Origin of the sequence: Rhizobium rhizogenes NBRC 13257 (assembly GCF_000696095.1) — a bacterium.
GTDB classification, from domain to species: domain Bacteria; phylum Pseudomonadota; class Alphaproteobacteria; order Rhizobiales; family Rhizobiaceae; genus Rhizobium; species Rhizobium rhizogenes.
Genome location: NZ_BAYX01000002.1, coordinates 55,842 through 108,968, shown reverse-complemented (window position 1 = coordinate 108,968; position 53,127 = coordinate 55,842). Strand labels below are relative to the sequence as shown.

Here is a 53,127-nt window from a genome sequence, read left to right as displayed (position 1 = left end):
CTTCGTTTTGTAAGGGTGCCTTGCCATCTGATCCTTCATTAAATCGTCACGCACAGACGGCGGCGTCAGCCGGTGGCCAGCCTTGTGGGCGGCCCGCGCAAGGAGGTGAGCCGCAATCGGCGCGGTCAAGACGAAGAAAAGGAAGCCGGCCAGCGCCCGTGCCAATATGGACAGATCCTGCGAATGAACACCGACCGCAAGTAGCAACAGACCGGAGCCGACCGTGCCAGCCTTCGAGGCGGCGTGCATGCGGCTATAGAGATCCGGTAGGCGGATGATGCCGATCGCGGCGACCAGCGCGAACATGGCACCTGCCAGGAGCAGGAAGGCGACGATGACGGCTGCGATCAATTCCATTACCGCCCTCCCTTTTTGCTCCGGCTATCCTTACGGGCCTTTTTACTTGCGGTAGGCTTGGATCCGCCCTCCGCCGTAAGGACCGGCGAGGTTGACGGCTCGTTTCCATTTGACGCACCATGGCTCAGGATGAACCGAGCAAAGGCGACGGTGGCAAGGAAGCCGACAAGGCCGAGTGAAATGGCGATATCGATGTAGAGGGTGAAGCCGGTCTTGATGGCAATGACGGCGATAAAGCCGATGGCGACCGCCACCAGCATATCGAGCGCCAGCACCCGGTCGGGCAGCGTCGGACCGACCACCACACGATAGACGGTGAGCAGAAAAGCCAGGCCGAGAATGCCGAGCGCGATCATGGCGGCGGCGGAGACGACGGACGCGGCGATCATCGGAAAGCCTCCAGTATCCGGCGCTCGAAACCCTCGGCGATGCCACGCTTCACCGCCTCCGGGTCGGAACAGTCGAGCGCATGGACATAGAGCGTCTTGCGGTCATCGGAGACGTCGACTGAGAGCGTGCCGGGCGTCAGCGTGATGAGATTGGCAAGGAGCGCAATCTCGAAATCGCGATCGACGGTGAGCGGAAAGGCGAAGATGCCCGGCTTCACATCCATCTTCGGGCTCATGACCGTGACGGCAACGGCCCAAGCGGATTTCGCCAGCTCGCACAGGAATAGGAGAAGCAATGCCAGAATGCGCCTGACGCGGCCAAAATACAGCACGCCGCCATAAGGCTCCCGCACGATTGCCAAGGCTAGTGCGGAGAGAATGAAGCCGAACACCAGATTGAGGAACGAGGCGCTACCGGTGATCGCGGCCCAGACAATGGCGAGCAGAAGGTTGAAGACGAACAGGATCATTGTGCCCCTACCCCTCCCGGAAAGACCGAATGCAGATAGGCGGAGGGATCTTCGAGGCCGCCGGCTGCGCGTTGCGTCAGATACAGGAGCTGTTCGGGAAACAGGCCGAAGCCGATCACCAAGGCGGCCAACGCCAGGATCGGCAAGCCTGCCTGCCAGACGATTGGCTCCGGCGCGACGGCGTCTGGCTCGGTTCTCGGACGCCAGTAGGCGAGCAGGAAGATACGGCCAAAAACGATGGTGGTGAGGAAGCCGGTCAACAGGATCGTTGCGGCAATCCACCAGGCGCCGGTGTCGAGCGCTGCCTTCACCAGGATGACCTTGGGCCAGAAGCCGGAAAACGGCGGCAGGCCGCAGGCGGCGAAAAACAGCACCAGCGAAAGGCCGGCGAACCAGCCGCTTTGCCGATAAAGCCCGCCGAGCGCGGAAAGCGAGAAGCCGCCGCCGAGGCGTGCAGCCTGGCCCGCCAGCAGATAGAGCGCCGTCATCAGCACCATGGAATGCAACGCATAGAAGATCGCGCCGCTGAGGCCATCGGCACTGCCGAGCGCCACGCCTGCCAGCATCGTGCCGATGCCCGAGATGACCACATAGCCAAGCAGGCGGCGGAAATCGTTCTCCCCAAGCGCGCCAACCACACCGGCAAGCATGGTGGCGATGGCGACGATCGTCGTGATCGGGCCGAGCCCGGCGCGCTCGACCGGCAACAGCATGACCAGCACCCTGATCAGCGCGTAGATGCCGACCTTGGTGAGCAGGCCGGCGAAGAGCGCCGAGACGGTGATGCGCGGCGTATGATAGGAGGCCGACAGCCAGAAATTGACCGGGAAGGCCGCAGCCTTCATGCCGAAGGCGAGAAGGAAGAGCCCGGCAAGCGTCATCAGTGGCGCCGTGTTGCCGGGCGCCCTCGCCTTCATCGCGATATCGGCCATGTTGAGGGTGCCGAAGATGGCATAGAGGTAGCCGACGGAGACGAGAAACAACGTGGTGGCGATCAGGTTCAGCACCGCATATTTCAACGCGCCGTCGATCTGCTCGCGCTCCGAACCGAGGATCAGCAGGCCGAAGGACGAGATCAGCAGCACCTCGAACCAGACATAGAGATTGAAGACGTCGCCGGTGAGGAACGCGCCGCTGACGCCGGCAAGCAGCAGCAGCAGGAAGGGGAAGAAGCCATAGCGACGGCCGCTGGTGGTGATTTCGCCGAGCGCATAGAGGCTCGCCGCCAGCGCCACGACCGCCGCCGTCAGCGCCATGATCGCACTGAAGAGGTCGACGCTGAAGGCTATGCCGAAAGGCGGGAGCCAGCGGCCCATGACCATGGTTATCGGCCCATCAATGGCGACCTTGCGGAGCAAGGCTGCATCGACCAACACCAGCAGGACCAGGCCGGGAATGGCGATCCAGCCGTGCCACGCCGTGCGGTCGCGCAGCATCATTAAGATCGCTCCAAGCCCGATGCATAGCGCCACCGGCAGGATGACCAGCCAATGCGCCATCTCGACCGGCGCGGTCACCAGCGCGGCGGATAGATCGACAGCGGTATTTGCGGGTGCCGCCATGTCGCTAATACCCCAAAGGCGGCATCGGCCGCTCGTCCGGTTCCGCCACCCGCATCTCGCCGGTATTGTCGGTCTTGAGATCCTGATAGGCCCGGTAGGTCAGAACCAGGAGGAAGGCGAGGAAGGAGAAGGAAATGACGATCGCCGTCAGGATCAGCGCCTGCGGCAGTGGATTGGCGGCATCCACGCTCAGCGTGTCGGCGCCGGCCGGAATGATCGGCGGCACTTCGCGCGTCACCCGTCCGGCTGTGAACAGCAGCAGATTGACGGCATTGCCGAGAATGGCGATGCCGAGCATGATGCGGATCGAGAACCCCGATAGCATCAGATAGATCGCGACGGCGAAGAACAGGCCGACGAGGCCGGCGAAGACAGCCTCCATCACTCCACCTCCCGCTCTTCGAGCGCCAGCGCGATCGAGGTGATCGCGCCGACGACGACCAGGTAGACGCCGATATCGAACAGCATGACGCTGGAGAGCGGCACTTCGGCGCCAAAGAGATGCGGATAGATCCACAGCCCGGTCATAAAGGGCACGCCGGAGAAAATCGACAAGAGCCCGGCAACCGTCGACGCCAGCAGGCCGAAACCGGCGATTGCCAGCGGATGGAAAACGATGGCGCGGCGCACCGCCGAGACACCGCAGGCAATGCCGTAGATCGCAAAGCCCGATGCCGCGATCAAACCGCCGATGAAGCCGCCACCGGGCTCGTTATGGCCGCGCAGCAGCACGAAGACGGAGAAGAGCAGTATCAAGGCGGTCAGGAACGGCGCGGCGGTGCGGAAGATCAGCGTGTTCATCGGCGCTCGGCCTCCATCTTCTCTTCCAGGTCCGGATCATTGGCCGCGAGCTTGCGTTCGCCGCCGGCGCGGATGCGGATCAGCGCCAGGATGGCAAGGCCGGTAATAGTGACGACGGCGATCTCGCCAAGCGTATCCGTGCCGCGGAAGTCGACGATGATGACGTTGACCACATTGGTGCCATGGGCGATCAGCTTGGAATATTGATTGAAGAAGGCGGTCAACGTCAGGTCGAAGGGCGCTTGTGTCGCCTTCAGCAACAACAGCCCGAAACCGAGGCCGCAGGCGGCGGCAAGCACCGCATGCAAAAGCATCTGCAACGGCGGGCGGCGATCGGAGGCGGAAAGGCGCAGCCGCGTCATCACCAGCGCCAGGATGACGACGGAGAGCGTCTCGACCATGAACTGGGTGAAGGACAGATCCGGCGCACCAAAGAGCAGGAAGATGACGGCGACGGCAAAGCCCTGAATGCCGAGCGACACGATCGCCGTCAGCCGGTCACGCGCCATAACGACGGCTCCGAGGCCGATGATGGCGATGAGGAAGATCGCTGCTTCATGCCATTGCATGTCGGGCCATGAGGGCATGGCCGGCAGCTCGCCGTAGAGCACCGGCGGCACCAGCAGCATGGCGGCAAGGCAGAGGAAGGTCACCGCGATATAGATTTCCAGCCGGCCGGGCTGCAAGACACGCGAGACGGCATGCGACAGGCGCACCAGCCCGGAGATGAAGCCATCGAAACCGCGATCAGGCCCCGGCCCGAGGTGGCGCAGCACCACCGACATCAGGAAGCGGGCGCGGTCGAGCTTCCAGTAGACGAAGACACCGATCAGCGCGGTCAGAGCCGACAGCAGCAAAGGCACACCGATATGCGGAACGAGCGAGACCGATACCTCCATTGCCTTGCCGCCGACGGCGCTCGCCATCGGCGAAGAGATATAGGCATGCCAGAAGCCGGAGAGCAGCGCCGCGATCAGGCCGAGAACGGCCAGCATGACCGGACCAAGCCAGAGCAAAGGCGGTGCTTCATGCGGATGTCTGGGCGTCTCGACGCGCGCGCCGAGGAACGGCTTCAGCGCTACGGCGAAGGCGATGGCGAACATCAGTGCGTTGCCAGCGACCGCAATGATGGTCAGGGCAATCGACCAGACGGAAGCGTCGGCCAGCGCGGTATAGATCTCCTCCTTGGCGAGGAAGCCGAAGGCCGGCGGCAGACCACCCATCGAGACCGCCGCGACGATTGCTGCCGCAAACGTCAGCGGCATGGCGGCGCGCAGTCCGCCTAGGCGGGTGATGTCGCGGGTTCCCGTCTCGTGATCGACAATGCCGGCGACCATGAACAGCGCGCCCTTGAACAGCGAATGCGCTACCAGATAGAGCACGGCCGCCTCGATCGCATAATCGGAGCCGAAGCCGGTCAACAGCACCAGCAAGCCCAGCGAAGAGACCGTCGTATAGGCAAGCTTCAGCTTCAGGTCCGTCTGGCGAATGGCGAGCAGCGTGCCCACCAATAGCGTCGCGGCGCCGAAGAGCGGCAGGATCGTCTGCCAGGCCATCGTGCCGCCCATCGCGGGATTGAGACGCATCAACAGATAGACGCCGGCCTTCACCATCGTCGCGGAATGCAGATAGGCCGACACGGGCGTCGGCGCTTCCATGGCGTTCGGCAGCCAGAAGTGAAAGGGAAACTGCGCCGACTTGGTAAAGGCACCACCGAGGATCAGGATGAGTGCGGCAAGATAGAGCGGACTTTCACGCAAAACGCCGCCGGCCCTCAGCAGGCCGGACATGTCGGCGGCCCCAGTGATCTGCCAGATCAGCAACAGGCCCGCGAGCAGCAACAGCCCTCCCCCGCCGGTAACGACCAGCGCCTGTAGCGCCGCCCGCCGCGCCGCCTCGCGCTGATGATCGAAACCGATCAGCAGGAACGAGGTGATCGAGGTCAGCTCCCAGAAGACGAACAGCGTCAGGAAACTGTCCGACACGACGAGGCCGAGCATCGAGCCCATGAACAGGAAGATGAAGGAAAAGAAGCGGCCGAGGTCGACATGGCCCTTCAGATAACCACCGGCATAGAGCACGACCAGCGCACCGATGCCGGTGATCAGCAGCGCGAAGGTCAGCGACAGGCCGTCAAGCAGCCAGGAGAAGCGCAGACCCAAACTGGGCACCCAGTCGAAACCGCCCTGGACGGTTTGGCCAGCAGCGATGGAGGGGAGAAAGCCGGCAAAATGCAGAAAGGCGAGCGCGGGAAACAGTGCCAGCGGCCAGGCCGCATTGTGGCCGAGATAACGGACAGCCGCCGGCGCGATCATTGCACCGAGAAAGGGCAGACACAAAGCCAGGAATGTCAGGCCGGTGACACTGGCCATGTCTTCTCCCTGCTGAACAATTGCGCGGAATCCGGCAAAGCCGAAACACTACCCTTGGGATAGGCCAAAGGCCTGATGGTCTCAAGCCCTGCGGGAGAAAACCCGGACTTAACCCACTGAAATCATTTTTTCGGCATGAGGGGCTGGATCAAGTTGGGATGCGCAATTCCATGCAGGTCAGATCCAGCCAGCGACCGAACTTGGTGCCCACTTCGGAGAATTGCCCGGCGATGCGGAAACCAAGCTTTTCATGCAGGCGGATGGAGACAGCGTTGCCGGTCTCTATGGCGGCAATCATGACGTGGACATTGCCCTTGGCGGCGCAGGCGACGAGTTCGCGCAGCAGGCCCTCGCCGATACCGAGACCACGATGATCCTTGTCGACATAGATGGAGTTCTCGACCGTATGGCGATAGCCGTCGAAGGCGCGCCAATCGCCGTAGGAAGCATAGCCGGCGACCTTGCCGTCCTTCTCCGCGACAACGACCGGGAAGCCCCGCGCCCTGCGCGCCTTGAGCCACTCGATACGGTTGTCGACATCGACCAGCGTGTCGTTCCAGATCGCGGTCGTGTGCACGACGGCGTGGTTGTAGATCTCGCAAATCGCCGGCAGATCGGCCTCGATGGCGTCACGCAACAGCACGCCTTGGTCCATAATCGTCGTCCAATTGTTTATGAGACAGAGTGCGGCATTACTCCGCGATATTTATCAAGTAAATCCACCATTCCTGCATGGCTCGCAATCAAGCTGTAACGAATTCGCGCTATTTTTCGGTCATCCTGAGAATCACTATGGAATTTCTGCTGAAAAACGCGCTATTCATAGCTGGTTTGCAGATCTCGCCTCCCGGAAAACACAATGCTCGCGCGATTGACCGCCCTTCTGTTTCTTTCCGTCGTGCCGGCGCAAGCCGCCGACTGGTGGTCCTATGACAATGCGCGCTTTGGCTATGCGATTGAACTACCATCGGAATTCCGCCTGTCCGCACGAAGCGACGATGGCAACGGGCTGACGCTGACGCCGGCCGATCAATCGGCGCGGCTGCTGATTTTCGGCGCCAACACCCTCAACGGCGACTTTTCCTCGGAAGCAAACATCCGTGTCGCGCGCGCCAAGGATGAAGGATGGCAGATCTCCTATTCGAAATCGACCTCGCGCGGCATCAGCTTCTCAGGCACAAAACAGGGCCACATCATCTATGTGCGCGGCGTTGCCCTCTGCAATGGCGCCGCTGCCTTCTTCCAGATGGATTATTCGAAGGCGGCCATGCAGCGCTATGACGCCGTCGTCATGCGGCTGGTGCGCAGCCTCCACCCCACGAAGAAATGCGCGCCGACGACGCAAGTCGTCAAAAGCTTCCCGGTGACAGGCTGAAGCAGGTGAACACCGCCGAATAATGCACGGCGGCGGCTGAGATGACGAAGCCGTGCCAGATGGCATTCTGGAAACGCAGCTTCTCCCAGACATGAAAGATGACGCCGAGCGAATAGATGATGCCGCCGATCACGATCAGCATCATCGACGCCGACGGTATATGCATGGACACGGGCTTGGCGACCAGCACGCCGCTCCAGCCCATGGCGAGATAGAGCAGGATCGCCAGCCGATCGTAACGGCCGGGAAAGAAACATTTCAGCGCGATGCCGCAAGCCGCGAAAACCCAGAGGGCGATCAACATCGCAAACAACAGCGGATCGGCCGAGCCACGCTCAAGGAATGGCGTATAGGTGGCGGCGATCAGCACGAAGATGGCGGAATGATCGAAGCGCCGCAAAAACCACTTCATCCGCGATACCGGCCAGAGATTGTAGGTGAAGGACATGGCAAGGGTCAGAACCAGGCCGACGCCATAGATCCAGGCAGCAGCGATCTCGCCGTGGGAGCTCCACACGGTCGCATAGAAGATCAGCGCGGTCGCGCCGATCAAGGCAAAGACCACGCCGACGCCGTTGACGATACCGTCGGCGATTATTTCATATCGATCGTAGGCCCAACGAATGCCTTTGAACTCGGCCATCTCTATATACGTTCCAATTCCATATCGGCATCAATCGTGGCATCTCGGAAGCATCCAGGCAACCGCGTTCGACCGGCATATCGGTAAATCTTCGTGAATGGCGAGACGCGCAGGTGAAATGGTCCGTCAACGAATTGCGAACGCTCAATCCGCAATTTCTGGCCTTCTGTGAACAATCGAAATCCGCCATATACAAGGCCAAGTACAGCAGGCCAGAGGATCTCTAAAGAGGCATATCGACCGGCGACAGCTCTCACGCCTGCCATTGACGGCGATTTCGCCGCCTTCGCCGGTTCCTCTTTCTTCCGAACATCGAGGTTGGAATAAGCCCATGACCGAAACCGCCCTTTCCTATGCGCTGACGCGTCCCTCCTATGTCGGCCAGTCGCATCTTGTCGTCACCGATCTTGCGCTGGTGTCGCGCTTCTATCAGGACATATTGGGCTTGAAGGTCGTCGAAAAGACCGCGAGCGGCGAAGTGCTGGGCGTTGCCGGGCAGCCGCTGCTGACGCTGACGACGGATCGCGCCGCCACGCGCGCGCCGCAGACGGCGGCCGGTCTCTTCCACACCGCCTTCCTGTTGCCCAACCGTGTCGAGCTTGCCCGCTGGCTGCGGCATGCGGCGCACAACAATGTCGCCCTCGAGGGTGCGTCCGACCATATCGTCAGCGAGGCGATCTATCTTTCCGATCCGGAAGGCAACGGCATCGAGATCTATGCCGACCGGCCGCATGAGCAGTGGACATTCCATGGCGACGGCACGGTCGAGATGGCGACACTGAGGCTCGATCTGCAGAAGCTTTACGAAAGCGCACCGCAGGATCGCTGGGACGGCATGGCCGACGGTTCGGCGATCGGCCATATCCACCTGCAGGTCGGCGATGTCGAGGAGGCAAATGCCTTCTATCGTGACGTGCTTGGAATGAAGGTGATGGCGGCGCGTTATCCCGGCGCGACCTTCCTTGCAACCGGCGGCTATCACCATCACCTCGGCGCCAACACCTGGAACAGCCGCGGCGCCGGCGTCCGCTCCGAACACATGACCGGCCTGTCCGACTACACGCTGCGCTTCAACGACAGGCAAGCCCTCGGCAAGGCGGTTACCGCACTCGACGCGCACGAGATCAAGACGGAAAAGCGCGACGGCGGCGTTTCGCTGCGCGATCCCTGGGGCATTGGGCTGAATTTGATCGCCTGATCACAACCACAGATCGACAATCCAAAAGACCCGTTCCGGAACCGGAACGGGTCTTTTGCGTTTGCATACCGAGGCGATGGGCCTTCGGGGATTGTTTTGGATGGATATTGCCAAGGGCACAAGCAAGCAGGAGCGCAAACAGGCGCTGAAACGCGAGGAGCGTTCCAGCGCCTGGGTGGAGGCGTTGCGAGCGGACACCGAGCAATTGGGCAGAGCAACGGCTGAAACGCCCATCGAGAAAAGCGGGCTGGATATCGCCTCCGCCTGGGCTCTCATCGGCATCTTCCTCATCCTGGCGCTGGCAGGCATCTACATGATGTCGATCATTCTGATCCCGGTGACGTTGGCTGTCGTCGTCGGTATGATCCTCGGCCTCGCGGCGGAAAAGCTCAGCAAGTTCGGCGTTCCGCGCATTCTCAACGCCGTTCTGCTGTCATCGGCTGTGGCGTTGGTCATCTTCCTGTTCATCAATGCGCTTGCCGGACCGTTGGCGCGGTTGGCACAGGAAGGCCCCGACGTCTTCCAGCGCACAGTCGATCGACTGATGCCATTCCTCGAGCGGATCAAATGGCTGCACATCACGCCGCAGACCTTCGAGAGCGGGCCGATGTCGATCAATGTGCTGCTCGAGAATACCGGTAATGTGCTGCATCTTGTCACTAACAGCCTGACGCCGGCCATTGTCCAGGGCCTGATCTTCTTTGCCGCCTTGATGCTCTTTCTCGCCGGACGCGCCAGCCTGCGCAAGACGCTCATCATGACTTTTGTCAGCCGGACGTCGCGATTGACGGCAATCCGCATCATCAATGCGGTGGAGCAGGTCCTCGGCTTCTATTTCGCCACGGCGGCGCTGATCTATGCCGGTCTCGGCATCATCATGACCATCATCGCCTATGCCGGCGGCTTGAGTGCGCCGATCCTCTGGGGCGTCTTCGCCTTTCTCTCCAGCTTCATTCCCTTCCTTGGCATCGCAACGATGACGATTGCACTGGCGATCGCCGGCATCATCACCCATGATGACATCATCTTCGCCCTTGCGCCTGCCGTCGTCTTTTTCTCTATCCATCTCGCCGTGGAGAATCTTGTGTTTCCGGCGGTCATGGGTCGGCAATGGGAGCTCAATCCCTTTGTCGTCTTCCTCGCCATTATCTTCTGGACGTGGATGTGGGGCGCCGTCGGCGCCATGCTCGCCTTGCCGCTATCCTTGGTCGTGATGACCGTGGTCAACGAGTTATTCATCGAGGAAAAGGTGCAGCCGCAATTGCCTGAGTAAAAGTTGTCGGCAACCTCATGATTAGCCGCCGCTCGCCCACTCAGTTCGTGGTGTCGTCATCGCCCTGTTCGGGAATGTCCTGCAATCGGACGAACTGCACGCCCTTGGCCTTCAGCGCCAGGATGCTCGCAGCGACCCCTTCGCCGGCTGCATGGGTCGGCTGGTTGATATGGGAGATGATGACATCGCCATCCCTGGCGGAGGCATATTGCTTTTCCACCATCTTGGCCGGCAGCAGCGAACCGCTGTCGCCGTTCACGGAATAGCCGGCAATGCGATAGCCCATGCCGCGGATCTGAGCGATCGCCGAGAGGCTGTATTTCGCCGTTGCGCCCCGGAACCAACGTGGCTGCGGGATACCGGCGGCAAGCATGGCGTCGGCGCCACCCTTGACTTCCTGAGCAACGGCCTGCGGTGAACCGGCAGCGGCAATGCCATAGACCTTGGTCGGGATATCCACAGCGGGAATATGGTTCTGGCCGTGGTTTTCCAGCTCGAAGAGGTCGGGATGAGCGAGGAAGGTGGCGAGTGCGTCGGGATTGGTCCGCAGCCAGCGGGCGGTGACGAAGATCGTCGAGGGAATGCGCTGATCGACGAGGGTGGAGAGGATCCGCGGATCGGTCTTACCCATGCAGGCATCGAAGGTCAGCGCAATACGCGGAGCACCCTTGCCGGCGCGATTGACGTGCAGGTGCGGCTCGACCAGCTTGACGTTCGAAGCAGACGCCTTCGGCGGCAGCGGTGGCCAGCCGGCGGGCGGCGTCTCCTGCTTGGCAGCGAAAGCAGCCGGTACGGCGGCAAGCAAGAACGCGGACGTCAGCAGAAAGCGGTTCATCAGTATCCACCGGTCAGATCGAGCGAAATCAAATTTGGCGGAAAAAGCGCGCGGTTGCCATAGGGCCTTTCCCTTTGCGCCCGCCATCCTCCGGCAAGGCGACGGAAATATGGCAATTTGCCGGCAAGGGGCCATTTCCGTTCACAAATGCGCCTATAACCGCTCTACCCCAGTCGCGGCATCGATGCTCCTCATTTATGATATCATTGATACCAGACCGACCTGCTACTATTTGCATATTTTCCTGTGCTCCCAAAGGGAACCATCCATGAGCCGCGATCCCTATGACATTCTGGGCGTAAAACGGGACGCCCCGCAGAAAGACGTTCAGAGCGCCTATCGCAAGCTCGCGAAAAAACTGCACCCCGATCTCAATCCCGGCGACAAGCAGGCCGAGGAGAAATTCAAGGAAGTCTCCGCGGCCTACGGCATCCTCGGAGATGAGGACAAGCGCGCGCGCTTCGACCGCGGCGAGATCGACGGTAGCGGCGCGGAGAAGCCGCCCCGCAACTATTATCGCGACTACGCGGCCAACGAGGGCCAACGCGGTCCGTATCGCAACGCTGGCGGCTTCGCCGATTTCGGCGATACCGACGATGTGCTGTCCAGCTTCTTTTCACGTCGCAGCCGAGGCCAATCCGGAATGCAGGGTCAGGATCGTAAATATTCCATGGAGGTCGACTTTCTCGACGCCGTCAACGGCACGAAAAAGCAGATCAATCTGCCGGACGGACCCGCGCTCGATGTGCAGATACCGCCGGGAACCAAGGATGGGCAGACGCTGCGCCTGCGCGGCAAGGGCGATCCCGGTTTTGGCAGCGGCGCGCCAGGCGATGCGCTGATCGAGGTGCATGTGCGTCCGCATCGCTTCTTCACCCGCGATGGCGACGATATCAGGCTGGAATTGCCGATTTCGCTGACCGAGGCGGTGCTCGGCGGCAAGGTTCGTGTACCCACACCCTCCGGCCCGGTGACAGTCACACTTCAGCCGAACTCCAACACCGGCAAAGTCTTGAGGCTGAAGGGCAAAGGCGTGCCCGTGCGTGGCAAGGACGCCGGCGACGCCTATGTTTCACTGAAGATCGTCCTGCCGGACGCGCCGGATGCCGAGCTTACCGCTCTTGTTTCCGATTGGCAGGCCGGCAAGACGCATGATCCCAGAAAGACCATGGGAGGCTGAGCCATGAACGAGAGCGAGTTTCGTCTGCGCCTCGAGATCGATGTCACGGTGCTGGAAGTCTGGATTGGCCAGGGCTGGCTCATTCCAGAAACCACGGAAGAAGGCCGGCATTTCCGCGATGCGGATCTCGCCCGCGGACAGTTGATCCTCGATCTGCTCGACGCGATGGGCCTCAATGAACCTGGCGTCGACCTGGTCATGGATCTGGTCGATCAGCTTCATGGGCTGCGATCGACATTGCGCGAACTGACGGATGCCGTCTCCCGCCAAAGCCCCGATGTGCAGGAGCATATCCTCTCCGAACTTGACCGCCTGGAGCGTCATGAACGGCGCTGAAAGCTATTAATCGTAGAGATAGTATTTCTGCCAGCTGTCGCGCGGCACCTTGTCGCCGATCTGAAAGCTGAGATTGCGCACGTCAACATGCTCCGCGTCGGTCGTGCACTTATAGGAGAGATGATACCAATCGCCCTTGCTGCGGAAGACGGCGCCGGGAGCATTCATCGAATCCGGCTCCATGTTGGGATCGCCGAAGGTATAGGCGATGACCTTGTCCGGCTTGAAGCCGGTCTTCTCGGTGCCGATCCGCTTCATCGCCTCCGCATCGCAGGCCTGCTCCATCCGCTCGGAAGGATCAAGCTTTTCCAGCTCCTTCTTCATGGTCGCATCGACGGCGAGCGCCGAGGTCGCGATGGAGGCCAAAGGCAGGAGAATGGCGATGAACTTCAGCATGAAGACCGGTCCCTCATTTGTTTGTTTTCCGGGCTGGCTGCGTCTGCTCCACGGGGGAAAGCGATTCTAAGAAACACTTACTATCGACGCGACGCTAAGCGGACTTCGTTAAAGAATGTGGTCACATCAAGGCAACCTTGTGCGCGACCTTCTATCATCGTCAGCTCGACCCCAAGGTAGGATCATCCGCTTGCACGAGGCTTGAGCCGGCAATTGCCGCTTGAACCTCGGCCAAGCGCCCTCTATTTCTCTTTCATCGCATACCCGACTTTCAGCCCAGAGAAAGCCCTTCAGTGTCTTCATTCAAGAACCTCCCCGCCCCGCCCGCCGCGCCGAAAAAGCCGGTTACGGATACGCGCCACGGCATCACCCGCAGCGACGATTACGCCTGGCTGCGCGCCGACAACTGGCAGGCGATGTTCAAGGACACCTCGATCCTCGATCCGGAAATCCGCACGCATCTGGAGGCCGAGAATACCTATATGAACGCCGCCATGGCGGATACGAAAGAGCTGCAGAAGCTGCTGTTTGCCGAGATGAAAGGCCGCATCAAGGAGGATGACAGTTCCGTGCCGGTCAAGGACGGTCCCTACTCCTATGGCACGCTGTTCGTTACCGGCGGTGAGCAGCCGCACTACTTTCGCGAGGCGCGCGACGGCGGCGAACGCAAGCTGCTTCTCGACGGCGACAAGGAGAATGAGGGCAAGTCCTATTTCCGCCTCTCCGGCATCGACCATTCCACCGATCACAGCCACGGCATCTGGGGCTATGACGACAAGGGCTCGGAATATTTCACACTGAAGGTCCGCAATCTCGACACTGGCGAGGACCTTGCCGACGTGATCGAGAACACCGGCGGCGACGGCGTCTGGGCGCCAGACGGCAAGAGTTTCTTCTATACGCTGCAGGACGAAAACCATCGTCCGTCGAAGATCTTCCATCACATTGTCGGCACACCGCAATCGGAAGACCGGCTGATCTACGAGGAAGAAGATTCGGGCTTCTTCATGGGCGTCGGCGGTTCGCTGCTCGACGACTACATCTTCATCGACATCCACGATCACGAGACCAGCGAATACCGCCTGATCCCGACGTCGGACCTGACGGCCGAGCCGAAGCTGGTAGCCGAGCGCGACACCGGCATCGAATATGAGATGACGGAAGGCGGCGACGTCTTCTACATTCTCACCAACGACGGCGACGCCAAGGATTTCAAGATCATGGAGACGCCGGTCGACAAACCAGGCAAGGAAAACTGGCGCGATGTCGTGGCCCACAAGCCGGGCAAGCTGATCCTCAGCCATATGGCCTATGCCCGCCATCTCATCTGGCTGGAGCGCAAAGACGGCCTGCCCCGGATCGTCATCCGCGACCGCGTCTCCGGCGAAGAACATGCGATTGCCTTCGATGAGGAAGCCTATTCGCTGGGCCTGCAGGGTGCCGCCGAATACGATACCGACGTCATCCGCTTCTCCTATTCCTCGATGACGACGCCGAGCCAGCTCTACGACTACAACATGGTGACGCGCGAGCGCAGCCTGTTGAAGACGCAGGAAGTTCCCTCCGGCCACAATCCGGACGACTACGTCACCCGTCGCGTCTTCGCGCCGGCATGGGACGGAGAAACGGTGCCGGTCACCCTTCTCTATCGCAAGGATACGCCGCTCGACGGCTCAGCACCCTGTCTGCTTTACGGCTACGGCGCCTACGGCGTCACCATTCCGGCCGGGTTCAACACCAACTGCCTGTCGCTTGCCGATCGCGGTTTCGTCTATGCCATCGCCCATATCCGTGGCGGCAAGGACAAGGGCTTTGCCTGGTACGAAGACGGCAAGATGGACAAGAAGACCAATACCTTCAAGGACTTCATCTCGGCGGCCGACTATCTGAATCAACAGCAGTTCACGTCCTACGCGAACATCATCGCCGAGGGTGGTTCGGCCGGTGGCATGCTGATGGGTGCTGTCGCCAACATGGCACCGGAGAAATTCGCCGGCGTCATTGCCGCAGTACCCTTCGTCGACGTGCTCAACACCATGCTGGACGACACCCTGCCGCTGACGCCGCCGGAATGGCCGGAATGGGGCAATCCGATCGACAGCAAGGAAGAGTATGAGCAGATCGCCGCCTACAGCCCCTATGACAATGTCGGCGAAAAGCCCTACCCGCCTATCCTGGCACTCGGCGGCCTGACGGACCCGCGCGTCACCTATTGGGAACCGGCAAAATGGGTCGCCAAGCTGCGTGAGAAGACCACCGGCGACGCGCCGATCCTGCTGAAGACCAACATGGATGCCGGCCATGGCGGTGCCTCCGGTCGCTTCCAGCGCCTGGAGGAGATTGCCTTCGAATACGGCTTCGCTATCAAGGTCGCCGGCAAGATGTAATCGGGATTGCGGGAGGAGCCGATGCCGGTCCATGTCGCCCTGCTGCGTGCCGTCAATGTCGGCGGCACCGGCACTCTGCCGATGGCGGAGCTGAAAACGCTTTGCGAGGAGATCGGCTTTACGGATGTGAAGACCTATATCCAAAGCGGCAATGTGCTCTTCCGTTCGGATGAAGATGAGGCGGCGGTGCGGGCGCGCCTGGAAGAGGCATTGGCACGCAAGATGGGCAAATCACCGGGCGTGATCCTGCGCAGCCGGCAATCCCTGGAAGCGGTGGCCGAAGGTTCGCCCTTCCCGCATGCCAAGCCGAACTACCTGCTCGTCGTCTTTCTTCCCGAAGCTGCTCCGGCCGATGCTCTGGACAAGCTTGTGGCACCAGGCGGAGAAGAGGTGCATGTCGCGGCTAAGGAAATCTATATCCACTATCCCGACGGCTCCGGCCGCTCGAAACTGAAACTGCCGGCGCTGAAGCTTGGGACCGCGCGGAACCTCAATACGGTCAGGAAACTGGCAGAAATGGCGCGGGAGATGGAAAAGGGCTAGGAACGCTTTGCATCATTGCGCGGGGGCTCGCCAAGGAGGATCGATACGGTTCGATCCGGCGAAGTAAAGGATGACGCGATTTCCACCGGGATCGAATAGCTCGGCCTCGCGCCAGAGCCATTTTTTATCTTCCGGCCCGCTTGTGAAGTAAATATCGGAGGCTCTGAGAGCATCAACCGTTGCGTCGAGATTGTCGCATTCGAAATAGACGGTTGTTCCGCCGCCGCCCTTTTCGCCCTGATGCAAGGAAAGGGTGCTTTCTCCGTCTGGGCAGACAAAACGCGCATACCGGGGACGAGCATCAACGATCGGCTTGAGACCTAGGGCACAATAGAAATCCCAGCCGGCGTTCAAATCCGGCATCGTGACCGTCACCTGGTTTAAGCGCACAATCAGTACCTCCTACTTCGAGCCAAGCTCGGCCTCTCGAGCATAGGCTTCGAAATATTGCATGACTTCCTCCCCGGTCAAATTTGGCCTCGGATCATCCAGCGATGCCTGGACCTTCTGCCGGATCGCCGCGATCCGTTCCTGATATTCTTCCTCTTCCCGTAGCCAGACCCGGACGGCCGCGCGCAGGACTTCGCTGGTCGAAGCGTAGGCTCCGGCATCGACGCGGCTCTTGATGGCGGCGACCATTTCGCTGGGAAGTGAGATGCTGAGTTTCTCGTTCATGACAAACTCTATCCTTAGTGGGAGAAAGTAGGATAACTTCCTACTGGAGACAAGCGCCTTGCACCGCATCCCCGCCGGCCCTACCTTAGACTTATGAGCTCTTTTCTCCACGACAGTCCGGTGCTCGAGGCACCGCCCATCCCATTCGACAATAGCTACGCGCGCCTGCCGCCACAGTTCTTCGCGGAACAGGCGCCGACGCCAGTTGCGGCACCGCGGCTGATCAAGTTCAACTCGGTGCTGGCATCCGAGTTGGGGTTGGACGCCGAGGTTCTGGAGCGGGATGGAGCGGCGATCTTCTCCGGCAACGCGCTGTTGCCTGGTTCCCAGCCGCTCGCCATGGCCTATGCCGGCCACCAGTTCGGCGGCTTCGTGCCGCAGCTTGGGGATGGTCGGGCAATCCTGCTCGGCGAGGTTATCGATCGCAACGGCAGGCGCCGCGACATCCAGCTCAAAGGAGCGGGGCCGACGCCGTTTTCGCGGCGCGGCGATGGGCGGGCAGCCCTCGGGCCTGTATTGCGCGAATATATCGTCAGCGAAGCGATGTTTGCGCTCGGCATTCCCACGACACGGGCGCTGGCGGCAGTCACCACCGGCCAGCTGGTCTACCGCGAAGAGGCGCTGCCCGGCGCGGTCTTTACCCGCGTCGCTGCAAGCCATATCCGTGTCGGCACCTTCCAGTATTTTGCGGCCCGCGGCGATACGGACAGTCTGCGCATGCTCGCCGACTACGTCGTCGACCGACATTATCCGGAAATCAAGGATCGCAAGAACCGCTATCTCGCACTGCTGGAAGCGGTGGCCGACCGGCAGGCCGCCTTGATCGCCCGCTGGCTGCATGTGGGCTTCATCCATGGCGTGATGAACACCGACAACATGACCATTTCCGGCGAGACGATCGATTTCGGCCCCTGCGCCTTCATGGACGCCTATGATCCGGCCACCGTCTTTTCCTCGATCGACCGGCAAGGGCGCTATGCCTATGCCAACCAGCCGGCCATCGGCCAATGGAATCTCGCGCGGCTCGGCGAAACATTGCTGCCGCTGATCGATCCGACGCTCGATACTGCCGTCGAACTGGCGAATGGGATCATTAAAGCTTATGGCGAGCGCTTCCAGACGTATTGGCTTGCCGGTATGCGCGCCAAGATCGGTCTCGCAACGGAAGAAGACAGCGATCTCGATCTGGTCCAGTCGCTGCTGGCGGTGATGCAGGAACAGGAGGCGGATTTCACCCTGACCTTCCGCCGGCTTGGTGTGCTTGCCGCAAGCGTCGACAACGAGGCTGCCTTCACCGCGAGTTTCAAGGATCCGCTATCCGTCGCGCCCTGGCTCTCGCTCTGGCGCGAGCGGCTGGGCCGCGATCCGCAATCGCCGGCCGCGCGTGCAAAGGCGATGCTGGGCGTCAACCCGGCCTTCATCCCCCGTAACCATCGCATCGAGCATGCGATCGCGGCTGCCGTCGAGGAGGATGATTTTTCGTTGTTCGAGGCGCTGCTGGCCGTGCTGGCCAAGCCCTATGAGGACCAGCCGGCCTTTGCGCCCTATGCCGAGCCGCCACGGCCGGCGGAACGGGTGCTGCAGACCTTCTGCGGGACATAGCGAAAGCCGGGCGCGGAGCCTCAGGATACCGCGCTATTCATCGCCTGAACTTCTCGCACCACATGAAGGCGATGCGATCCTGATTCACATCGCGACCGTATCGCCCTGATTTATCGATTGCATTGCAGAGCGCTACTATTTCATCCCACCATGCCCGCAACGATCTTGCCGACCTCGGCGAAGACGGCTTCGATATCTTTTGCAGGCGCGGTCGCTTCGCCGACATAGGTCACAACGAGGATAGGGCCGCGATCCGGGAGCCAGATAACGGCAACGTCGGCATAGGAGCCGTTATCGCCGGTGCCGGTCTTGTCGCCAACCTTCCATTCCTTCGGCAAGCCGGCGCGCAGGCGGGCATTGCCGGTGGTGTTGGCGACCAGCCAGTTCGACAATTGATCCCTCGAGGTTTCCGATAGCGTGTTGCCGAGCGTCAAAAGCCCGATCGTATCCAGCATGGAATCGGGTGTCGTCGTATCCCGCGGATCGTCCTTGATCGCCTGGTTAACATCGGGCTCCTTGCGGTCGAGCCGGGTTTCGGTGTCGCCGGTCGTGCGCAGCCATGCGGTCAGCGCCGCCGGACCGCCGAAGCTGTCGAGCAACAGATTGCCGGCGGTGTTGTCGCTGAGCGTGATGGCCGCGTTGCAGAGCTCGGCAATCGTCATGCCGTCGGTGCCGGCATGCTTTTCAGTCTCCGGCGAATAGGTGACGACGACATCCTTGCCATAGGTGACGCGACGGTCGAGCTTCTCGACGCCCTGATCGACGCGGGCGAGCACGAAGCCGGCGGCAAGCGCCTTGTAGCTGCTGCACAGGGCGAAGCGCTCCGCTTCGCGATAGCCGAGCGAAATATTGGTTTCGGTATCCAGCACGGAAACACCGAGGCGGCCGCCGGTCTTCTTTTCCAGATCCGCAAGCTGCTTGTCGGCATCCTCCGTCACCTGGGAATTGTCCGCCCCCTGGGTGCCGTCCATTCCATCGTCGTCGTCAGGTGCCGCGGAACTGTCCGGCGTATCGGAGGCGCCCGGCGCTGGAGCCGTCGCGTCCGGACTTTTGTTGGCGTTGGCATCCTGCGCAAACAGGGCTTGCGGGCCAAATGTCAGGGCGGGAAGGAGCAGCGCCGAGCCTGCCAAGAGGCGGCGGCGGGTAAGCAATGTGGGCATGCGGAAACCTCCAGCGGAATCAGGCGGATTCAGAGCTAAGCGAGGAATATGGCAAGCCTCTGGCACACCCTTCCTTCAACCCGCCTTATGCCGCCTTTTCGACCGTGACTTCAACGGTGACATGCGACAATTCATGCAGATCCGCCAGTCGGGCCTTGTAGAAGGCAGGATCGCGCGGCTCCGGCGTCGCCACGGCAACGATCGCCGCGTGATGACCGGGGCCGACCTGCCAGACATGCAGGTCGGTGATGCGGTCGTCGCCGGTTTCGATGGCCTCCCGGATTTCGTCCGGCAGCTCTTCGCCGGACGGAATGAAGTCGAGCAGGATCGAACCGGAGGAACGCAGCAGGCTCAGGGACCACTGCAGGATCACCAGGCCGCCGACGATGCCCATCAACGGATCGAGAAAGGTCCAGCCGAAATAGCTGCCGAGCAGAAGGGCGACGATCGCCAGAACAGATGTCATGGCGTCTGCGATGACATGAACATATGCCGAGCGCAGATTGTTGTCCTTGCCGCCCTGGTGATGATCATGGTCGTGACCGTGCTCGTGATGATGATCATGCGCGTGGCCATGCCCATGGTGGTGGTGGTCATGATCATCGCGCAGCAACCAGGCGCTGACGATGTTGACGAGGAGGCCGACCGACGCAATGGCGATCGCCTCGTGGAAATTGATCGCGACCGGGTTCATCAATCGCACCAGGCTTTCCCAACCCATCAGCACCGCGATCATGGCGAGGATGATGGCGCTGGCGAAGCCGGCGAGATCGCCAAGCTTTCCGGTGCCGAAGGTGAAGCGCGCATTATGCGCGTGACGGCGGGCATAGAGATAGGCCAGCGCCGAAATCAGCATGGCGCTGGCATGTGTCGACATGTGCCAGCCGTCGGCGGTCAGCGCCATCGAGCCGTAGAGCGTGCCGGCGGCGATCTCGACCGCCATCATCACCGTCGTCAGCGCGATGACCAGCCAGACGCGGCGCTCATTGCGCTGGTGGTCGGCACCCAGAAATACATGGCTATGCGTCAACGCATCCGAAGAACCACTCATGACATCCGTCTCCTGTTGAATGTTCCAAAGCCCCTGCTCAGCGCAGATAGGTCTTCAGCACATCGGATATTTCATCGACCGCCTGACGGCGTGCCGTTTCGCTTTCGGCATGAAGCACATGCTCCTGCAGGTGATCGTCCAATATCTCGCCGGTCAGCCCCGTCAGAGCGCCGCGAATGGAAGCGAGAAGCTGCAGCACCTCACCGCAAGGCCGTTCGGCCTCCAACGCCCGCTCCACCGCCTCCATCTGCCCCTTCAGGCGACGGACACGCGAAAGAAGCTTGGCTTGTTCACGAACGGTGTGGGACATGGCGACCTCGAATTATAATATAGGGGGGTATACTATATTTGACGCCACGAGCAAACCCTCGTTCGATGGAACTGAGTGCGATAGACTGACGCGCCCTAACGGCGGTCTCGATGCTGAAGAGTGGCTCGGCTGAGCGAGCAGGTGGCCCCCATTGACAAATCCGCCATTCCGGATCATTGATGCGCCCATGATCAAGAACGCGCTCCACACCTGCTCGTATTTTTGGCTGTACCTGTAAAGGGCGGCTGGACAGATCATATTGTCAACAAGCCGCCGTCAGGCGGCTTTGTTGTATCAGCAGCGTCCTGACGGCTCATTCGAAACAAGGACGCGAAATGCCATGCTAGACGATAGCGAAATTTCCCTTCTCCGCCCGCCGGTGCTGACCATCCGCAGCGCGCATCCGCGCGACATGCCGGAGCTGAACGACATGATCCGGCTGCTCGCCGCCCATCACGGCGACCCCTCCGGCACAACGCCGGAACAGCTTGAGCGCGATCTCTTCGGCCCGCTGCCATGGATCACGGCGCTGGTGGCCGAAGGCGAGAACGGATTGATCGGCTACGCCATTCTCGTACCGCTCTACAAGGCGCAGGAAGGCCAGCGCGGCATGGACCTGCATCACCTCTTCGTGCGCGACGGTCATCGCGGCCACGGCATCGGCCAGCATCTGGTCGACCGCGCCCGAGACGTCGCCCGCAAGGCCGGCTGCAGCTTCCTCTCCGTCGGCGCGGCAACCGGCAATGTCCAGGCGCATCGCTTCTACGAACATATGGATTTCAAGCCGCGCCCGGTCACCGGCATGCGCTATCTCCAGGCACTGGCCTGATGCCGGCCTTACCCGGGATCGCCGTTGACCTTCCTATCGTCAGCGATCGATGGCGATCCCGCGCCCGGCGAAGAAGCGGCCGAATATCTCTAGCGGCAGCTCCACATTTTCGCGGGTAGCAACTTCATGTCCGGAGGGATTGTGAAAGCGGACTGAGCCTGCATCGACCGCAGTCACCAGCACGAGATGTCCGCCCTTCGATGGCGGCTCGGTATCGGACCAGCGGATGGAATGGTGCACGGACGCAACGAAGAATTCCGATTGCGCCAGGATATCGCCGATATCTCCGACAGAAATCCCGGTGACGACCTTGGCGTCCAGACCGAACCTGTCTTTGACGAAGGGAACGAAAGGCGCATAGATCAAGCCTTTGATCCTGCCGTCCGCCTCTTCGACATAGCCGCCATAATCCTTGCATCCCATGGCCAGATCCATGATCGGCATCGTCCGGCCGGTGCGGGCGGCGAGAACCATCTTCAGGCAGGCCATGCCGCAAAGATTGCCGGCCCAACGGGCGTAGTCCTCGACATTGCGAGCCCCTGAAGATGCCCAGAGCGGGTCCTTCAACAAAGCTGTCTGCGCGCCCTCGGCCACCACGGCCAGCGTCATGTCAGGCGTTTCCCATTGGCTGAAATAAGGAACTTTCTGCTTCACCGCTATGTCCACGGCCACCCTCTCCCGTTGCTGCATTCCGAGCTCACCGAGCTGTAAAGTTCAACGCAAATACGCTAGAAAAAAGGCTATGCGTCCGCGATTTCTCAACTGAGGATATACCCTTGGAACAGCGGTTTACTTTTGACGGCGTGGCAGCCCTTTATGGCGGCGCCCGCCCTGTTTATCCCGAGCCGCTCTTCGACGACATCGTTGCCTTCGCCGATTTGGCCGCTAAGGATCGCATCCTCGAAATCGGCTGTGGCACGGGACAAGCGACGCAAGGGTTGGCACGCCGTGGCTTTTCCGTCCTCGCGCTCGATCCCGGTTCGGAGCTGATCGGCATCGCGCGGGAAAACCTGGCCGAGTTTCCCAATATCCGCTTCACGGAATCGACCTTCGAAGCCTGGCCGGGCGAACCGGCAGCCTTCAAGCTCGCACTTGCCGCCCAGTCCTTTCACTGGGTTGCGCCGGAGATCCGCTTTGCCAAGACAGCCGCGCAGCTCACGCCGGATGGAACGCTTGCCGTTTTCGGTAACGTACCGCTGCCGCCGGCATCGCCGCTCGGCCCGGAGTTTGCCCGCATCTATTCGCAATACGCGCCATCCCTCTCCGGCCCACCAGCAGAAGCTTGGTATTTGCCGGGTGGCTTCTTTGCGGCGCTATTCGAAGAGTCCGAGCATTTCGGGCCGGTAACGCACCGCTGCTATCCCTGGAGCCGGATGCATAGCACCACAAGCTATACCGACCTGCTCCGCACGCTCTCAGGCCATCGGCTTCTGGCGGATGAGCAGAGGGAGGCTCTACTTGGGGCAATCGCGGAGGTGATCGCTGCACATGGCGGAGAGTTTGAGCTTCGCTACGAAACACATCTCTATCTAGCAAAGCGAATCTGAGAGCAGGCACGCGCGCTCATCGCGCCGGCAGCGCCTTCAGATAGGCCGCGATCGCCTCGCGGTCAGCGGCCGGGAGATGCGCAATGTTCTGCTGTACTTCGGCCATCGAGCCGCCGGCGGAATCATAGTCGGGGGTGAAGCCGGTTTCGAGATAGGTGGCGATATCGCCGGCGCTCCAGCTGCTGATCGCCTTCGAGCCGGGGGTGATATCGGGGATGTTGCCCTTGCCTTCCGGGTTCGGTGCACCGGCCAGCCACTGATCCCTAAGGAAGCCGCCGAGGGCGTCGCGCGGGGTATGGCATTCGCCGCAATGACCGGGGCCTTCGACCAGATATTGGCCGCGCCTGATCTTGTCGTCGGCATTGGCGAGGACGACGCGCGGCTGATCGTTGAAATAGAGAAATTTCCAGCCGCCGAGCGTCAGCCTGATATTGAAGGGGAACGGCAGCTCATGCGGCGGGGCGACATTGTCGCTCTTCGGCAAGGTCTTCAGGAAGCCCCAGAGATCGTTGATATCCTTGTCGCTCATGCGGGCGTATGAGCCGTAGGGGAAGGACGGATAGAGATGTTCGCCGTTTTTGCCGACGCCGCGCTTCATGGCATTTCCGAAATCGGCCAGCGTCCAGCTGCCGAGACCGGCCTTTTCATCAGGCGAGATATTCGGGACATAGAAGGTGCCGAAGGGGCTGGCCAGCGCCAGCCCGCCAGACAACACCAGCTTTGCATCGCCTTGCGCGCCGGATGCGGCATGACAGCTCGTGCAGCCACCGGCCCAAAAGACCATCTCACCGTTCTTGATATCGGGATCACCGAGATTTGCCCAATGGCTTGCCGGCAGGGGCGATGGTCCGGTGACGACATAAAAGGCGCCGAAGCCGATGATGGCGAGGCCGACGAGACAGAGCAGCCACCGGACAAATCGCGCAACCATGCCTCACCCCTTCCATTCAACCCACATCATAAAATACTAAAATCCACACCGGCGGCAAAGCCGGTGCGGATGTCTAACCTGATTTCCGGACGATGCCGGCCTACCGCTAGTCCTTCTTGATGCGGTAGGCCTGATGACAGGCGCCGCAATTGCCGCCCAGGGTCTTCAGCGTCGCACCAACGCCCGCCTGGTCGGCTGGGAGCTGCGCAAGTGCTGTCTCCGCATCGGTGGACAGCTTGGCGGCCTTGGCCTTGAAGTCATCGAGGTTATCCCAGATCTTCGGATTGACCTCGGCATCGGTCTTGTCGCTGTCGGGGTTGAACTGATCCGGGAAAGCTTTGGCCGTCTCGGCGATCGTCGTCAGCGAGGCCTTGACGATTTCGGCGTCGTAGGGCTTCTCACCCTTGGCGATGGCGCCGAGAGCGCCGGTCGCGCCGCCGATCTTCTTCATCAACGCGATACGGGCATCATGCGTACCGCCATCGGCCGCCAGGACCGAACCAAAGGCAACGCCGGCCAGAGCCGTCGCCACCACAATCGCTCTCCATTTCATATGCTTCTCCTACCTCTGCGGATGTGATCAGGACCGCGGATGCGGTCGGCGCGTCATCACGCTAGCATGTTTGCCGTTTTCCGCGCAGGCGATGAAGTCACAAAGTGGTGAGAGCTGAGCAAAATCAGTGTCATATTCGAGACATGAGCCGGCCCTCACGCCGTCCTCCAGCCCTCCCAGACGGTGAAGACCGAGACCGCAAAGAGGAGCAGCCCGGCGGCACGCCCGGCAAAGGCGGTGGCCACGGGGTTGGCAACCAACAGATCGCGGCTGCGGCCGGCGGTGACGGCGAGCCCGCCATAGATGAGGAACTGCGTGGCGACAGTCATCAATCCCATGATGGTCGCCTGTATCCAGATCGGGCCGTAGTCCGGCTTCAGAAACTGCGGATAGACGGCGAGGATGAAGAGATAGGCCTTGGGGTTGATCAGGCAGGTGACCGCGCCTTGGCGGAAGGCCTTCCAGGCGGAGCGGCTACCGGCCGGCCCCTGATCGCCGACAGTGATCGAGCTACGCATCAGCGTAATGCCGATAAAGGCCATGTAGCCGGCGCCGGCAAGGAGCAACGGATTGAAGAGGACCGGCACAAAATGCATCAGCAGGCCGACGCCGAGCGCGCCGTTCAGCGAATGCACCGCGCCACCCAGCATGATGCCGCCGGTCGCGGCCAAACCCCTGTTGCGCCCGCCGGTCAGCGAATTGGCCAGCACGAAGAGCATGTCCATGCCCGGAACGATGATGATGCCGAAGAGAAGGAGAAAGAAAAGCCAGAGATTTTCGGTATAGCCCATGTCAGTTGCCTATCGTCTCGTGCGGGTGATCCGCGGAAGAATTTGTTGATTTTCAAATCGATAGGCAGTCTTATAGTTCAGTCCAACTGACAGGGTATTGTCACGAGCCTTCAAGCCGGGAGGATGAAATGCGCAAGGCGTCGCGCCTGTTCGAGATCATCCAGATCCTGCGGCTGGCGAAAAAGCCGGTGACAGCGGCCGTCATCGCCGAGCGGCTGGAGGTGACGGTACGCTCGGTCTATCGCGACATCGTCGCCCTGCAGGCGATGCGCGTGCCGATCGAGGGCGGGCGCGGCATCGGCTATATCATGCGCCCCGGCTTCGACCTGCCGCCGCTGATGTTTTCGATTGAAGAGATGGAGGCAATCGTGCTGTCTCTGGCGCTGCTGGAGCGCACCGGCGACGACGAACTGAAGCTCGCCGCCAAGCGCGTCAGTGCCAAGATCGCCGGTGCGGTGCCGCCACCGCTGCGCCAGACATTCGAGGCCAATGCGCTGCATGCCTGGGGCTTTGCCGCACCCCTGGCCGGCGCCATCGATCTGGCGCTGGTGCGCCGCGCCATCCGCGACGAGGAGAAACTGGATCTCTCCTATCGCGACGAACTCGGCCGCGCCACCGAGCGCATCATCCGCCCGATCGCCCTCATCTATTACGCCGAAACCGCCAACATCGTCGCCTGGTGCGAATTGCGCCAGGCCATCCGCAACTTCCGCAGCGATCGGATCGAAGGTTGCGAAGCGGCGGGATCATGGTTCAAGGGAGAAGGGGATGGGCTACGGCAGATCTGGGTGAATGGGTGGCAGGTGAATGCCCAAGCCGCCGGCGGTTGACGGCAGGGGCGACTGAATCGATACTCTTCTATCTAGAGCATCATGCCGCCAGACACTTCGATCCGCTGACCATTGATCCAGCGATTATCCTCCGACAGCAGCGAGGCGATCATCGGACCGATGTCATCGGGCAGGCCAACGCGGCCGAGCGCCGTCATGGAGGCGACGAACTTGTTCACCTCGGGATTGTCGCGCACCATGCCACCACTGAAATCGGTCGCGATCGCGCCCGGCGCAACGGTATTGACGGTGATGCCACGCGCGCCAAGCTCCTTGGCCAGATACCGCGAGAGAACCTCGACCGCGCCCTTCATCGCCGCATAGGCAGACGAGCCTGGATTGCTGAAACGGGCAAGGCCGGAGGAGATGTTGACGATGCGACCGCCATCCGCAATCAGGGGCAGCAGCTTCTGCGTCAGAAAATAGACGCCCTTGAAATGGACTTTGTAAAGCTTGTCGAGCTCGGCTTCCGTCGTTTCCGTGAAAGCTGCATGATAGGATGCGCCGGCATTGTTGACGAGAAAATCGAAACGATCGCGATCCCAAGTTTTCCGCAGCGCCTGTCCAACCTCGGACACAAACGTGTCAAAAGAGGCGACGTCGCCGGCATCGAGCTGCAACGCCACGGCCTTCCGTCCGAGCGCCTCGATCTCGGCAACCGCGCTTTCCGCTTCTGCCCGATTTGAGTTGTAGGTGATGATGCTATCGACGCCGCGATGGGCGAGATGGACAGACGTGTTGCGGCCGAGACCACGGCTGCCGCCCGTGACGATTGCGATCTTTGCCTTTGATTTATCGATATTTTCGGTTGTCATTGCCGTTCTCCAGGGAATGCTTGATGACAGAAATCTACGCCCGTCCTGCCATCTCCTTGAATGCCGGAACTCTCGAATTTCTTGCCTATTCCTCCAAGTGCCTTGCCGGCCGACGTTACACTGCTATGATGATGGCACTTCGCCCCCTGCCCTGGAGACCGCCGATGTCGTCAGCCCTTAAAGACGCGCTCATACAGTTCATCGAAAGCAGTGATGGCGGCGACAACGGGGTCTTTTGGACCGGCATCGATGGCTTTTGCGTCATGCGCTCGAGCGAGCCGAAGATGCCGCATAAGATGATCTACAGGCCGGCGCTCTGCGTCATCGTCCAGGGTGCGAAGCAATTGATGCTGCACGACCGGGTGATCGACTATGCCGAGATGCAAGCCCTCATCATCAGCATCGAGCTGCCCGCCGCCGGCCGGGTGATCGAGGCAAGCCCGGAAAAGCCCTATATCGCCATCTCGCTCGAATTCGATGTCGGCATGATGCGCGAGGTGATGGAGCAACTCGACGTGCCGCCGAAGCCGACGGGCGGTGCAGGTCTCGGCATCTTCGTCGAGGACCTCAGCCAGCCGCTCGCCGATTGCCTGGTGCGATTGACCGGGCTGCTCGCGACCCCGAGGGCTATTCCGGTGCTCCATCCGGCAATCATGCGGGAAATCTGTTTCTGGCTGCTCACCGGCCTCAACGGCGGCGAGGTCTGCAAGCTGGTGCTTCCTGACAGCCAGACGCGCCGCATTGCCGACGCCATCCGCCTGCTGCGCGACAATTTCGCCGAGCCGGTACGCATCGAGCAGCTTGCCGCCGCCGCGCGCATGAGCCCCTCCTCGTTCCATCAGCATTTCAAGACACTGACCTCGATGACGCCACTGCAATATCAAAAGCAGATGCGGCTGCTCGAAGCCCGCCGCCTGATGGTTGCCGGCAGCGCCAACGTGGAGAATGCCGCCTACCGGGTCGGCTATGAAAGCGCCTCGCAATTCAGCCGCGAATACACCCGCATGTTCGGCGCGCCGCCGAAACGGGACGTAGCGGAGATGCGGGTGGCGGCGGAATGAGACGCTAGTGCAAGGCCAGAACCCTGCTCTCCTCACGCCCGAAGCCGATGATCTCCAGCCGATCCTCGTAGACCGTGACGATCGCATAGGCGCTGTTGTCTTCGGTATCGACCATGCCTTTGAAATTGACGAAATACGTCCCGTCGGCGACGCCAAAATTGCCAGCATGGTTGTGGCCGTTGAGATAGGCGATGACGTGATCATGTTCGGCGAACAGCGCCAGCAGGCGTTCGCTATCGATCGCGTTGTGCGAATTCTCCGGGAAAACCGGATAGTGGTTCATGACCACGACTTTCTCGCCCGCGGCCTTCGCCTCGTTCAGCTTCGTGGCGAGCCAGGCATATTGCGTGTCACTGATAGCGCCATTCCAGCGGTGCGAATTCGGCGCTCCGGCGTCATTCAGCGCCCTCATCAAAGCCTTGGCCTCATCGCGACGCGGGTCACCTTCCGGTGAAGCAAACAGGCTGATCTCGTTGCCGTCGAGAGCAATGAAGCGATAGCCGGCTCGGGCGAAGTCATAATAGGCCGACGACAGCCCGACGCGGTTTGCGACCTTCGCCAAATGCTCTGGCGCGACCGCAAAATCGTGATTACCGAGCAGGAAATACCGCTCATGCCGCAGGGTCTCGTAGACCGGCAGGATATCGTCGAAACTCTGCCAATTCCGGTCGATGATATCCCCGAGAGTGACGACGAAGGCGAGGTCGTGTCGGTTGAATTCCGTGATTGCCTCTTTGAGCTTGGCGAGGCTTTTTGCCGGATAGCGATCGAGCTCGAGATTGGGCTCGAGAGCAGCATATTGCGGATCGGCGACGACGCCGAAACGGAAGATCGGGGCGGATGGAGACGACATGGAGACGACATGCAGCCTCCTTGGGCTGACGGGTTAGTAATCGGACGATACATACGAAAACACCCGACGCTTGGACAGCGCCGGGTGCAAAAGCAAGCCTGGAAGGCAAAACTTACTTCGTGGCGGCTTCGTAGCGCTCCAGGACGTAGTCCCAGTTGATCAGGCTGTCGATGAAGGCCTCGAGGTATTTCGGGCGCAGGTTGCGGTAGTCGATGTAGTAGGAGTGTTCCCAGACGTCGACGCCGAGGATCGGGGTCGCACCATGAACCAGCGGGTTTTCGCCGTTCGGGGTCTTGGAGATTTCGAGCTTGCCGTTCTTGACGGAAACCCAGGCCCAGCCGGAGCCGAACTGGGTGGCGCCGGCAGCAGCGAAATCGGCCTTGAACTTGTCATAGCCGCCGAGATCGGAAGCGAAGGCAGCTTCGAGCTTGCCTGGCAGCTTGTTGCCGCCGCCGCCCTTCTTCATCCACTTCCAGAAATGGACGTGGTTGTAATGCTGGGCAGCATTGTTGAAGAGGCCAGCATTGGTGCCGAAGGACTTCTTCACGATCTCTTCGAGCGAGAGATCGGACAGGCCTGCTTCAGCAGCGAGCTTGTTGCCGTTGTCGACATAGGCCTTGTGATGCTTGTCGTGGTGATACTCGAGAGTCTCACGCGACATGAAGGGGGAAAGAGCATCGTAATCGTAGGGAAGTTCAGGCAATTCGAAAGCCATGGTCATATCTCCTCTTGGCAATTGATTGCGTCGGCAGGTGACCCGGAACATAGGAGGGGACGAAGTGAAGGGCAACCGGCGACATGCCAAAAAATCGCGGGCTGGAGGAAAATTTACCCGTCTTTCAACCAGATACCACTTGTATTGCTCATCACTCAAATTGGGTGTCAAACTGCCCAATCGTCTTCTCACCCAAGACTGGTCTTAATTAAACCTTAATCAGCCTGTAGTTGTCCTTCTATCGTCTTGGGCAGTTTGGCTTATCGCAGCGTCAGAGGTTCTCGACCCGCCGATCTCCTCAACCGTATGGTCCTGAATATGCTGGGCACGTTTGCCTGCATCGACCATGCCAAGCCCAAGGAGACAGCATGTTCAATGGCATCGTCAAGAATTTCGACCTGGAAAAGGGCTACGGCTTCATTCAGCCGACCGACGGCAGCGTCGCTATTTTCGTTCACGCGAAAATAGTGGTGAAATCCGGCTTGGAGACGCTCAAAAAGGGTCAGAAGTTGATCTTCGAAATCGAGCAGGACGGCATGGGCCGCAGCTCGATCTCCAAGCTCAGATTGGCCTGATTGGAACGGAATGCGGCGCTGACCACGGATGTACTGGCAGCCCGCGATCACCCGATTGACAATCAAGCCGGAATGTTCGGCAAGCGGCATCTTGGCCGTCTTGCCGAACATACATTTCCCGATAGACGACATTTGCGCGCGAGCGCCATGATAACAGGGCCGTTGCAACAGACAGGGCCGGAAAGACGTAGCGCACCGTGGCCATTCACCGTTTCCCCATCGGCGAGACCGTTCGACTGAAGAGCCTGAAAGGCCTTTCCCCGAAGGCGGCGGAGGTTTACCGGATCACGGCCTATCTTCCAGCGAGGGACAACTCCCCGCAATATCGGATGCGCAACGACGAAGTCGCCCAGGAACGGGTGACACAGGAAATCGATATAGAATCGATCGCCCCTGCGGCAAAAGCCGAATAGATCGCACCGTCGCAGCAGTCGCGCGCAGTAATAGCATTTGAGGCCTCTGTTTAGATGGTGGCGCGCGCGAAACCGTGCGCCGGTCTGACAGACCGGCGACAATCGTCGCGTTGAGTTCCGAGGCCATCAACTATGCCGGAAGGATTGATGATGCCCGCCGATACTGCCAGCGAGACCAGCAGCAATGACGGCCCGGTTGGCCTCATTCCATTCTTCGAAAGCCGTTCGTCCCGCCATATCAGGGACACATCCCTCCTGGATAGTAAGGTGCCGCTCTTTGAAAACGATGAGTGGCTGATCGACGATTTCGGTATCCGGGCGAAGATGCCAGTGGGCACCTTCAAGATTCCCGCCAGCCGCCTCGGCGAATTGACGACATCCGCGGCGGGCGCCTTCCTGTTTTGGCCGACGCATATGGCACAAGAAAACTGGACCAGGATCAATCTGTTTATCGAAGCCTATAGGCAAGCCTTGAAGCTCCACAAGGGACGATACGGACCACAAATTCCAGACGAGCTGCTTGACAGCAGCTTAGGCGCCGCGATGGCGATAGCCGCGGATAAAACGCGAAAGACAACCACTAGCTGAGGAAATCAGACTCCATGACACCCTCATTCTCTGCCAAAATGCCCCGCCCCAACGCACCTGAAACGATCGACCTCGAATTCGCGGTGGAAAACGCGCTGGCCATCGCCGAAGATATCGACGGCCCGGATGTTTTCGTAACTGCGGACGGTCCCAAGATCGTTCTCAGCGGCTGGCTTGCAACGGAAGAAGAGATCGATCGCGCCGGCAAAATCGCCGCCACGATCTGCGGCATCGCACGCGTCGACAATCAGATCGTCAGAGGCTAGGCTCGGTGAACCGCCGCCTTGTCGGGTGGCTTCAGCGAGACCAGCTCCGTGAAAATTGCCTGCCTGCACACTGCCGAAAGCAACATTCCCATCTATGAGGACGCTGCCAGGGAGCTTGGCCTTCCTGTTGGCGCCCTCCATCATCATGTCCGCGCCGACCTTCTCCTGACCGCCGAACGGCTGGGAGGTTTGACGGCCGATATCACGACGGAAACGGCTGATGTCCTGCTCCACCTCGCACAGGAGGCCGATGCCGTCGTGCTCAACTGCTCCACCCTTGGCCCGGCGGCATTGCTGGCGGCCGGGAAGTCGCCGGTTCCCGTTATCAGAGCCGACGGTATCCTAGCCGAAAGAGCGGTGAAGGCGGGCGGCAAAGTCATTGTCCTTTGCACCGTTGAAACGACCATCGACCCCAGCACACGGCTATTCGAAGAGGCCGCAAAGGCAACCGGTGCCGTCATCGACGTGCGGTTGATCGAGGGCGCCTGGGCGCTGTTCCGGGCCGGCGAACAGGAGGCTTATCTGATGTCGATCGCTGCAGCGGTCGACGCAGCGCAGCGCGAGGGGGCGAAGACGATCGCCTTCGCACAGGCGTCGATGACCGGAGCGCTACGGCTGCTGACCGGAAGCGCTGCCCAGCCGATGACCGGCCCGCTCGTTGCGCTGAAAGCGGCTATGGCAGCGGTTGCCACGAACTGAAAACTGGAGCCGAGAGAACCGACAAGGCGCTTTGCGGGCTTGGCATCACCATTGGCGTGGTCCAGACTATCGCCCTAGTCGACATCAGCAGGACGCCGTCGCCATGCCCGAAGCTCATCAGATATTGGAGAAGCTGCGCCGCCTGGCGGGGAAAGACAATCGGCCTGCCGTAATGCCGGCTGATGGAAAAAGCTATTCCACCCTCTTCACCTTCGTCACCCGGCAGCGCGAGCGTATCGCCGGCTCGGCCTTTGCCCATGTCTCGATCGTCGTTCTCATAGAGGGCTACAAGGAGGTGCTGAGCATGGGGCGGCATCTGCGTTTGCCGGCCGGTACGGTGCTGGTACTGCCCGCCGGCTGGCGCGGCGATGTCGTCAACGATCCCGATCCGCAGAGCGGCGTCTATCGCGCCATCTTCATCAGCTTTCCCGACGAGCTCGTGCGCCGCGCCATCAGGGCGTTTCCGCCTGCGCGCACGGCTTCGCAGATCGACCTGCCGCTCGATCCGGTGCTGGCTGCAGCCATCCATCATGCCGGCGACGGCATTGCCTCCGGTGAGCTGCCGGCGGAACTGATCGAGCACCGCCTGATGGAGGTGCTGATGGTGCTCGGCATGCGCGGCGCCCTGCCCGCTTCGCCTGAAACGACGGCGGAGGCTGTGCGCGCATTGGTGCGCTGGCAGCCGGACCGCGCCTGGACCGCCGACCTCATTGCCGTCGAACTCGGCACCAGTAATGCGACGCTGCGCCGGCGTCTGTCGCGCGAAGGTTCATCGTTGCGCGACGTGCTGGCAAGCGAACGTGTGGCGCTCGCGACCACATTGCTGGCCGAAGACGGACTGTCGCTGCGCGAGGCAGCCCTTGCCACCGGCTATCGCTCCCCTCGCCGCTTCGCCGAGCGGCTGCGCAGCACTTGAGCGTTTCCGGCTTCACTTTGAGCGTTTACGTACGCAAGCGTACCGGAACGATCTGTTAGACCCTGCCCCATGAAAGCTCGAAAGGGCTGAAACGCGAAAGGGCAAGACCATGCGACATACTCCCCATCTCCTCGGCGCAATCGCTATCGCAGCGGCGGTCACCACCGGCTCACCGGCCTTTGCCGCTGATCTCAAGGTCAAGTTTGAAAAGAGCGATGGCCGCATGCTGCTGCCGGAAAACGCCTCGTGTATCGCAACCCCAAACAGCAAATCGGCGCCGGGACCGAACAAGAGCGTGGCTTTGTCTTGGTCGAAAGGGCCGAAGGGCACACGCTCCTATGCGCTGACCATGGTGGATCCCGATGTGCCCAGCGACTTCTCGTTGTTCAACAAGGACGACACGATCATCCCTGGGAACTTCAAGCGGATGGAATTCGTCCATTGGGTACTCGCCGATATACCAGCCTCTCTCACCAGCCTTCCCGAAGGCGCCGATGGCGATAATTCGCCGGTGGCCGGGCTGCCGCTCGAGCGCACGGACCACGGCCGGCGCGGACAGAACGGCGCTGGCGGCGGCTCCTTGAAGAATGGGCCGCATGGGGGCTATATGGGCGCGTGCCCGCCCTGGAACGACGAGCGTATTCACGGCTATCACGTCACCGTCTATGCACTCGATGTCGACCGCCTCAATCTTCCCGATCTCTTCACCCGCGCAGACCTGCTTGCCGCGGCAAAGGGGCATATCCTGGCGTCGGGCAGCCAGGAATTATTGTATACGTTGAATGCAAAGGCCAGAAAATGACAGAGACAAGATGGGAGGCAGCCGCGCCGGCTGAACCGGAAACCGCTTATTGGATGCGGAATCTGATCATCTGCCTCGTCGGCTCCTTCACCACCATCGTGGCGATGACGCTGCTGCTTCCCTTCCTGCCGCTTTATGTCGAGGAGCTCGGCGTCACCGACAAGGCCGCGATCGTGCAATGGTCCGGCATTGCCTATGGCGCCACCTTCTTTGCCGCCGCTTTCGTCGCGCCGCTCTGGGGCCGGCTCGGCGATATCTATGGCCGGAAATTGATGCTGGTGCGCGCCAGCCTCGGCATGACGGTGGCGATCTCGCTGATGGGCATGGCGGGCAGCGTCTGGCAATTGGTGGCACTGCGCCTGTTCACCGGCCTTGCCGGCGGCTATGCCTCGGGCTCGATGGTGCTGGTGGCGACGCAGACACCGAAGCTTCGCTCGGCCTGGGCACTCGGAGTATTGTCCTCCGGGATCATGGCCGGCAATCTGGTCGGGCCTCTGATCGGCGGCGCATTGCCGCCCATCATCGGCATTCGCGGCACCTTTCTGCTGGCTGGCAGCGTGATCTTCTTCACCTTCCTGGCGACCACCTTCCTCATCAAGGAAGAGAAATCGCCGGCGCGGAAAAAGGCCGCCAAGGCGAGTGGCGGCTGGGCTTCCATCCCCGACAAACGACCTGCTATCGCCATGTTGTCGATCGGCCTGCTGCTGATGCTCGCCAATATGTCGATCGAGCCGATTATCACCGTCTATGTCGCCCAGTTCGTCGAGAATGCGCATGTCACGATGATTTCTGGCGTGGTCATGGCTGCGGCGGCACTTGGCAGTATTATGTCGGCCTCATGGCTCGGCAAGCTGGCTGACCGCATCGGCCATTGGACTGTCATCATGACGGCTCTCGCGGTCGCGGCGCTGCTGCTGATCCCGCAGGCTTTCGTGACATCAGCCTGGCAATTGATCGCGCTGCGCTTCCTGATGGGTATCGCGCTCGGTGGACTGCTGCCCTGCATCACCGCCGTCATCCGCCACAATGTACCGGATGCGGCGGCCGGCAGCATCCTCGGCCTTTCGATCTCGTCGCAATATGTCGGTCAGGTGGTTGGCCCGGTCATGGGCGGCTTCGTCGGCGGCCATATCGGCATGCGCGCCGTCTTCCTCGGCACCTGCGTGCTGCTGGCGATCGGCGCAGTCTATTGCTGGTGGGTCAGCCCGAGGAAAGAGGCGGAATAGTTCTCCTCAGCGAAAGTCATTCGGCGTCAGAATGTACATGCGCCGGCGGGCATAGCCATAGGCTTTCATGGCCACCTGCTGGATCGCATCGCGCCCGGCATCGAAGGCGGCAAGATAGCCTGCCTCGGTGTTGGCTTCTGGAAAGACATCGGCTTCGACCAGAAATGGAACCTCGAACATGCCATCATGCCCGATAAAACGGATACGCCGCGCCGACGCATCATAACTGCGGCTCCGATTGGGAAAGCTCAAGCTCATCGTCGACTACCTTTAAACAAGAATGGACCCGGCGGCCTCATAAAGGCCGGCGGTTTCAATTGCTTCCGACATCACCACGTCAATCCGAACAGCATCGAATAGATGACGAACCCGATCGCCGCGATGACACAGAGCTGCAAAAACAGCCTGTAGTAGTCGAAAAGATAGACAGAAGCAGGAAGAGAGATTTTCATGGCGGCCTCCTTAGTGGTTTTGCCGACCAACTCCATAATAGCACAAAAGCAATTGCCGTGGGAGAATTCGCTACATTTTCTTGTACTGCGAATTATTCTTCCGCATCCCGGCGTCTATTCTTATCTTTACGGATATCGATAAATCAGGAGAAACAACCGTGCTTCCGACCTTTGAAACCGGCCGCCTGATCCTGCGTCCGCGCACCATGGCCGATATCGAGGAATGCATGGCCATGGATCGCGATCCGGAGGTGACGAAATTCATTCCCGGCCCGTGGAATGATCCAGAAGCACACAGGCTGTTCCTGACAAACCGCATTCAGGCGGACTTTGGTGAGGGCCTCGACTATTGGTCCGTCTTTGCCAAGGACAATCCAGAACAATTTCTCGGGTGGATCTTGCTCATACCCGCCGATGCGGTTGGGCCAGAGATCGAGATCGGCTGGCGGCTGAACAGGCTCACCTGGGGCAAGGGCCATGCGACGGAAGCTGCAAAGCCGGTCCTCGCCCATGCCTTTACAACACTCGGCCTCGAATGCGTGATCGCCGATATCGCGCCGGGCAACACGGCTTCCATCCGCGTTGCAGAAAAGCTCGGCCTGTCGCCGACGCGCGCAACCGAATATCTCGGCCAATCCTTCGCATCCTACCGGATCACGAAGCAAACCTTCAAAGCCAATTCGAAGGCATCGTGATCCGAAGACTGCGTGCAGTATTCCTTATTCTTCGCTGATACTCCGCCCAAAGGCCCAGTCCATGTAAAGCTCCAGCGCCTTGCGGGCGATCGGGCCTTGCTGGAATTCGCGGCTATCGAGGCGGGTGACGCCGACGACCTTGGAGAAGTTGCCGCTGGTGAAGATCTCGTCGGCGGCCATGAACTGTTCGACCGACAGTGTTTCCTCGCGCACCTCGAATCCTTCCTGGCGCAACAGGCCGATGACGCGGGCGCGGGTAATTCCGGCGAGGAAGGTACGGTTGGCGACCGGCGTGTAGACGATACCGTCCTTGACCATGAAGACGTTGGACGAAGCGGTCTCGGCGACATTGCCGTTCATGTCGCATGCAAGCGCATTGTCGAAGCCGCGCTTCCTGGCTTCCAGGATCATCCGGCCGCTGTTTGGGTAGAGCGAGCCGGCCTTGGCATCGGTCATCGCGGTTTCGGGCGACGGACGGCGGAAAGGCGAAACGGTCAGCGAAATGCCACCCTGGCCGCCCAGCGGCGCCTCAAACAGGCAAAGTGCGAAGCGGGTCGATTCCCCATCGACAGCAACAACGCTGCCCGCCGTACCATGTTCGCCCCAATACATCGGCTTGATATAGAGCGGTGTCTTGCCGTCGAATTTCTTGATGCCTTCCCAAGCGAGTGCCTCGATCTCCTCCGGCGTCTTTACCGGCTTCAATCCCATGGCGAGCGCCGAGCGATTGATGCGCTGGCAATGAAGGTCGAGATCGGGCGCGATGCCGTCGAACCAGCGCGCACCATCGAAGACGGTCGAAGCCAGCCACATGGCATGCGAGGTCGGCCCGATCAGCGGCGGATTGCCGGGGAGCCATTCTCCATCGACATGGGTCCAGGTGGTGGTGCGGGGGGATGTATCGACGGCCATGATGATTTCCTCGTGAAAGCGGCAAAAGGAAATCCCTGTGCAACCTGGGGGTCAAGCGGAATTTTCAACCCGAAATCCATTCGCAACAAAGCGCCGGATGATGCTTTCCGTGCGCAATTTTCATGCGCCGAAACAACAGCTTGACGAACGGGTCGATCAGGAAAAATGATGAGCCAAAGCAAACGCGGCGAGCTATAGGGGATACCCATGAAAGCTATGTATTATGAGGCCTTCGAGGCCACCCCCGAGATCCGTACCCTCCCCGACCCCACACCCAGCGAAGATGGCGTCGTCATCGCCGTCGGCGCAAGTGGGCTTTGTCGCAGCGACTGGCACGGCTGGATGGGCCACGACCCCGATATCAAGCTGCCGCATGTGCCCGGCCATGAGCTGGCCGGTAAGGTGGTGGCGACCGGCCGTGGTGTTGTCCGCTTCAAGGTCGGCGACCGTGTCACCGTGCCGTTCGTCTCCGGCTGCGGCCATTGCGCCGAATGCCATTCCGGCAACCAGCAGGTCTGCCCCAGCCAGTTCCAGCCCGGCTTCACCCATTGGGGGTCCTTCGCCGAATATGTGGCGATCGACTATGCCGATACCAATCTCGTGCATCTGCCGGAGACGGTCGACGATGCCACGGCGGCAAGCCTCGGCTGCCGTTTCGCCACCTCGTTTCGCGCCGTTGCCGATCAGGCGAAAACACGGCCGGGCGAATGGATCGCCGTGCATGGCTGCGGCGGCGTTGGCCTCTCCGCGATCATGATCGCCAGCGCCCTTGGAGCGAATGCCATCGCCATCGATATTTCCGATGAGAAGCTGGCTTTCGCCCGCGAATGCGGTGCCGTCGCGACCATCAATGCCGCCAGTGTTGCCGATGTCGCGGAAGCCGTGCGCGAGATCACCAAGGGCGGCGCGCATGTGTCGATCGACGCGCTCGGCCATCCCGTCACCTGCTTCAACTCGATCAAGAATCTCCGCCGCCGTGGCCGGCATGTGCAGGTCGGCCTGATGCTCGGCGACTATGCGACGCCGCAGATCCCGATGGCGCAGGTGATCGGCCACGAGCTGGAAATCTACGGCAGCCACGGCATGCAGGCCTGGCGCTACGACGCCATGCTTGACATGCTCGCCGCCGGCAAGATCGCCCCGCAAAAGCTGATCGGCCGCCGGATCAGCCTGGAGGAGGCCGTGCCGGCGCTGATGGCGCTGGACAAGGCCGAGGGCACAGGGATCAGCGTGATTACACGATTCTGATATATCCCGGTGCTACGCCGGGATGAAGCAAAGTCCATCTGAGAGGATACCATCATGGCGTGGTCTGCCGGCCAATATGTGAAGTTCGAGGATGAGCGCACGCGCCCGGCGCGCGACCTGCTGGCGCAGGTGCCGCTCACGCGCATCGACCGTGCCATCGATCTCGGCTGCGGACCCGGCAATTCGACCGAACTGATCGTCGAGCGTTATGGCGTGGCCGGTGTTTCCGGCCTCGACAGCGACGACAACATGCTGGAGGCGGCCCGCGCCCGCATGCCCGGCACGGACTTCGTCAAGGCCGATCTCGCGACATGGCAGCCGGACGAACCCGTCGACCTGCTGTTCGCCAACGCCGTCTTCCAGTGGCTGCCCAATCATCTCGAGATTTTCGACCGGTTGATGGACGGGCTGAAATCCGGCGGCGTACTCGCCATCCAGATGCCGGACAACCTGACCGAACCCAGCCACCTGATGATGGAAGAGACCGCGAAAAGCGGCCCCTGGAGCGAGGCCTTCGCGAAGAAGAGCGTCCGCCGCAATCCCCTGCCCGCGCCGTCAGTCTATTATAACAGGCTGATCGGCAAGTCCGCCCGCATCGATCTCTGGCACACCAATTACAATCACGCGCTCGAAAACGCCGCCGCCATCGTCGAGTGGGTTAAGGCCACGGGCCTGCGCCCCTATCTCGATCATGCCGGTGCCGAACATCGCGAGGCCTTCACGGCCGATTATCTCGCGCGCATCGAAAAGGCCTATCCGCCGCTCACGGACGGCAAGGTCCTGCTGCGGTTTCCGCGGCTGTTTCTGGTGGCGGTGAAGAAGTAAGCCGCCGCCGAGATCCACAAAGACAGGCTGGCGGCGATCCATCGACAACCGACGCCAGCCCGCGCTACAGCGCCGTGCGTCACATGTGACGCACAAAGGTCGCTGTAGCACTTCAAATCTGCCGCATAATTTTATCCTTAGATCGATTCCGATCTAAGGAATTATGCAGTAGAACATGCGCAGCCAAAGCAAAAACTGCAACAGGTCCGAGGAGATACCCCATGTCGTCCAGAAACCCGATGTTTATCCGCTTTGCCGAGGTACACGCATGAGCGGCCCGGATGTTGCACCGGCTCCACCGTTGACCTTCGTGATCTTCGGCGCCACCGGCGATCTGACGCGGCGGCTGCTGATCCCGACCCTCATCAACATGTCGCGCAGCGGGCTGGTGGGCGACGACCTGCATATCCTTGGCATCGGCATCGAACCTGGCGGCGTCGATATGCTGCTGGAGCGGCTGGATTCGTTTCTCGCGACATCGGGCGACATGCAGGAACCAGAACGGCAGGAGGCGTGGCAGAGCCTGCGCAAGCGCATTGCCTATATCTCCGGCGACTTCACCCAGAACGCCGTCTATGATGAGATCAGCAAATACCTGTCGCAGGCGCCGAGCGCCAATGCGGCCTTTTATCTCGCCGTGCCTCCGCGCTTCTTCGGCGATGTCGCCGAAAAGCTCTCTGCCAACGGCCTTATGAACGAAACGGCTGGCGCCTTCCGCCGGATCGCGATCGAAAAGCCTTTCGGCCACGACCTCGCCTCGGCTCGCGAGCTGAACGCCCGGCTGCTCAGCCACGCCAACGAAAACCAGATCTATCGCATCGACCATTTCCTCGGCAAGGAAACCGTCCAGAACATCATGACGACGCGCTTCGCCAACATGATGATCGAGGCGCTGTGGAACAACAACTATATCGATCACGTCCAGATCACCGCGGCGGAACTGGTCGATGTCGGCACGCGCGGCAAATTCTACGATGCGACCGGCGCGTTGCGCGACATGGTGCCGAACCACCTCTTCCAGCTTCTGGCCATGGTGGCGATGGAGCCGCCGAACAATTTCGACGCCGAGTCGATCCGCAATGAAAAAGGCAAACTTCTAAAGGCCTTGCGCATCTATTCGCCGGAAGATGCTGCCAAGAACGGCGTGCGCGGCGCCTATACGGCCGGCCCTCTCGCCGGCAAGGATCTGCCCGCCTACACCGGGACGGCCGATGTCGCGCCCGATAGCAGCACCGAGACCTTCGTGGCGCTCAAACTGCTCGTCGATACCTGGCGCTGGGCTGGCGTCCCCTTCTATCTGCGCACCGGCAAGGCGCTGAAGGCGCGTGATACCGAGATCGTCATCACCTTTCGGCAGGTGCCCTTCGCGCAATTCCCGCGCCCGGCCTCGCGCCCGCAGCTGCCGCCGAACCGGCTGATCATCCAGGTGCAGCCGGACGAAGGGCTGGACATGGAAATCTCGATCAAGGCCCCCGGCCTCGTGCTGAAGACCGTGCCGATCTCGCTCGATTTCCGCTACGCCGACCGCTTCGACATCGGCAAGCAGACCGGCTACGAGAGCCTGTTCTACGAACTCTTCGTCGGCGACCAGACCCTGTTCCAGCGCGCCGACGGCATCGAAGCCGGCTGGGCGGCGGTACAGCCCTTCCTCGACCTCTGGGCCGAGGGCGGGAAGCCCGATCCTTACGCGCCCGGCAGCATGGGACCGGCCTGTGCCGACGACCTCATCCAGCGCGACGGCCGCGCCTGGCATCAGCCGGATGAGAAGCCGGAGGGCAAGAAGGTCTGAGTTAGCGAGGCCAGCTCCGGAGAAGGGGCTGGCTCCGCGTCTCAATCCTCGAACTGATACAGGATACGTTCGGCTCGGCGCGATTCCAGAACGGCCGCGAAGAAGCGATCCTGTTCGGGATCGTCGGCCAGCGCGTTCATCGTGAAGCCGGCCTCATGGCGCGTGGCCTGTCCGCCCATATATCCGCCGCGCTCCACCCATAGGCTTGGATAATCCTGGCTGTACCGGCAGGAGTTGGCAGAGCTGACGGCATAGACATATTGCCGGCCATAGGCTTGCATCAATGGCGGGATCGTATGGGTTTCATTCTTGTCGCGCCCCTGACCGTCGGCGCAGGCGGAGTGAAAGACAAGTTCGACCTGGCCTTCATACGCACGCCAGAGCTCGGGATAGCTCCAATCTCGACAGATCAGAAAACCGCAGGAAACGCCTTCAATATCCAGGATGAGCTGGTGGCGACCCAATTCGAAAGCCCGCTGATCATTGGTCGAGCAACAGCGCTTGTCATAGCGGCCGGCGAGTTGACCGTCGCGGTTGAAAACATAGAGAGAATTGAATTTCTTCTGCGTGGCGTCGTCGCGATGCACACAGCCAGTCGCGACCCAGACGCGGTGACGACGCGCCGCGGATTGCACCGCTTCCACCGCCACCTGAAGACCAAACCAATCGAAGCCGGTCCAGTCCGGCCAATTGGCCGAGCCATAGCCGGACAGAGCACATTCCGGGAAATGGGCGACATCGGCTCCTGCCTCGGCCGCCGCTTCAATCAGCGACAGAATCTGCGCAGCATTCACCGCGATGTCATGCCCCACGGGGATCTGGCACGTTGCCACTCTCAGACGATCCGGCGCTCCGATGGCCGAAGGCCGCTTGTGCCAAGTATAGGCGCCATCCCACTTCGCCATGAACTTTCCCCGCAAAGACTCGATTCGGCTATGCGATTAGCCTAACAGAAAGCGATCCGCACTCGAACGAACCATGCTACCTGCCGGCAGCCTTTCCGATGTGGAGCACCCCAGACCCTCGGTGGATCACTGTGCCGCAGCAATCGAAACCTGCAGCCCGCTGCCCACGAAGGGACGATCCGCCGCTCCACCCTGACCATGGCCCACGCTCCATTGCGACGGCCATACCAGACGCTCGAGGCCGGTTGCGGAGGCCGCATCGAAGGAGGTCCATCTGTTATCGCCATGCATGCGGTAGAGCACGCCACCCGGCCCCATGCCGGGATGCAAGACAATATCGAGGTCGAAAGGCTGGCCTGCGGCGAGATCGGGACCCAACCAGTAATGCGGACTGCGACCTGGATCGCGACCCAGGATCACGGTCAAGGTCTGTCGCGGACCGCGCAGACCAAGCCAGAGCGGCGCGATACTATCGGGATTGAAGGCGGAGAAGAGGGTTTCAGCCGGAGCATGTGCCTCCTCCGGCATCAGCCCCCGTATCCGCAGTTCGACAACAGGGTCATTGCTCGTCGAGCCGCTAAACCCAGCCGCATGCGTTCCAGGTGAGAGGTTTTGCCACTCCTCCGGATCAGCCGGCTTGAGAGGCCATTGCAACCGTTCGCGAACAACTCCGTCCGTATCCAACACCTGATAACGAAAACTGTCCGCATCGAGCGCCGCCTGGATGCAATGGAGATATTCCACGCCCTCCGGCATTCGATGAGCCGTGCCCGCGCCAGCGGTGCAAAGCTGTAGGACACCGCGATGAACCTGGACGTCGAAGACAAGGATATGGCTGCAAACATAGGCCAGCACATCGGCTTCAACCAGAATATCCCAAAACCGCTTGGCATATTCGGGGCCGATCTCGCGCTGATACGCGCCGGAAAATCCGTTGACGGGGAAGACTGGGTGGTGGCCGAGGACGATCTTGTGGCTGATATCGTCATGTGCCTTCAGCGTTGCTTCCAGCCACTCGGTCTCGACATGGCCCTCGCCGCCGAGGCCGGTCCAGAGCGTATGGACGAAGACCAGCAGAAGATCGCCATGGCGCACCCAATAGGACAGGCCTTCCTGCCCCGGTGGTCCGTTTTTAGGAAGCTGCAGGACCTCGCGGAAGATCTGCTCGCTCATCTCGTCATAGGTGGTGTGGTTGCCGGTCGTGTGCCAAAGCGGCGTCTTTTGACGATCGAGCCAGCTCATTTCGTGATCGAGCCAATGTCGCCATTGTGCTCTCAATTCTTGGGCATCGGCGGTCAGGCCGATGACTTCATCGCCCGGAAACAGAATGAATTCCGGTGGCGGATCGAGCCGGCGCAAGACGGCATTGACGGCAGCAAAGGTCTTTTCGTGCAGCGCGCCTGGAACGCCGGAACAGGAATCGCCATAGAGCACGAAGTTGTGGCCTGATCCTTGCGGCAGAAGAGACGGAATAGGATTGGCGGACATGAGCGGCCTGCAATCTACAGCATAACAAAACGAAAAACCCCGCGGATGAACCGCGGGGTCCCTGTCACGAATAACAGCAGATTACACGAACTGGCTCAAGCCCGGCACGGAGCCGACGACCTTGTCGACCACGTCGTTGCCGGCATGCTCGCGGGCGGCTTCAATGGTTGCCTTGGCGAGCGAGGTCACCTCACCCATGCTGAGGCCGCTGCTCATCAACTGCTGGCCAAGCGCCATGATACCGCCGCCGCCGCCGACAGCGCTGAGAAGGCCGCCAAGCAGGCCGCCGCCGGAGGCTTCTTCGCTGCCATATTGCGCCACCAGATCGGTAGCACCGGGGATGGCGGCAATCATCTTGGTGACCGGGCCATCTGGAGATTCACGCTGCAAGAAGCCAAGGATCGTGCCGACGGCTTTCTCCGCGACATCGGGTGCAATACCAGCTTTCGCCGCGATTTGATCAATAACTTCGTTCACTTAAACCTCCAGCCTGTTGATTCCGACGTTAACGTCAACGTAACCGAATGAGCCGACAGGCACAAGCCGTGCCGGATATGCGTAGTCTATCATGAACATAACCATGACGCGAATGGTTGTCGCCATTCAAGTCTGTTCTTATAACAGCTTCAGGACAAATCGATGAACCGGCCCGGGCAGCTCCTTTAGAGTTGCCGTGCCGCCGCCCACAGGGAGACGACACCTCATGCCGCAGCAAGATGGACAGATTTTCGTTGGCGCCAGCCGCAAGCCGGACGACAGTCTCAACAAGAGCGAATATCTGACGCTGAAATTCGGCAATCGCCACGGTCTCATTACCGGCGCGACCGGTACGGGCAAGACGGTGACGCTGCAGGTGCTGGCGGAAGGCTTTTCCAAGGCCGGCGTGCCGGTCTTCTGCGCCGACATCAAGGGCGACCTCTCCGGCATCGCCGCCAAGGGCGAGCCGAAGGATTTCCTGTTGAAGCGCGCCGAGGAAGTCGGCCTGAAGCCCTATGAATTCGAGCAGTTCCCCGTGATCTTCTGGGATATCTATGGCGAAAAGGGCCATCGCGTGCGCGCCACCATCGCCGAGATGGGACCGCTGTTGCTCTCCCGGCTGATGGATGCGTCGGAGGCACAGGAAGGCGTGCTCAACATCGCCTTCAAGATCGCCGATGAAAATGGCCTGGCGCTGCTCGACCTCAAGGATTTCCAGGCGCTGCTGAACTACATGGGCGAAAATGCCAGCGAGCTTTCCAGCAAATACGGCCTGATCTCGAAAACCTCCGTCGGCTCGCTGCAGCGGTCGCTTCTGGTGCTGGAGCAGCAGGGGGCGGCGAACTTCTTCGGCGAACCGGCGCTGAAAATTTCCGACATCATGCGCGTCAACAATAACGGCTACGGCCAAGTATCCGTACTGGCCGCCGACAAGCTGATGATGAATCCGCGCCTCTACGCCACCTTCCTGCTCTGGCTGCTCTCCGAGCTCTTCGAGGAACTGCCTGAAGTCGGCGATCCTGAAAAACCGAGGCTGGTGTTCTTCTTCGATGAGGCACATCTGCTCTTCAACGATGCGCCGAAAGTGCTGATCGAGCGTGTCGAGCAGGTCGTACGCCTGATCCGCTCCAAGGGTGTCGGCGTCTATTTCGTCACGCAGAACCCGCTCGACGTGCCGGAAACCGTGCTCGCTCAGCTCGGCAACCGCGTGCAGCATGCGCTGCGCGCCTATACGCCGCGCGAACAGAAGGCCGTGCAGACGGCGGCCGACACGTTCCGGGCCAACCCGGCCTTCAAGACCGCCGATGTCATTACCACGCTCGGCACCGGCGAGGCGCTGGTGTCCATGCTCGAAGGCAAGGGCGCGCCCTCGATCGTCGAGCGCACCCTGATCCGCCCGCCGTCCGGCCGCATTGGCCCCCTGACCGATGCCGAACGCCAGGCCATCATCAATGCCAGCCCGGTCGCCGGCCTCTACGACCAGACCATCGACCGCGAATCCGCCTATGAAATCCTCGCCGCCCGCGCCGGCAAGGCAGCCGAACAGGCTGCAACCAAGGAAGATGGAGACAGCACCGGCGGCTGGACGCTTCCCGGCTTCGGCGGCGATAGCAACAAGCCGGCAGGCCGCGGCCGCTCCGGCTACCAGCGCGAAACGATCCTGGAAGCAACGATGAAAAGCATGGCGCGTACGGTCGCAACGCAGGTTGGGCGGGCGCTGGTACGGGGGATTCTGGGAAGCTTGAAGCGATAAAAGATCACCCTCCCCTTGAGGGGAAGGGTCGGACCGAAGGTCCGGGGTGGGGTGATCTGCGACAAACTCTGCAGATCCGAATGTCACCCCCACCCGCCGCTTTGCGGCGACCTCCCCCCTCAAGGAGGAGGTGTTATACTACCGACCCGGCGCGACCAGAGAGAAGAACGCCCCTTGCGGATCAATGGCCTGGACGATCCAGCTGCCGCCGGGGACTTCCATCGGACCATTGACGATCTTGCCGCCGGCTTCGTTGATCCGGCCAATGGCTGCATCGATTGCCGGAACGTTGAAATAGAAATTCCAAGCGGGCATGGGCATCTCCGCCGGCTTCGTCATGATGCCGCCGAAGTCGCGGCCCTCGATCTTGAAGATCTTGTACTGGCCCATCGGACCCATGTCGAAATCGGAACTCCATTCCCAGCCGAACATGTCGCAATAGAAATCGAAAGCTTTCGCGCCGTCACCGGCATAGAGCTCGTGCCAGCCGACATAGCCGGGCGCGTTGGGTGCCGGCACCTCCCAGTCCTGCCCCGGCAGCGGCGTGAAGAGGCAGAAGGCGGCGCCATAGGGATCGCCGACAACGGCGAAACGGCCGACGCCGGGAATATCCCCCGGCTCCCGATAGACCTTGCCGCCCTTGGCCGTGATCGTTTTGGCCGCCTCATCGACATTGGGCACGCTGATATAGCCGGTCCAGCAGGGCGGCGTGCCCATGGCCTTGGCCTCGTCCGGCAGGATCATCAACCCGGCGATCGGCCCCGCGCCGGCGCTGAACAAGGTATAGGCCATCTCGATTTCCGGCATGCCGGCATCCTGGGCATCCCAGCCGACGACCTTGCGGTAGAAGGCTTCCGCCGCCGCCATATCGGTGGTCATCAGTTCGTACCAGACAAAATATCCCTTCGCAGCAGCCATTGTCTCTCTCCCTATTGCTTGCGGCGGTGATTGGCGATCACGAGCTGCTTCCGGCTCCACCCGGATGACAAGCCCTATCCATAGTCCTAAACACGGCGCTCCGGATCTTTGTTCCCTATAGCCTTCAGCCGTGACCCCATGCGGCCAGACTCTCACGCTTCAGTGACAGCAGGATTGCGCCTTCGGGCTCTCTTCATATTCGTCGTGGCGACGAACGAAAGACATGGTGCCATCTTCGTTGCGACCCTTGGGCGCGCGGTCGAGGATCATCAGCGTGCCGATCAGCTCTTCCGGGCCGCGGGCGTAGCTGGAATAGGTATGGAAGATATTGCTTGCCTCGTCCTTGTAGAAAGCGCTGAGGCCCGGCAACTCGTCATGGCCTTCAGACGGATCTATAGCTGCGAAATTGTAGAATATCGTCTCGCCAGCGAGCTGCTCCTTCGAAAAGGAGACGTGATAGTCGAAATTGAAATCGTCGGCGAAGGACGAGAACCACGGGAATTCCCAGCCCATGCGCCTCTTATAGGCTTCCACCTTCTCGAGCGGAGCGCGGGAAACGGCGACCAGGCTGACGTCATGATGATTGAGATGCGGCAGGGCTCCATCGAGATGATCCGCAAGGAAAGAACAGCCGGGACATCCCGCGTCCCAATCCGGACCGAGCATGAAGTGATAGACGATCAATTGACTGCGTCCGTCGAAGAGATCGGCAAGCGTCTTCTTGCCCGTCGGCGTGTCGAAGACATAGGTCTTGTCGACCTTGACCCAGGGCAGAGCCAGGCGCTCGGCATTGACGCTGTCGCGCAGATGCGTCGCTTCCTTCTCCCGGGCCAGCAATTTGCGGCGGGCCTCCAGCCAAACTTCGTGGGAAACGATCTGGTTCATTGTCCGCCCTCCTCCGGCGTTCATTATTCCAAATCTTGACAAATATATTGATATCAATATTATTTCATCATGTCAAATGTGATTGAGATTCCCTTCGAAACAACGCTTCTGGTGCGCGATACCTGCCTTTGCCTGCATGTGCAGCGCGCCGCCCGCGCTCTGGCACGTCGCTTCGACGAGGCGCTAAGGCCGCTCGGGCTCACCAACGGCCAGTTTTCCCTGATGATGTCCCTGAACAGGCCGCAGCCCGCGCCGATGGGACCGGTCGCGACACTGCTCGCAATAGACCAGACGACGCTGACAGCGGCCTTAAAGCCGCTGGAGCGACGGGGCTGGGTGAGCGTTCTTCCCAATCCCAGGGATCGACGCGCGCGGCTGCTCAGTCTGACGCCGTCAGGCAAGGCAGTGCTGGCGGCCGCGGTGCCGATCTGGGAAGCGACGCATACCGAGGTAGAGCAGCGGTTGCCCGACGGCAACGGCGATGGATTGCGGCGGGACCTGCTGGCTCTCGCCTGACCGCTAGCCCCGCATGCGGGGGTCGTCGCCGAAATCGCTGCGCGCGAAGCCGAGACGGGCTTTGGGAAACTCGCAGAGTGCCTGCACGCCGGCTGGCGACAGCCGGATGCGCCAGGTCTGACGCTCCACAGGCTCGCGCGCGGCAAAAGCATGGGCTGTCAGAAGTGCAATATTCTTGCCGCCCTTGGGATCGCGGACGGACTGGTAGAGGATCGCGTCAACCTTCCCTGCCCGCGCTGCGTCAGCAAGAGACTGGCAGGCTTCGTAATTAACGGGATCGGCCCAGGCTTCGCGATCGCGCTCCAGTGGCGCAAGCGTCAGATCGACCGCCTGCTTGGTCGCAATCACAGCCGCAAAGGCGGTATATTCGGCCGCGTTGGCGGGCAGCGGCGTTCCCGGAGAATCGCTGAAGAAAAGCAGCCGATAGAAGCTCATTTCCGCCAGTGCCGTCTCGACCTGTTCGGACGCATAGAAGACGCCCAGCGTACGCCCTGCTCGCCGAAAGCGCGAGCCATAGGGATAGATCGCACCGTAACGAAAGGGCGTGGCCAGCAGGTAATCCAGGCCGGCGCATTCCGGTGGTAAAGCCGGCTTGCTCTCTTCCAGAAGGGTCTCGAGAAGAGCCTGCTCCTCCAGCGTGTCGACCAGCTTCAATGTCGAGACCTGATGCTGCGCCTCCACCAGCCGCCAATAGCGGCCGGACATCGGCCGCGCCTCAGACGAGAGCGCGTCGGGCGTCCAGATAGGCAAGGACATCGGTCAATCCGGAAATGGAAGTGATCTTTTCAAGCGGCGTTGCGCTGAAGGCGAGATTGGGATTGCGCAGCCATTGCCGTGCCACGGCCTCGTCGCCGCCGACGATCGCATCGAGCGAGCGGAAGAGGCGCACGAAGAGGACCGCGAGCTCGAACGGCTTGCTGTGACGTTCCAGCAGATGGTCCCGCCGCTTCATGCGCGACACCGTCGCTTCCGAAACGCCGATGACATCTGCGAGTATGCGTGCGTTCAACCCCAGCCGCTCGGCGGCATTGACGGCCGCCTTGGTGATGACCAGAGCCTCGCCGGGGATTGCATGATGTATCGCTTGAGCATTTGCCATAGCCACATCCTTTCTCAAGAAAATATATAGCAACTTTCTTGCAAAAGAAAAAGGGGCGATACGCCGAAAAGCGTGTCGCCCCTTTTATGTACCGTCCGCTCCGTTAGTCCGGTGCGACGGTAAAGCCTATTCTCAGGCCACCGTGACCGGCACTTCCGTCGAGGTGCGGAGCGCATGGCTGTAAGGGCAAACGATGTGGGCTGCGGCAACCAGCTTTTCAGCTTCAGCCTTGTCCAGGCCCGGAATGTGAACCGACAGTGCGACTTCGATGCCGAAACCGCCGCCATCTTCGCGCGGACCGACGCCGACCGTTGCGGTCACTTTGGCGTCTTCCGGAATCTTGACCTTCTGCTGGCCGGCGACAAATTTCAGCGCACCGAGGAAGCAGGCGGAATAGCCGGCAGCAAAAAGCTGTTCGGGATTGGTGCCGGTGGCGCCATCACCGCCCAGTTCCTTCGGCACGGTCAGCGTGACGTCGAGAACGCCGTTGTCGGAAACAGCGTGGCCAGCACGGCCGCCGGTGGCGGAAGCTTTGGTGGTGTAGAGAATAGGCATGTCGGATCTCCTTTGCGGGTTGAATGGATTTTGTATATAGCACGATTTAATCGTGTACAACATATTTTTGCGGTTTGATTTTGAAAAGTGAACCTGTGACAATGACACTAACAACAAAATGGTGGAGCAGCGATGACAGACAAGGTGCAGGGGCGAGCAATCCCGGATGAGGAAAAGCGGCTGGAGCGGCAGCTTTGCTTTGCGGTCTACGCCACTGCGCATGCTTTCAATCGTGCCTACAAGCCGATCCTCGATCGTGTCGGCCTGACCTATCCGCAATATCTGGTGATGCTGGTGCTCTGGGAAAAAGGCTGCCTGCCGGTCAAAACCATCGGCGAACAGCTCGATCTCGATTCCGGCACGCTGTCGCCGCTGTTGAAGCGCCTGGAACAGGCCGGCCTGATCGGCCGTGTGCGCGACCCGAAGGACGAACGGCAAGTGATCGTTTCATTGACGGAAAAGGGCGCCGGTATGCAATGCCAGGTCAGCACCATCATGTCCGCCATCGGCGAAGCCACCGGCTGCGACATGGATGAAGTGGCCAGCCTGCGCGACCGGCTGCAACGACTAAGGGCGAATTTGACGGCTGAATAAAAGCCACCAAACCCGCCCTATCCTATCTTAAGCTATGTAAGCCTAGGCCTGCGTTACCAGGATCGGCGCACGCTCCGGCACGCGATCGTAGAGATCGATGACATCCTGGTTCAGTAGACGGACGCAGCCGGAGGAAACGGCCTTGCCGATGGAGCGCCAGTCCGGATTACCGTGTAGACGGTAGAGCGAATCCTGATTGTCCTCGAAGATGTAAAGCGCACGCGCGCCAAGCGGGTTCTTCAGGCCAGGATCCATGCCGCCATTGGCAATCGAATATTTGACGAGTTCCGGCTGGCGGGCGACCATTTCATCCGGCGGGTTCCAGCGCGGCCACTTCTTGCGCCACTGGATGACGCCGCGGCCCTGCCAGGCAAAGCCCTCACGACCGACGCCAATGCCATAGCGCATCGCGGTGCCGCCCGCTTCGGTAACGTAGAGGTGACGCTCGCGCGTATTGACGACGACGCTCCCCGGCGCTTCGCCGGTCGGGTCGGCAACGCGCTGGCGATAGAATTGCGGATCGATCTGCTGGTAGGGCACGGGCGGAATGAGAAAACCACCATCCTCCACGGCCGCGTACATCACGGCCGGATCCGGTTGTTCGCCGCCATAATTGGAGAACCAGCTACGGAAGGGGCGAGAGGCCGGAGCACCGGTGTACTGCACCGGGCTGACGACAGGGCCGCTTTCGACCGTGGAAGCGCAGCCGGCGAGCGTCGAAACGGCGCCAATACCAGCGAAAGCGAGGAAATTTCGTCGGGAAAAAGAAGAAGGCAGGCTCATGTCGACAGCATCATTCCTGTTGGACGGGAAGCGAGAACCGATGACAACAAAGCTGATTCGGCTTCCCACGAGATTCGCAGAGACAGGAGCAAAACTAAAGAGCGCAAACCGGTCCGGCTATCGCACTTATGCAACATCACGAAAATTTGTTATAAACTGTCGTTATAAAACGACAATTTCCGCCTTATCGGGCACCCGGTTGTAGAGATCGATCACATCCTGGTTGAGCATACGCACGCAACCGGACGAAGCCGCCCTGCCGATCGACTGCCAATCCGGCGTCCCGTGGACACGATAAAGCGTGTCCTTGCCGTCCTTGAAAATATAGAGCGCCCGAGCGCCGAGCGGATTGGTCGGCCCCGGATTCATGCCGCCGCGCTCGGCCGAAATCGGCCTGATCTGCGGTTCGCGCGCCACCATTTCAGCCGGCGGCGTCCAGCGCGGCCATTTCGCCTTCCACTGGATGACGCCCCTGCCATGCCAGGCATAGCCGGCAGCACCCAGACCGACGCCATAGCGCATGGCGCGGCCACCCGGCTCGACGAAATAGAGATAGTGGCTCCGGGTATCGACGACGATCGTTCCGGGGCGTTCATTGGTCTGATAGTCCACCTCCTGACGCAGGAACTGCGGATCTATGCGCTTGTAGGGGATGGCCGGCAGCGTGAAATCATCCTCGCTCCTCTGCGCATACATGGCCTGATGCACGGGATTGAAGGTCGGCAAGCCGTAGGTCTGATGGAATTGCGTGCGGAAGAGATCGCGCGATTGCGGCACCGGCTGCACCGGCAGGCGCTTCACCTTCTGCGGATCGATACCTTCCGGCCGATAGAAGACAGGCGAGGTTTCCTGCACGAACCGGTCGGGATCGGTCGCACCCGTATCGGGAACGATGCTGCAGGCGGACAGCATGGCAAGGGCCGCAACGGCAGGCAGGAGGCGGGAAACGGGCAAAAGATCGGCCATCATCGGGAACCAGTTGGAATACGGATCGGTGAGCCGCATGATGACCGGCCCGGCTGGCGCGAGGCTGGCGTCGAAAGCAAAGATATTGCACCAGGAGGTCAAACTTCTGTTTTCCCTCGCCCTGGCTTGGGTTAGACCATTGCGAGACGGAGGATGGCATGAATATCGACAGTCTCGACCCGAACCTTTTTGCGCCGGCAAGCCGGGACGCCTGGCTCAAGTTGGTGAACCGAGCGCTGAAGGGGGCCGACTTCGAGGAGGCACTGGTATCGCGCACCGATGACGGCATCGCAATCCAACCGCTCTACGCCCGCCACCTCGACGCCACTCCGCTGCCGCGCCGCCGGATTGACGCCCCCTGGACGATCAGCCAGCGCATGGACGACCCGGACGTCGATCGCGCTTTCACGCAACTCGACGCGGATCTCGCCAACGGCGCCGGCGGTGTCCACCTCCTGTCGAAAACCAGCTCATCGGCCTTTGGTATCGGCATAGACGCAGAGGCGGACAGGCTCGCAGCGAAACTGGCAGCCGCGCTTTCGGGCAAGGATATCTCGCTGCGCCTTGATGGCTTTTCCCCGGCCCTTGCCGAGGCGCTTGCCGGTTCCTCCAAGCTTGCAGGCCTTCATGCGGGTCTCGACATGTTCACGCCGAGCCAGGCAACCAGCGAGCTGGCAGACAGTTTCAAGCGCCTGCTTGACGAAGGGTTGGCCGGCGCGATCCTCAATGCCGACGGCCGCGCCGTTCACAATGCCGGCGGCACGGAAGCGCAGGAACTGGCTGTCGTTGCCGCCTCTCTCGTGTCGCATTTGCGGCTGCTGGAACAGGCAGGCTCGGCACCGGAAGCGATCCTGAAGGCCACAAGCCTTTGTCTTTCTGCCGATCAGAACCAGTTCGTCACCATGGCGAAGGCTCGCGCCGCGCGGATGCTGTTCGCGCGGA

64 protein-coding genes (2 of these 64 running past the window's edge) are annotated in these 53,127 nt (G+C 60.9%); 28 read left to right on the top strand and 36 right to left on the bottom strand.

Annotation, left to right across the window (positions count from 1 at the left end; all coding sequences use genetic code 11):
- The 8 genes from mnhG to RRH01S_RS04510 all read right to left on the bottom strand — a co-directional run.
- Nucleotides 1–357: the 5' portion of a monovalent cation/H(+) antiporter subunit G gene (gene mnhG / locus RRH01S_RS04545; RefSeq protein WP_012651148.1), read on the bottom strand. The gene continues 6 nt to the left of window position 1, outside the view; the window shows 357 of its 363 coding nt (coding positions 1–357); its start codon is at nt 355–357; its stop codon lies beyond the left edge, outside the window.
- On the bottom strand, nt 357–746 hold the full coding sequence (locus tag RRH01S_RS04540; protein WP_037223598.1) for a cation:proton antiporter: 390 nt from the start codon (nt 744–746) through the stop codon (nt 357–359). The genes mnhG and RRH01S_RS04540 overlap by 1 nt, the downstream gene beginning before the upstream one ends.
- Nucleotides 743–1,216: a Na+/H+ antiporter subunit E gene (locus RRH01S_RS04535; RefSeq protein ID WP_007701913.1), complete on the bottom strand. Its 474-nt coding sequence runs from the start codon at nt 1,214–1,216 to the stop codon at nt 743–745. Before RRH01S_RS04535 ends, RRH01S_RS04540 begins: the two co-directional genes overlap by 4 nt.
- A complete protein-coding gene (locus RRH01S_RS04530) occupies nt 1,213–2,778 on the bottom strand; it encodes a Na+/H+ antiporter subunit D (protein WP_012651146.1) in 1,566 nt (521 codons plus the stop codon). The genes RRH01S_RS04535 and RRH01S_RS04530 overlap by 4 nt, the downstream gene beginning before the upstream one ends.
- Nucleotides 2,779–2,782: 4 nt before the next feature.
- The gene (locus tag RRH01S_RS04525; RefSeq protein WP_012651145.1) at nt 2,783–3,160 is read right to left on the bottom strand and encodes a Na+/H+ antiporter subunit C; all 378 of its coding nucleotides are present in this window, start codon (nt 3,158–3,160) and stop codon (nt 2,783–2,785) included.
- A complete protein-coding gene (locus RRH01S_RS04520) occupies nt 3,160–3,579 on the bottom strand; it encodes a Na+/H+ antiporter subunit B (RefSeq protein WP_012651144.1) in 420 nt (139 codons plus the stop codon). The genes RRH01S_RS04525 and RRH01S_RS04520 overlap by 1 nt, the downstream gene beginning before the upstream one ends.
- On the bottom strand, nt 3,576–5,951 hold the full coding sequence (locus tag RRH01S_RS04515; protein ID WP_012651143.1) for a putative monovalent cation/H+ antiporter subunit A: 2,376 nt from the start codon (nt 5,949–5,951) through the stop codon (nt 3,576–3,578). The genes RRH01S_RS04520 and RRH01S_RS04515 overlap by 4 nt, the downstream gene beginning before the upstream one ends.
- 148 nt (nt 5,952–6,099) lie before the next feature.
- Nucleotides 6,100–6,606 (bottom strand): GNAT family N-acetyltransferase, encoded by a 507-nt coding sequence (locus tag RRH01S_RS04510; RefSeq protein WP_007701927.1) that lies wholly within the window; start codon nt 6,604–6,606, stop codon nt 6,100–6,102.
- Nucleotides 6,607–6,810: 204 nt separating this feature from the next.
- Here RRH01S_RS04510 and RRH01S_RS04505 point away from each other — a divergent pair, with 204 nt between their 5' ends.
- Nucleotides 6,811–7,326 carry a hypothetical protein gene (locus RRH01S_RS04505; RefSeq protein ID WP_007701932.1) on the top strand — a complete coding sequence of 172 codons (516 nt, stop codon included), beginning with the start codon at nt 6,811–6,813 and terminating at the stop codon, nt 7,324–7,326.
- Here the strand turns inward: RRH01S_RS04505 and trhA are convergent.
- A complete protein-coding gene (gene trhA / locus RRH01S_RS04500; protein WP_007701935.1) occupies nt 7,301–7,969 on the bottom strand; it encodes a PAQR family membrane homeostasis protein TrhA in 669 nt (222 codons plus the stop codon). The genes RRH01S_RS04505 and trhA overlap by 26 nt on opposite strands.
- Nucleotides 7,970–8,300: 331 nt before the next feature.
- Between trhA and RRH01S_RS04495 the strand changes: the two genes are divergently transcribed.
- Both RRH01S_RS04495 and RRH01S_RS04490 read left to right on the top strand, forming a co-directional pair.
- The gene (locus RRH01S_RS04495) at nt 8,301–9,167 is read left to right on the top strand and encodes a VOC family protein (protein ID WP_042470159.1); all 867 of its coding nucleotides are present in this window, start codon (nt 8,301–8,303) and stop codon (nt 9,165–9,167) included.
- Between the two features lie 100 nt (nt 9,168–9,267).
- Complete coding sequence (locus RRH01S_RS04490) at nt 9,268–10,440, top strand: AI-2E family transporter (protein WP_042470156.1); 1,173 nt, start codon at nt 9,268–9,270, stop codon at nt 10,438–10,440.
- 40 nt (nt 10,441–10,480) lie between these two features.
- Here the strand turns inward: RRH01S_RS04490 and RRH01S_RS04485 are convergent, their stop codons facing one another.
- Complete coding sequence (locus RRH01S_RS04485) at nt 10,481–11,275, bottom strand: polysaccharide deacetylase family protein (RefSeq protein ID WP_007701945.1); 795 nt, start codon at nt 11,273–11,275, stop codon at nt 10,481–10,483.
- Between the two features lie 268 nt (nt 11,276–11,543).
- Here RRH01S_RS04485 and RRH01S_RS04480 point away from each other — a divergent pair, with 268 nt between their 5' ends.
- A complete protein-coding gene (locus RRH01S_RS04480) occupies nt 11,544–12,455 on the top strand; it encodes a DnaJ C-terminal domain-containing protein (RefSeq protein ID WP_042470152.1) in 912 nt (303 codons plus the stop codon).
- Nucleotides 12,456–12,458: 3 nt separating this feature from the next.
- A complete protein-coding gene (locus RRH01S_RS04475) occupies nt 12,459–12,791 on the top strand; it encodes a chaperone modulator CbpM (RefSeq protein ID WP_042470149.1) in 333 nt (110 codons plus the stop codon).
- Between the two features lie 6 nt (nt 12,792–12,797).
- On the opposite strand, the gene RRH01S_RS04470 is transcribed toward RRH01S_RS04475, so the two are convergent.
- Nucleotides 12,798–13,187 carry a DUF930 domain-containing protein gene (locus RRH01S_RS04470; RefSeq protein WP_042470145.1) on the bottom strand — a complete coding sequence of 130 codons (390 nt, stop codon included), beginning with the start codon at nt 13,185–13,187 and terminating at the stop codon, nt 12,798–12,800.
- Between the two features lie 293 nt (nt 13,188–13,480).
- On the opposite strand from RRH01S_RS04470, the gene RRH01S_RS04465 reads away from it, so the two are divergent.
- Nucleotides 13,481–15,574, top strand: a complete 2,094-nt coding sequence (locus RRH01S_RS04465) for a S9 family peptidase (protein WP_042470141.1) — start codon at nt 13,481–13,483, stop codon at nt 15,572–15,574.
- Nucleotides 15,575–15,595: 21 nt separating this feature from the next.
- The gene (locus RRH01S_RS04460) at nt 15,596–16,117 is read left to right on the top strand and encodes a DUF1697 domain-containing protein (protein WP_042470140.1); all 522 of its coding nucleotides are present in this window, start codon (nt 15,596–15,598) and stop codon (nt 16,115–16,117) included.
- 12 nt (nt 16,118–16,129) lie between these two features.
- Here the strand turns inward: RRH01S_RS04460 and RRH01S_RS04455 are convergent, their stop codons facing one another.
- Both RRH01S_RS04455 and RRH01S_RS04450 read right to left on the bottom strand, forming a co-directional pair.
- Complete coding sequence (locus tag RRH01S_RS04455) at nt 16,130–16,507, bottom strand: VOC family protein (protein WP_007701965.1); 378 nt, start codon at nt 16,505–16,507, stop codon at nt 16,130–16,132.
- A gap of 12 nt (nt 16,508–16,519) precedes the next feature.
- A complete protein-coding gene (locus RRH01S_RS04450; RefSeq protein ID WP_007701969.1) occupies nt 16,520–16,792 on the bottom strand; it encodes a type II toxin-antitoxin system ParD family antitoxin in 273 nt (90 codons plus the stop codon).
- 93 nt (nt 16,793–16,885) lie between these two features.
- Between RRH01S_RS04450 and RRH01S_RS04445 the strand changes: the two genes are divergently transcribed.
- Nucleotides 16,886–18,394 carry a protein adenylyltransferase SelO gene (locus RRH01S_RS04445; RefSeq protein ID WP_042470137.1) on the top strand — a complete coding sequence of 503 codons (1,509 nt, stop codon included), beginning with the start codon at nt 16,886–16,888 and terminating at the stop codon, nt 18,392–18,394.
- Between the two features lie 140 nt (nt 18,395–18,534).
- Here RRH01S_RS04445 and bla read toward each other — a convergent pair whose 3' ends face one another.
- From bla to dmeR, 3 genes are all read right to left on the bottom strand, one after another.
- Nucleotides 18,535–19,554, bottom strand: coding sequence for a class A beta-lactamase (gene bla / locus RRH01S_RS04440; protein WP_042470135.1), 1,020 nt, complete (start codon nt 19,552–19,554; stop codon nt 18,535–18,537).
- Between the two features lie 85 nt (nt 19,555–19,639).
- Nucleotides 19,640–20,605: a CDF family Co(II)/Ni(II) efflux transporter DmeF gene (gene dmeF, locus RRH01S_RS04435; RefSeq protein ID WP_042470132.1), complete on the bottom strand. Its 966-nt coding sequence runs from the start codon at nt 20,603–20,605 to the stop codon at nt 19,640–19,642.
- A 37-nt stretch (nt 20,606–20,642) separates the two neighbouring features.
- Nucleotides 20,643–20,915: a Ni(II)/Co(II)-sensing transcriptional repressor DmeR gene (gene dmeR, locus RRH01S_RS04430; protein WP_007701985.1), complete on the bottom strand. Its 273-nt coding sequence runs from the start codon at nt 20,913–20,915 to the stop codon at nt 20,643–20,645.
- A gap of 340 nt (nt 20,916–21,255) precedes the next feature.
- Here dmeR and RRH01S_RS04425 point away from each other — a divergent pair, with 340 nt between their 5' ends.
- Nucleotides 21,256–21,744: a GNAT family N-acetyltransferase gene (locus tag RRH01S_RS04425; protein ID WP_007701990.1), complete on the top strand. Its 489-nt coding sequence runs from the start codon at nt 21,256–21,258 to the stop codon at nt 21,742–21,744.
- Nucleotides 21,745–21,783: 39 nt separating this feature from the next.
- Here the strand turns inward: RRH01S_RS04425 and RRH01S_RS04420 are convergent, their stop codons facing one another.
- A complete protein-coding gene (locus RRH01S_RS04420) occupies nt 21,784–22,434 on the bottom strand; it encodes a cysteine peptidase family C39 domain-containing protein (RefSeq protein ID WP_012651137.1) in 651 nt (216 codons plus the stop codon).
- Between the two features lie 86 nt (nt 22,435–22,520).
- Between RRH01S_RS04420 and RRH01S_RS04415 the strand changes: the two genes are divergently transcribed.
- A complete protein-coding gene (locus tag RRH01S_RS04415; RefSeq protein ID WP_042470130.1) occupies nt 22,521–23,291 on the top strand; it encodes a class I SAM-dependent methyltransferase in 771 nt (256 codons plus the stop codon).
- Between the two features lie 16 nt (nt 23,292–23,307).
- Here the strand turns inward: RRH01S_RS04415 and RRH01S_RS04410 are convergent, their stop codons facing one another.
- The 3 genes from RRH01S_RS04410 to RRH01S_RS04400 all read right to left on the bottom strand — a co-directional run bounded on the left by RRH01S_RS04410 (nt 23,308) and on the right by RRH01S_RS04400 (nt 25,566).
- Nucleotides 23,308–24,222, bottom strand: coding sequence for a c-type cytochrome (locus tag RRH01S_RS04410; RefSeq protein ID WP_042470127.1), 915 nt, complete (start codon nt 24,220–24,222; stop codon nt 23,308–23,310).
- A gap of 106 nt (nt 24,223–24,328) precedes the next feature.
- Entirely contained in the window at nt 24,329–24,775 is a 447-nt protein-coding gene (locus tag RRH01S_RS04405) for a c-type cytochrome (RefSeq protein WP_042470124.1), read from the bottom strand.
- A gap of 155 nt (nt 24,776–24,930) precedes the next feature.
- On the bottom strand, nt 24,931–25,566 hold the full coding sequence (locus RRH01S_RS04400) for a LysE family translocator (RefSeq protein ID WP_007702001.1): 636 nt from the start codon (nt 25,564–25,566) through the stop codon (nt 24,931–24,933).
- A gap of 128 nt (nt 25,567–25,694) precedes the next feature.
- On the opposite strand from RRH01S_RS04400, the gene RRH01S_RS04395 reads away from it, so the two are divergent.
- Entirely contained in the window at nt 25,695–26,396 is a 702-nt protein-coding gene (locus RRH01S_RS04395) for a helix-turn-helix transcriptional regulator (RefSeq protein WP_042470122.1), read from the top strand.
- Between the two features lie 32 nt (nt 26,397–26,428).
- Here RRH01S_RS04395 and RRH01S_RS04390 read toward each other — a convergent pair whose 3' ends face one another.
- The gene (locus RRH01S_RS04390) at nt 26,429–27,211 is read right to left on the bottom strand and encodes an SDR family NAD(P)-dependent oxidoreductase (protein WP_042470119.1); all 783 of its coding nucleotides are present in this window, start codon (nt 27,209–27,211) and stop codon (nt 26,429–26,431) included.
- A gap of 164 nt (nt 27,212–27,375) precedes the next feature.
- On the opposite strand from RRH01S_RS04390, the gene RRH01S_RS04385 reads away from it, so the two are divergent.
- Entirely contained in the window at nt 27,376–28,272 is an 897-nt protein-coding gene (locus RRH01S_RS04385; protein WP_042470460.1) for an AraC family transcriptional regulator, read from the top strand.
- 4 nt (nt 28,273–28,276) lie between these two features.
- On the opposite strand, the gene RRH01S_RS04380 is transcribed toward RRH01S_RS04385, so the two are convergent.
- Entirely contained in the window at nt 28,277–29,125 is an 849-nt protein-coding gene (locus tag RRH01S_RS04380; RefSeq protein ID WP_042470116.1) for a metallophosphoesterase, read from the bottom strand.
- 112 nt (nt 29,126–29,237) lie between these two features.
- Entirely contained in the window at nt 29,238–29,840 is a 603-nt protein-coding gene (locus tag RRH01S_RS04375) for a superoxide dismutase (RefSeq protein ID WP_007699507.1), read from the bottom strand.
- A gap of 368 nt (nt 29,841–30,208) precedes the next feature.
- Here RRH01S_RS04375 and RRH01S_RS04370 point away from each other — a divergent pair, with 368 nt between their 5' ends.
- From RRH01S_RS04370 to RRH01S_RS04335, 8 genes are all read left to right on the top strand, one after another.
- Nucleotides 30,209–30,415, top strand: a complete 207-nt coding sequence (locus RRH01S_RS04370) for a cold-shock protein (protein ID WP_007699502.1) — start codon at nt 30,209–30,211, stop codon at nt 30,413–30,415.
- Nucleotides 30,416–30,612: 197 nt separating this feature from the next.
- Complete coding sequence (locus RRH01S_RS04365) at nt 30,613–30,828, top strand: hypothetical protein (protein ID WP_012651133.1); 216 nt, start codon at nt 30,613–30,615, stop codon at nt 30,826–30,828.
- Nucleotides 30,829–30,975: 147 nt separating this feature from the next.
- Nucleotides 30,976–31,416, top strand: a complete 441-nt coding sequence (locus RRH01S_RS04360; RefSeq protein WP_229202573.1) for a hypothetical protein — start codon at nt 30,976–30,978, stop codon at nt 31,414–31,416.
- Nucleotides 31,417–31,430: 14 nt separating this feature from the next.
- Complete coding sequence (locus tag RRH01S_RS04355; RefSeq protein WP_012651130.1) at nt 31,431–31,682, top strand: BON domain-containing protein; 252 nt, start codon at nt 31,431–31,433, stop codon at nt 31,680–31,682.
- A 48-nt stretch (nt 31,683–31,730) separates the two neighbouring features.
- Nucleotides 31,731–32,381: an aspartate/glutamate racemase family protein gene (locus tag RRH01S_RS04350; RefSeq protein WP_042470458.1), complete on the top strand. Its 651-nt coding sequence runs from the start codon at nt 31,731–31,733 to the stop codon at nt 32,379–32,381.
- Nucleotides 32,382–32,484: 103 nt separating this feature from the next.
- Entirely contained in the window at nt 32,485–33,297 is an 813-nt protein-coding gene (locus RRH01S_RS04345) for a helix-turn-helix domain-containing protein (protein WP_042470111.1), read from the top strand.
- A gap of 109 nt (nt 33,298–33,406) precedes the next feature.
- Entirely contained in the window at nt 33,407–34,099 is a 693-nt protein-coding gene (locus tag RRH01S_RS04340) for a YbhB/YbcL family Raf kinase inhibitor-like protein (RefSeq protein WP_042470109.1), read from the top strand.
- Nucleotides 34,096–35,325, top strand: a complete 1,230-nt coding sequence (locus tag RRH01S_RS04335; RefSeq protein WP_007699483.1) for an MFS transporter — start codon at nt 34,096–34,098, stop codon at nt 35,323–35,325. Before RRH01S_RS04340 ends, RRH01S_RS04335 begins: the two co-directional genes overlap by 4 nt.
- 6 nt (nt 35,326–35,331) lie before the next feature.
- On the opposite strand, the gene RRH01S_RS04330 is transcribed toward RRH01S_RS04335, so the two are convergent.
- Both RRH01S_RS04330 and RRH01S_RS35085 read right to left on the bottom strand, forming a co-directional pair.
- Complete coding sequence (locus tag RRH01S_RS04330; RefSeq protein WP_007699480.1) at nt 35,332–35,583, bottom strand: DUF1488 family protein; 252 nt, start codon at nt 35,581–35,583, stop codon at nt 35,332–35,334.
- A 71-nt stretch (nt 35,584–35,654) separates the two neighbouring features.
- Entirely contained in the window at nt 35,655–35,777 is a 123-nt protein-coding gene (locus RRH01S_RS35085) for a hypothetical protein (protein ID WP_007699477.1), read from the bottom strand.
- A gap of 158 nt (nt 35,778–35,935) precedes the next feature.
- Here RRH01S_RS35085 and RRH01S_RS04325 point away from each other — a divergent pair, with 158 nt between their 5' ends.
- A complete protein-coding gene (locus tag RRH01S_RS04325) occupies nt 35,936–36,472 on the top strand; it encodes a GNAT family N-acetyltransferase (protein ID WP_034519184.1) in 537 nt (178 codons plus the stop codon).
- 24 nt (nt 36,473–36,496) lie between these two features.
- On the opposite strand, the gene RRH01S_RS04320 is transcribed toward RRH01S_RS04325, so the two are convergent.
- The gene (locus RRH01S_RS04320; RefSeq protein WP_007699470.1) at nt 36,497–37,384 is read right to left on the bottom strand and encodes a branched-chain amino acid aminotransferase; all 888 of its coding nucleotides are present in this window, start codon (nt 37,382–37,384) and stop codon (nt 36,497–36,499) included.
- A gap of 207 nt (nt 37,385–37,591) precedes the next feature.
- On the opposite strand from RRH01S_RS04320, the gene RRH01S_RS04315 reads away from it, so the two are divergent.
- From RRH01S_RS04315 to zwf, 3 genes are all read left to right on the top strand, one after another.
- A complete protein-coding gene (locus RRH01S_RS04315; protein WP_034519186.1) occupies nt 37,592–38,632 on the top strand; it encodes a zinc-dependent alcohol dehydrogenase family protein in 1,041 nt (346 codons plus the stop codon).
- A gap of 54 nt (nt 38,633–38,686) precedes the next feature.
- Nucleotides 38,687–39,457, top strand: a complete 771-nt coding sequence (tam, locus tag RRH01S_RS04310; RefSeq protein ID WP_042470107.1) for a trans-aconitate 2-methyltransferase — start codon at nt 38,687–38,689, stop codon at nt 39,455–39,457.
- Nucleotides 39,458–39,725: 268 nt separating this feature from the next.
- On the top strand, nt 39,726–41,246 hold the full coding sequence (zwf, locus tag RRH01S_RS04305) for a glucose-6-phosphate dehydrogenase (protein WP_042470105.1): 1,521 nt from the start codon (nt 39,726–39,728) through the stop codon (nt 41,244–41,246).
- Nucleotides 41,247–41,287: 41 nt separating this feature from the next.
- Here the strand turns inward: zwf and RRH01S_RS33120 are convergent, their stop codons facing one another.
- From RRH01S_RS33120 to RRH01S_RS04290, 3 genes are all read right to left on the bottom strand, one after another.
- Nucleotides 41,288–42,151, bottom strand: a complete 864-nt coding sequence (locus RRH01S_RS33120; RefSeq protein ID WP_052365175.1) for a carbon-nitrogen hydrolase family protein — start codon at nt 42,149–42,151, stop codon at nt 41,288–41,290.
- Nucleotides 42,152–42,277: 126 nt separating this feature from the next.
- Entirely contained in the window at nt 42,278–43,639 is a 1,362-nt protein-coding gene (locus tag RRH01S_RS04295) for a metallophosphoesterase family protein (protein ID WP_042470103.1), read from the bottom strand.
- An 81-nt stretch (nt 43,640–43,720) separates the two neighbouring features.
- Nucleotides 43,721–44,116, bottom strand: coding sequence for a hypothetical protein (locus RRH01S_RS04290; protein ID WP_007699442.1), 396 nt, complete (start codon nt 44,114–44,116; stop codon nt 43,721–43,723).
- Between the two features lie 226 nt (nt 44,117–44,342).
- Here RRH01S_RS04290 and RRH01S_RS04285 point away from each other — a divergent pair, with 226 nt between their 5' ends.
- Nucleotides 44,343–45,869 carry a helicase HerA-like C-terminal domain-containing protein gene (locus tag RRH01S_RS04285; protein WP_042470101.1) on the top strand — a complete coding sequence of 509 codons (1,527 nt, stop codon included), beginning with the start codon at nt 44,343–44,345 and terminating at the stop codon, nt 45,867–45,869.
- Between the two features lie 138 nt (nt 45,870–46,007).
- Here RRH01S_RS04285 and RRH01S_RS04280 read toward each other — a convergent pair whose 3' ends face one another.
- Both RRH01S_RS04280 and RRH01S_RS04275 read right to left on the bottom strand, forming a co-directional pair.
- Entirely contained in the window at nt 46,008–46,787 is a 780-nt protein-coding gene (locus RRH01S_RS04280) for a VOC family protein (protein ID WP_012651121.1), read from the bottom strand.
- A gap of 159 nt (nt 46,788–46,946) precedes the next feature.
- Nucleotides 46,947–47,672, bottom strand: a complete 726-nt coding sequence (locus RRH01S_RS04275; protein ID WP_012651120.1) for a DUF899 domain-containing protein — start codon at nt 47,670–47,672, stop codon at nt 46,947–46,949.
- Nucleotides 47,673–47,741: 69 nt separating this feature from the next.
- Here RRH01S_RS04275 and RRH01S_RS04270 point away from each other — a divergent pair, with 69 nt between their 5' ends.
- Nucleotides 47,742–48,188, top strand: a complete 447-nt coding sequence (locus RRH01S_RS04270) for a MarR family winged helix-turn-helix transcriptional regulator (RefSeq protein ID WP_012651119.1) — start codon at nt 47,742–47,744, stop codon at nt 48,186–48,188.
- 3 nt (nt 48,189–48,191) lie between these two features.
- Here RRH01S_RS04270 and RRH01S_RS04265 read toward each other — a convergent pair whose 3' ends face one another.
- From RRH01S_RS04265 to RRH01S_RS04255, 3 genes are all read right to left on the bottom strand, one after another.
- Entirely contained in the window at nt 48,192–48,944 is a 753-nt protein-coding gene (locus RRH01S_RS04265; RefSeq protein WP_034519197.1) for an RES family NAD+ phosphorylase, read from the bottom strand.
- The gene (locus RRH01S_RS04260; protein WP_007699419.1) at nt 48,904–49,287 is read right to left on the bottom strand and encodes an MbcA/ParS/Xre antitoxin family protein; all 384 of its coding nucleotides are present in this window, start codon (nt 49,285–49,287) and stop codon (nt 48,904–48,906) included. Before RRH01S_RS04260 ends, RRH01S_RS04265 begins: the two co-directional genes overlap by 41 nt.
- Before the next feature lie 132 nt (nt 49,288–49,419).
- A complete protein-coding gene (locus tag RRH01S_RS04255) occupies nt 49,420–49,842 on the bottom strand; it encodes an organic hydroperoxide resistance protein (protein WP_012651117.1) in 423 nt (140 codons plus the stop codon).
- 132 nt (nt 49,843–49,974) lie between these two features.
- On the opposite strand from RRH01S_RS04255, the gene RRH01S_RS04250 reads away from it, so the two are divergent.
- Nucleotides 49,975–50,436 carry a MarR family winged helix-turn-helix transcriptional regulator gene (locus RRH01S_RS04250; protein WP_012651116.1) on the top strand — a complete coding sequence of 154 codons (462 nt, stop codon included), beginning with the start codon at nt 49,975–49,977 and terminating at the stop codon, nt 50,434–50,436.
- Nucleotides 50,437–50,478: 42 nt separating this feature from the next.
- On the opposite strand, the gene RRH01S_RS04245 is transcribed toward RRH01S_RS04250, so the two are convergent.
- Nucleotides 50,479–51,219, bottom strand: coding sequence for a L,D-transpeptidase (locus RRH01S_RS04245; RefSeq protein ID WP_007699410.1), 741 nt, complete (start codon nt 51,217–51,219; stop codon nt 50,479–50,481).
- A 162-nt stretch (nt 51,220–51,381) separates the two neighbouring features.
- Entirely contained in the window at nt 51,382–52,185 is an 804-nt protein-coding gene (locus tag RRH01S_RS04240) for a L,D-transpeptidase (protein WP_034519574.1), read from the bottom strand.
- Between the two features lie 158 nt (nt 52,186–52,343).
- Between RRH01S_RS04240 and RRH01S_RS04235 the strand changes: the two genes are divergently transcribed.
- Nucleotides 52,344–53,127, top strand: the 5' portion of a protein-coding gene (locus tag RRH01S_RS04235; protein ID WP_012651114.1) for a methylmalonyl-CoA mutase family protein. Its footprint extends 557 nt past the window's final position; only the first 784 of its 1,341 coding nucleotides appear in the window; its start codon is at nt 52,344–52,346; its stop codon lies beyond the right edge, outside the window.

Coding starts and splice junctions, on each gene's coding strand:
- RRH01S_RS04335 (WP_007699483.1), top strand. CDS start 34,096: ATGACAGAGACAAGATGGGAGGCAGCCGCGCCGGCTGAACCGGAAACC.
- RRH01S_RS04530 (WP_012651146.1), bottom strand. CDS start 2,778: ATGGCGGCACCCGCAAATACCGCTGTCGATCTATCCGCCGCGCTGGTG.
- RRH01S_RS04265 (WP_034519197.1), bottom strand. CDS start 48,944: ATGTCCTTGCCTATCTGGACGCCCGACGCGCTCTCGTCTGAGGCGCGG.
- RRH01S_RS04390 (WP_042470119.1), bottom strand. CDS start 27,211: ATGACAACCGAAAATATCGATAAATCAAAGGCAAAGATCGCAATCGTC.
- RRH01S_RS04275 (WP_012651120.1), bottom strand. CDS start 47,672: ATGAACCAGATCGTTTCCCACGAAGTTTGGCTGGAGGCCCGCCGCAAA.
- RRH01S_RS04270 (WP_012651119.1), top strand. CDS start 47,742: ATGTCAAATGTGATTGAGATTCCCTTCGAAACAACGCTTCTGGTGCGC.
- bla (WP_042470135.1), bottom strand. CDS start 19,554: ATGCCCACATTGCTTACCCGCCGCCGCCTCTTGGCAGGCTCGGCGCTG.
- RRH01S_RS04255 (WP_012651117.1), bottom strand. CDS start 49,842: ATGCCTATTCTCTACACCACCAAAGCTTCCGCCACCGGCGGCCGTGCT.
- RRH01S_RS04450 (WP_007701969.1), bottom strand. CDS start 16,792: ATGAACGAGAAACTCAGCATCTCACTTCCCAGCGAAATGGTCGCCGCC.
- RRH01S_RS04520 (WP_012651144.1), bottom strand. CDS start 3,579: ATGAACACGCTGATCTTCCGCACCGCCGCGCCGTTCCTGACCGCCTTG.
- RRH01S_RS04330 (WP_007699480.1), bottom strand. CDS start 35,583: ATGAGCTTGAGCTTTCCCAATCGGAGCCGCAGTTATGATGCGTCGGCG.
- dmeF (WP_042470132.1), bottom strand. CDS start 20,605: ATGAGTGGTTCTTCGGATGCGTTGACGCATAGCCATGTATTTCTGGGT.
- RRH01S_RS04260 (WP_007699419.1), bottom strand. CDS start 49,287: ATGGCAAATGCTCAAGCGATACATCATGCAATCCCCGGCGAGGCTCTG.
- RRH01S_RS04410 (WP_042470127.1), bottom strand. CDS start 24,222: ATGGTTGCGCGATTTGTCCGGTGGCTGCTCTGTCTCGTCGGCCTCGCC.
- RRH01S_RS04315 (WP_034519186.1), top strand. CDS start 37,592: ATGAAAGCTATGTATTATGAGGCCTTCGAGGCCACCCCCGAGATCCGT.
- RRH01S_RS04240 (WP_034519574.1), bottom strand. CDS start 52,185: ATGGCCGATCTTTTGCCCGTTTCCCGCCTCCTGCCTGCCGTTGCGGCC.
- RRH01S_RS04370 (WP_007699502.1), top strand. CDS start 30,209: ATGTTCAATGGCATCGTCAAGAATTTCGACCTGGAAAAGGGCTACGGC.
- RRH01S_RS35085 (WP_007699477.1), bottom strand. CDS start 35,777: ATGAAAATCTCTCTTCCTGCTTCTGTCTATCTTTTCGACTACTACAGG.
- RRH01S_RS04505 (WP_007701932.1), top strand. CDS start 6,811: ATGCTCGCGCGATTGACCGCCCTTCTGTTTCTTTCCGTCGTGCCGGCG.
- RRH01S_RS04445 (WP_042470137.1), top strand. CDS start 16,886: ATGAGCTCTTTTCTCCACGACAGTCCGGTGCTCGAGGCACCGCCCATC.
- RRH01S_RS04460 (WP_042470140.1), top strand. CDS start 15,596: ATGCCGGTCCATGTCGCCCTGCTGCGTGCCGTCAATGTCGGCGGCACC.
- RRH01S_RS04285 (WP_042470101.1), top strand. CDS start 44,343: ATGCCGCAGCAAGATGGACAGATTTTCGTTGGCGCCAGCCGCAAGCCG.
- RRH01S_RS04385 (WP_042470460.1), top strand. CDS start 27,376: ATGTCGTCAGCCCTTAAAGACGCGCTCATACAGTTCATCGAAAGCAGT.
- RRH01S_RS04470 (WP_042470145.1), bottom strand. CDS start 13,187: ATGCTGAAGTTCATCGCCATTCTCCTGCCTTTGGCCTCCATCGCGACC.
- RRH01S_RS33120 (WP_052365175.1), bottom strand. CDS start 42,151: ATGGCGAAGTGGGATGGCGCCTATACTTGGCACAAGCGGCCTTCGGCC.
- RRH01S_RS04425 (WP_007701990.1), top strand. CDS start 21,256: ATGCTAGACGATAGCGAAATTTCCCTTCTCCGCCCGCCGGTGCTGACC.
- RRH01S_RS04485 (WP_007701945.1), bottom strand. CDS start 11,275: ATGAACCGCTTTCTGCTGACGTCCGCGTTCTTGCTTGCCGCCGTACCG.
- RRH01S_RS04515 (WP_012651143.1), bottom strand. CDS start 5,951: ATGGCCAGTGTCACCGGCCTGACATTCCTGGCTTTGTGTCTGCCCTTT.
- RRH01S_RS04245 (WP_007699410.1), bottom strand. CDS start 51,219: ATGAGCCTGCCTTCTTCTTTTTCCCGACGAAATTTCCTCGCTTTCGCT.
- RRH01S_RS04340 (WP_042470109.1), top strand. CDS start 33,407: ATGCGACATACTCCCCATCTCCTCGGCGCAATCGCTATCGCAGCGGCG.
- RRH01S_RS04295 (WP_042470103.1), bottom strand. CDS start 43,639: ATGTCCGCCAATCCTATTCCGTCTCTTCTGCCGCAAGGATCAGGCCAC.
- RRH01S_RS04395 (WP_042470122.1), top strand. CDS start 25,695: ATGCGCAAGGCGTCGCGCCTGTTCGAGATCATCCAGATCCTGCGGCTG.
- trhA (WP_007701935.1), bottom strand. CDS start 7,969: ATGGCCGAGTTCAAAGGCATTCGTTGGGCCTACGATCGATATGAAATA.
- RRH01S_RS04355 (WP_012651130.1), top strand. CDS start 31,431: ATGACACCCTCATTCTCTGCCAAAATGCCCCGCCCCAACGCACCTGAA.
- RRH01S_RS04360 (WP_229202573.1), top strand. CDS start 30,976: ATGATGCCCGCCGATACTGCCAGCGAGACCAGCAGCAATGACGGCCCG.
- RRH01S_RS04475 (WP_042470149.1), top strand. CDS start 12,459: ATGAACGAGAGCGAGTTTCGTCTGCGCCTCGAGATCGATGTCACGGTG.
- RRH01S_RS04525 (WP_012651145.1), bottom strand. CDS start 3,160: ATGGAGGCTGTCTTCGCCGGCCTCGTCGGCCTGTTCTTCGCCGTCGCG.
- RRH01S_RS04405 (WP_042470124.1), bottom strand. CDS start 24,775: ATGAAATGGAGAGCGATTGTGGTGGCGACGGCTCTGGCCGGCGTTGCC.
- RRH01S_RS04495 (WP_042470159.1), top strand. CDS start 8,301: ATGACCGAAACCGCCCTTTCCTATGCGCTGACGCGTCCCTCCTATGTC.
- zwf (WP_042470105.1), top strand. CDS start 39,726: ATGAGCGGCCCGGATGTTGCACCGGCTCCACCGTTGACCTTCGTGATC.
- dmeR (WP_007701985.1), bottom strand. CDS start 20,915: ATGTCCCACACCGTTCGTGAACAAGCCAAGCTTCTTTCGCGTGTCCGT.
- RRH01S_RS04280 (WP_012651121.1), bottom strand. CDS start 46,787: ATGGCTGCTGCGAAGGGATATTTTGTCTGGTACGAACTGATGACCACC.
- RRH01S_RS04345 (WP_042470111.1), top strand. CDS start 32,485: ATGCCCGAAGCTCATCAGATATTGGAGAAGCTGCGCCGCCTGGCGGGG.
- tam (WP_042470107.1), top strand. CDS start 38,687: ATGGCGTGGTCTGCCGGCCAATATGTGAAGTTCGAGGATGAGCGCACG.
- RRH01S_RS04540 (WP_037223598.1), bottom strand. CDS start 746: ATGATCGCCGCGTCCGTCGTCTCCGCCGCCGCCATGATCGCGCTCGGC.
- RRH01S_RS04320 (WP_007699470.1), bottom strand. CDS start 37,384: ATGGCCGTCGATACATCCCCCCGCACCACCACCTGGACCCATGTCGAT.
- RRH01S_RS04490 (WP_042470156.1), top strand. CDS start 9,268: ATGGATATTGCCAAGGGCACAAGCAAGCAGGAGCGCAAACAGGCGCTG.
- RRH01S_RS04510 (WP_007701927.1), bottom strand. CDS start 6,606: ATGGACCAAGGCGTGCTGTTGCGTGACGCCATCGAGGCCGATCTGCCG.
- RRH01S_RS04480 (WP_042470152.1), top strand. CDS start 11,544: ATGAGCCGCGATCCCTATGACATTCTGGGCGTAAAACGGGACGCCCCG.
- RRH01S_RS04375 (WP_007699507.1), bottom strand. CDS start 29,840: ATGGCTTTCGAATTGCCTGAACTTCCCTACGATTACGATGCTCTTTCC.
- RRH01S_RS04535 (WP_007701913.1), bottom strand. CDS start 1,216: ATGATCCTGTTCGTCTTCAACCTTCTGCTCGCCATTGTCTGGGCCGCG.
- RRH01S_RS04400 (WP_007702001.1), bottom strand. CDS start 25,566: ATGGGCTATACCGAAAATCTCTGGCTTTTCTTTCTCCTTCTCTTCGGC.
- RRH01S_RS04420 (WP_012651137.1), bottom strand. CDS start 22,434: ATGCAGCAACGGGAGAGGGTGGCCGTGGACATAGCGGTGAAGCAGAAA.
- RRH01S_RS04380 (WP_042470116.1), bottom strand. CDS start 29,125: ATGTCGTCTCCATCCGCCCCGATCTTCCGTTTCGGCGTCGTCGCCGAT.
- RRH01S_RS04250 (WP_012651116.1), top strand. CDS start 49,975: ATGACAGACAAGGTGCAGGGGCGAGCAATCCCGGATGAGGAAAAGCGG.